The 55,196-nt window shown below is 72.6% G+C and carries 58 protein-coding genes (1 of these 58 only partly in view); 38 read left to right on the forward strand and 20 right to left on the reverse strand.

The genetic code is table 11. The features are described from left to right. Positions 1–298 precede the first annotated feature (298 nt). The 11 genes from L2C96_RS20500 to L2C96_RS20550 all read left to right on the forward strand — a co-directional run bounded on the left by L2C96_RS20500 (position 299) and on the right by L2C96_RS20550 (position 11,865). Positions 299–1,621 (forward strand): MATE family efflux transporter, encoded by a 1,323-nt coding sequence (locus tag L2C96_RS20500; RefSeq protein WP_237337386.1) that lies wholly within the window; start codon positions 299–301, stop codon positions 1,619–1,621. 346 nt (positions 1,622–1,967) lie between these two features. After that, the gene (locus tag L2C96_RS20505) at positions 1,968–3,278 is read left to right on the forward strand and encodes an MFS transporter (RefSeq protein ID WP_027936466.1); all 1,311 of its coding nucleotides are present in this window, start codon (positions 1,968–1,970) and stop codon (positions 3,276–3,278) included. Between the two features lie 25 nt (positions 3,279–3,303). Next, positions 3,304–4,215, forward strand: a complete 912-nt coding sequence (truB, locus tag L2C96_RS20510) for a tRNA pseudouridine(55) synthase TruB (RefSeq protein WP_084506204.1) — start codon at positions 3,304–3,306, stop codon at positions 4,213–4,215. A gap of 64 nt (positions 4,216–4,279) precedes the next feature. Beyond that, positions 4,280–5,251 carry a bifunctional riboflavin kinase/FAD synthetase gene (locus tag L2C96_RS20515; RefSeq protein ID WP_084506205.1) on the forward strand — a complete coding sequence of 324 codons (972 nt, stop codon included), beginning with the start codon at positions 4,280–4,282 and terminating at the stop codon, positions 5,249–5,251. A gap of 116 nt (positions 5,252–5,367) precedes the next feature. Further along, the gene (locus L2C96_RS20520) at positions 5,368–5,847 is read left to right on the forward strand and encodes a helix-turn-helix domain-containing protein (protein WP_020422067.1); all 480 of its coding nucleotides are present in this window, start codon (positions 5,368–5,370) and stop codon (positions 5,845–5,847) included. Between the two features lie 3 nt (positions 5,848–5,850). Beyond that, on the forward strand, positions 5,851–6,354 hold the full coding sequence (gene thpR / locus L2C96_RS20525; protein WP_020422068.1) for an RNA 2',3'-cyclic phosphodiesterase: 504 nt from the start codon (positions 5,851–5,853) through the stop codon (positions 6,352–6,354). Positions 6,355–6,468: 114 nt separating this feature from the next. After that, positions 6,469–6,738: a 30S ribosomal protein S15 gene (gene rpsO, locus L2C96_RS20530; protein WP_017981770.1), complete on the forward strand. Its 270-nt coding sequence runs from the start codon at positions 6,469–6,471 to the stop codon at positions 6,736–6,738. A gap of 215 nt (positions 6,739–6,953) precedes the next feature. After that, positions 6,954–9,206, forward strand: a complete 2,253-nt coding sequence (locus tag L2C96_RS20535) for a polyribonucleotide nucleotidyltransferase (protein ID WP_020422069.1) — start codon at positions 6,954–6,956, stop codon at positions 9,204–9,206. A gap of 81 nt (positions 9,207–9,287) precedes the next feature. Beyond that, on the forward strand, positions 9,288–10,652 hold the full coding sequence (locus L2C96_RS20540) for a M16 family metallopeptidase (RefSeq protein WP_020422070.1): 1,365 nt from the start codon (positions 9,288–9,290) through the stop codon (positions 10,650–10,652). Next, positions 10,649–11,416 carry a 4-hydroxy-tetrahydrodipicolinate reductase gene (gene dapB / locus L2C96_RS20545; RefSeq protein WP_020422071.1) on the forward strand — a complete coding sequence of 256 codons (768 nt, stop codon included), beginning with the start codon at positions 10,649–10,651 and terminating at the stop codon, positions 11,414–11,416. Before L2C96_RS20540 ends, dapB begins: the two co-directional genes overlap by 4 nt. After that, positions 11,413–11,865, forward strand: a complete 453-nt coding sequence (locus tag L2C96_RS20550) for a hypothetical protein (RefSeq protein WP_237337387.1) — start codon at positions 11,413–11,415, stop codon at positions 11,863–11,865. Before dapB ends, L2C96_RS20550 begins: the two co-directional genes overlap by 4 nt. Before the next feature lie 22 nt (positions 11,866–11,887). On the opposite strand, the gene L2C96_RS20555 is transcribed toward L2C96_RS20550, so the two are convergent. Together L2C96_RS20555 and L2C96_RS45130 are read right to left on the reverse strand one after the other, a co-directional pair. Then, positions 11,888–12,361: a hypothetical protein gene (locus L2C96_RS20555; RefSeq protein ID WP_237337388.1), complete on the reverse strand. Its 474-nt coding sequence runs from the start codon at positions 12,359–12,361 to the stop codon at positions 11,888–11,890. A gap of 96 nt (positions 12,362–12,457) precedes the next feature. After that, positions 12,458–13,099, reverse strand: a complete 642-nt coding sequence (locus L2C96_RS45130) for a TetR/AcrR family transcriptional regulator (RefSeq protein WP_237337389.1) — start codon at positions 13,097–13,099, stop codon at positions 12,458–12,460. A 17-nt stretch (positions 13,100–13,116) separates the two neighbouring features. On the opposite strand from L2C96_RS45130, the gene L2C96_RS20565 reads away from it, so the two are divergent. Continuing rightward, entirely contained in the window at positions 13,117–13,998 is an 882-nt protein-coding gene (locus L2C96_RS20565; RefSeq protein ID WP_237337390.1) for a CPBP family intramembrane glutamic endopeptidase, read from the forward strand. 150 nt (positions 13,999–14,148) lie between these two features. Here L2C96_RS20565 and L2C96_RS20570 read toward each other — a convergent pair whose 3' ends face one another. Then, positions 14,149–15,111, reverse strand: coding sequence for an aldo/keto reductase (locus L2C96_RS20570; protein WP_237337391.1), 963 nt, complete (start codon positions 15,109–15,111; stop codon positions 14,149–14,151). Positions 15,112–15,442: 331 nt separating this feature from the next. Then, the gene (locus L2C96_RS20575) at positions 15,443–15,964 is read right to left on the reverse strand and encodes a YqaA family protein (RefSeq protein ID WP_020422076.1); all 522 of its coding nucleotides are present in this window, start codon (positions 15,962–15,964) and stop codon (positions 15,443–15,445) included. Positions 15,965–16,150: 186 nt separating this feature from the next. On the opposite strand from L2C96_RS20575, the gene L2C96_RS20580 reads away from it, so the two are divergent. Continuing rightward, positions 16,151–16,633, forward strand: coding sequence for a GtrA family protein (locus L2C96_RS20580; RefSeq protein WP_237337392.1), 483 nt, complete (start codon positions 16,151–16,153; stop codon positions 16,631–16,633). Between the two features lie 123 nt (positions 16,634–16,756). After that, positions 16,757–18,025, forward strand: a complete 1,269-nt coding sequence (locus L2C96_RS20585; protein WP_235716269.1) for a glycosyltransferase family 87 protein — start codon at positions 16,757–16,759, stop codon at positions 18,023–18,025. A 27-nt stretch (positions 18,026–18,052) separates the two neighbouring features. Here L2C96_RS20585 and L2C96_RS20590 read toward each other — a convergent pair whose 3' ends face one another. Continuing rightward, entirely contained in the window at positions 18,053–18,430 is a 378-nt protein-coding gene (locus tag L2C96_RS20590; protein ID WP_020422079.1) for a winged helix-turn-helix transcriptional regulator, read from the reverse strand. A 101-nt stretch (positions 18,431–18,531) separates the two neighbouring features. Here L2C96_RS20590 and L2C96_RS20595 point away from each other — a divergent pair, with 101 nt between their 5' ends. After that, on the forward strand, positions 18,532–18,894 hold the full coding sequence (locus L2C96_RS20595) for a DoxX family protein (RefSeq protein WP_020422080.1): 363 nt from the start codon (positions 18,532–18,534) through the stop codon (positions 18,892–18,894). Position 18,895: 1 nt separating this feature from the next. On the opposite strand, the gene L2C96_RS20600 is transcribed toward L2C96_RS20595, so the two are convergent. Beyond that, complete coding sequence (locus L2C96_RS20600) at positions 18,896–19,456, reverse strand: GNAT family N-acetyltransferase (protein ID WP_237337393.1); 561 nt, start codon at positions 19,454–19,456, stop codon at positions 18,896–18,898. A 39-nt stretch (positions 19,457–19,495) separates the two neighbouring features. Here L2C96_RS20600 and L2C96_RS20605 point away from each other — a divergent pair, with 39 nt between their 5' ends. Next, positions 19,496–20,713, forward strand: a complete 1,218-nt coding sequence (locus L2C96_RS20605; RefSeq protein WP_020422082.1) for a winged helix-turn-helix domain-containing protein — start codon at positions 19,496–19,498, stop codon at positions 20,711–20,713. 284 nt (positions 20,714–20,997) lie between these two features. On the opposite strand, the gene L2C96_RS20610 is transcribed toward L2C96_RS20605, so the two are convergent. Next, positions 20,998–21,894 (reverse strand): DUF4097 family beta strand repeat-containing protein, encoded by an 897-nt coding sequence (locus L2C96_RS20610; protein WP_020422083.1) that lies wholly within the window; start codon positions 21,892–21,894, stop codon positions 20,998–21,000. Between the two features lie 2 nt (positions 21,895–21,896). Then, the gene (locus L2C96_RS20615) at positions 21,897–22,412 is read right to left on the reverse strand and encodes a toxin-antitoxin system HicB family antitoxin (protein ID WP_020422084.1); all 516 of its coding nucleotides are present in this window, start codon (positions 22,410–22,412) and stop codon (positions 21,897–21,899) included. Between the two features lie 125 nt (positions 22,413–22,537). On the opposite strand from L2C96_RS20615, the gene thyX reads away from it, so the two are divergent. Then, positions 22,538–23,290: an FAD-dependent thymidylate synthase gene (thyX, locus tag L2C96_RS20620; protein ID WP_017981786.1), complete on the forward strand. Its 753-nt coding sequence runs from the start codon at positions 22,538–22,540 to the stop codon at positions 23,288–23,290. Next, positions 23,287–23,679 carry an ACT domain-containing protein gene (locus tag L2C96_RS20625; protein WP_237337394.1) on the forward strand — a complete coding sequence of 131 codons (393 nt, stop codon included), beginning with the start codon at positions 23,287–23,289 and terminating at the stop codon, positions 23,677–23,679. Before thyX ends, L2C96_RS20625 begins: the two co-directional genes overlap by 4 nt. Before the next feature lie 84 nt (positions 23,680–23,763). Here L2C96_RS20625 and L2C96_RS20630 read toward each other — a convergent pair whose 3' ends face one another. Further along, the gene (locus tag L2C96_RS20630; RefSeq protein ID WP_237337395.1) at positions 23,764–24,210 is read right to left on the reverse strand and encodes a MarR family winged helix-turn-helix transcriptional regulator; all 447 of its coding nucleotides are present in this window, start codon (positions 24,208–24,210) and stop codon (positions 23,764–23,766) included. Between the two features lie 76 nt (positions 24,211–24,286). On the opposite strand from L2C96_RS20630, the gene L2C96_RS20635 reads away from it, so the two are divergent. From L2C96_RS20635 to L2C96_RS20665, 7 genes are all read left to right on the forward strand, one after another. Then, on the forward strand, positions 24,287–24,748 hold the full coding sequence (locus L2C96_RS20635) for a cupin domain-containing protein (RefSeq protein WP_020422087.1): 462 nt from the start codon (positions 24,287–24,289) through the stop codon (positions 24,746–24,748). Between the two features lie 239 nt (positions 24,749–24,987). Next, positions 24,988–26,226 (forward strand): Nramp family divalent metal transporter, encoded by a 1,239-nt coding sequence (locus L2C96_RS20640; protein WP_020422088.1) that lies wholly within the window; start codon positions 24,988–24,990, stop codon positions 26,224–26,226. Positions 26,227–26,303: 77 nt separating this feature from the next. Continuing rightward, positions 26,304–27,785, forward strand: a complete 1,482-nt coding sequence (locus L2C96_RS20645; protein WP_372491246.1) for a serine/threonine-protein kinase — start codon at positions 26,304–26,306, stop codon at positions 27,783–27,785. A gap of 129 nt (positions 27,786–27,914) precedes the next feature. Beyond that, a complete protein-coding gene (dapA, locus tag L2C96_RS20650; protein WP_037322538.1) occupies positions 27,915–28,928 on the forward strand; it encodes a 4-hydroxy-tetrahydrodipicolinate synthase in 1,014 nt (337 codons plus the stop codon). Continuing rightward, positions 28,925–30,643, forward strand: a complete 1,719-nt coding sequence (locus L2C96_RS20655; RefSeq protein ID WP_020422091.1) for a ribonuclease J — start codon at positions 28,925–28,927, stop codon at positions 30,641–30,643. The genes dapA and L2C96_RS20655 overlap by 4 nt, the downstream gene beginning before the upstream one ends. Positions 30,644–30,761: 118 nt before the next feature. Further along, positions 30,762–32,330: a substrate-binding domain-containing protein gene (locus tag L2C96_RS20660; protein ID WP_237337397.1), complete on the forward strand. Its 1,569-nt coding sequence runs from the start codon at positions 30,762–30,764 to the stop codon at positions 32,328–32,330. An 87-nt stretch (positions 32,331–32,417) separates the two neighbouring features. Continuing rightward, entirely contained in the window at positions 32,418–33,371 is a 954-nt protein-coding gene (locus L2C96_RS20665; RefSeq protein ID WP_237337398.1) for a zinc-binding dehydrogenase, read from the forward strand. Here L2C96_RS20665 and L2C96_RS20670 read toward each other — a convergent pair. Then, positions 33,368–33,700 (reverse strand): cupin domain-containing protein, encoded by a 333-nt coding sequence (locus L2C96_RS20670; RefSeq protein WP_020422094.1) that lies wholly within the window; start codon positions 33,698–33,700, stop codon positions 33,368–33,370. The two genes, L2C96_RS20665 and L2C96_RS20670, sit on opposite strands and share 4 nt — an antisense overlap. Before the next feature lie 70 nt (positions 33,701–33,770). On the opposite strand from L2C96_RS20670, the gene L2C96_RS20675 reads away from it, so the two are divergent. Continuing rightward, the gene (locus tag L2C96_RS20675) at positions 33,771–34,727 is read left to right on the forward strand and encodes a GlxA family transcriptional regulator (protein ID WP_237337399.1); all 957 of its coding nucleotides are present in this window, start codon (positions 33,771–33,773) and stop codon (positions 34,725–34,727) included. On the opposite strand, the gene L2C96_RS20680 is transcribed toward L2C96_RS20675, so the two are convergent. After that, on the reverse strand, positions 34,630–35,649 hold the full coding sequence (locus L2C96_RS20680; protein WP_039791916.1) for an EamA family transporter: 1,020 nt from the start codon (positions 35,647–35,649) through the stop codon (positions 34,630–34,632). The two genes, L2C96_RS20675 and L2C96_RS20680, sit on opposite strands and share 98 nt — an antisense overlap. 125 nt (positions 35,650–35,774) lie before the next feature. Then, complete coding sequence (gene wrbA / locus L2C96_RS20685; RefSeq protein ID WP_027930913.1) at positions 35,775–36,386, reverse strand: NAD(P)H:quinone oxidoreductase; 612 nt, start codon at positions 36,384–36,386, stop codon at positions 35,775–35,777. Positions 36,387–36,474: 88 nt separating this feature from the next. Here wrbA and L2C96_RS20690 point away from each other — a divergent pair, with 88 nt between their 5' ends. Further along, on the forward strand, positions 36,475–37,770 hold the full coding sequence (locus tag L2C96_RS20690; protein WP_237337400.1) for an MFS transporter: 1,296 nt from the start codon (positions 36,475–36,477) through the stop codon (positions 37,768–37,770). Continuing rightward, on the forward strand, positions 37,767–39,113 hold the full coding sequence (locus tag L2C96_RS20695; RefSeq protein ID WP_237337401.1) for an LLM class flavin-dependent oxidoreductase: 1,347 nt from the start codon (positions 37,767–37,769) through the stop codon (positions 39,111–39,113). Before L2C96_RS20690 ends, L2C96_RS20695 begins: the two co-directional genes overlap by 4 nt. A 567-nt stretch (positions 39,114–39,680) precedes the next feature. Here the strand turns inward: L2C96_RS20695 and L2C96_RS20700 are convergent. Beyond that, positions 39,681–39,998 (reverse strand): chorismate mutase, encoded by a 318-nt coding sequence (locus tag L2C96_RS20700; protein ID WP_020422100.1) that lies wholly within the window; start codon positions 39,996–39,998, stop codon positions 39,681–39,683. Continuing rightward, on the reverse strand, positions 39,983–40,807 hold the full coding sequence (locus tag L2C96_RS20705; RefSeq protein ID WP_020422101.1) for a lysophospholipid acyltransferase family protein: 825 nt from the start codon (positions 40,805–40,807) through the stop codon (positions 39,983–39,985). Before L2C96_RS20705 ends, L2C96_RS20700 begins: the two co-directional genes overlap by 16 nt. Positions 40,808–40,914: 107 nt before the next feature. Between L2C96_RS20705 and L2C96_RS20710 the strand changes: the two genes are divergently transcribed. Next, positions 40,915–43,398, forward strand: coding sequence for a DNA translocase FtsK (locus L2C96_RS20710; protein ID WP_237337402.1), 2,484 nt, complete (start codon positions 40,915–40,917; stop codon positions 43,396–43,398). Here L2C96_RS20710 and L2C96_RS20715 read toward each other — a convergent pair. Together L2C96_RS20715 and L2C96_RS20720 are read right to left on the reverse strand one after the other, a co-directional pair. Further along, positions 43,395–43,820 (reverse strand): phospholipase, encoded by a 426-nt coding sequence (locus L2C96_RS20715; RefSeq protein WP_237337451.1) that lies wholly within the window; start codon positions 43,818–43,820, stop codon positions 43,395–43,397. The genes L2C96_RS20710 and L2C96_RS20715 overlap by 4 nt on opposite strands. A 114-nt stretch (positions 43,821–43,934) precedes the next feature. After that, positions 43,935–44,456: an amino-acid N-acetyltransferase gene (locus L2C96_RS20720; RefSeq protein WP_020422104.1), complete on the reverse strand. Its 522-nt coding sequence runs from the start codon at positions 44,454–44,456 to the stop codon at positions 43,935–43,937. Between the two features lie 80 nt (positions 44,457–44,536). On the opposite strand from L2C96_RS20720, the gene rimO reads away from it, so the two are divergent. The 6 genes from rimO (at position 44,537) to pspM (ending at position 49,592) form a co-directional block, all read left to right on the forward strand. After that, positions 44,537–45,958, forward strand: coding sequence for a 30S ribosomal protein S12 methylthiotransferase RimO (gene rimO, locus L2C96_RS20725; protein WP_237337403.1), 1,422 nt, complete (start codon positions 44,537–44,539; stop codon positions 45,956–45,958). Continuing rightward, on the forward strand, positions 45,955–46,584 hold the full coding sequence (pgsA, locus tag L2C96_RS20730) for a CDP-diacylglycerol--glycerol-3-phosphate 3-phosphatidyltransferase (protein WP_027930904.1): 630 nt from the start codon (positions 45,955–45,957) through the stop codon (positions 46,582–46,584). Before rimO ends, pgsA begins: the two co-directional genes overlap by 4 nt. Further along, complete coding sequence (locus L2C96_RS20735; RefSeq protein ID WP_027936477.1) at positions 46,581–47,045, forward strand: CinA family protein; 465 nt, start codon at positions 46,581–46,583, stop codon at positions 47,043–47,045. Before pgsA ends, L2C96_RS20735 begins: the two co-directional genes overlap by 4 nt. Before the next feature lie 95 nt (positions 47,046–47,140). Continuing rightward, positions 47,141–47,590, forward strand: coding sequence for a helix-turn-helix domain-containing protein (locus tag L2C96_RS20740; RefSeq protein WP_237337404.1), 450 nt, complete (start codon positions 47,141–47,143; stop codon positions 47,588–47,590). 254 nt (positions 47,591–47,844) lie between these two features. Next, positions 47,845–48,681: a PspA/IM30 family protein gene (locus tag L2C96_RS20745; RefSeq protein WP_237337405.1), complete on the forward strand. Its 837-nt coding sequence runs from the start codon at positions 47,845–47,847 to the stop codon at positions 48,679–48,681. A gap of 11 nt (positions 48,682–48,692) precedes the next feature. Continuing rightward, entirely contained in the window at positions 48,693–49,592 is a 900-nt protein-coding gene (gene pspM, locus L2C96_RS20750; RefSeq protein WP_237337406.1) for a phage shock envelope stress response protein PspM, read from the forward strand. 250 nt (positions 49,593–49,842) lie between these two features. Here pspM and L2C96_RS20755 read toward each other — a convergent pair whose 3' ends face one another. Further along, positions 49,843–50,172, reverse strand: coding sequence for a hypothetical protein (locus L2C96_RS20755; protein WP_237337407.1), 330 nt, complete (start codon positions 50,170–50,172; stop codon positions 49,843–49,845). 241 nt (positions 50,173–50,413) lie between these two features. On the opposite strand from L2C96_RS20755, the gene L2C96_RS20760 reads away from it, so the two are divergent. Further along, entirely contained in the window at positions 50,414–51,577 is a 1,164-nt protein-coding gene (locus L2C96_RS20760) for an allophanate hydrolase-related protein (protein ID WP_237337408.1), read from the forward strand. On the opposite strand, the gene L2C96_RS20765 is transcribed toward L2C96_RS20760, so the two are convergent. Beyond that, positions 51,510–52,601, reverse strand: a complete 1,092-nt coding sequence (locus tag L2C96_RS20765) for a quinone-dependent dihydroorotate dehydrogenase (RefSeq protein ID WP_237337409.1) — start codon at positions 52,599–52,601, stop codon at positions 51,510–51,512. The genes L2C96_RS20760 and L2C96_RS20765 overlap by 68 nt on opposite strands. Before the next feature lie 14 nt (positions 52,602–52,615). Next, on the reverse strand, positions 52,616–53,173 hold the full coding sequence (locus tag L2C96_RS20770) for a GNAT family N-acetyltransferase (RefSeq protein WP_020423354.1): 558 nt from the start codon (positions 53,171–53,173) through the stop codon (positions 52,616–52,618). Positions 53,174–53,639: 466 nt separating this feature from the next. Here L2C96_RS20770 and L2C96_RS20775 point away from each other — a divergent pair, with 466 nt between their 5' ends. Together L2C96_RS20775 and L2C96_RS20780 are read left to right on the forward strand one after the other, a co-directional pair. Next, positions 53,640–54,215 carry a hypothetical protein gene (locus L2C96_RS20775; protein WP_020423355.1) on the forward strand — a complete coding sequence of 192 codons (576 nt, stop codon included), beginning with the start codon at positions 53,640–53,642 and terminating at the stop codon, positions 54,213–54,215. Further along, positions 54,205–54,702, forward strand: a complete 498-nt coding sequence (locus tag L2C96_RS20780) for a hypothetical protein (RefSeq protein ID WP_020423356.1) — start codon at positions 54,205–54,207, stop codon at positions 54,700–54,702. Before L2C96_RS20775 ends, L2C96_RS20780 begins: the two co-directional genes overlap by 11 nt. On the opposite strand, the gene L2C96_RS20785 is transcribed toward L2C96_RS20780, so the two are convergent. Then, positions 54,666–55,196 carry the 3' portion of a DNA-formamidopyrimidine glycosylase family protein gene (locus tag L2C96_RS20785; RefSeq protein ID WP_237337410.1) on the reverse strand. The gene runs 309 nt beyond the window's last position, so 531 of the gene's 840 nt are visible here — the last part of the coding sequence; its start codon lies off the right edge, out of view — the gene reads right to left on this strand; the stop codon is at positions 54,666–54,668. The genes L2C96_RS20780 and L2C96_RS20785 overlap by 37 nt on opposite strands.

The following is a 55,196-nucleotide window of genomic DNA, read 5'->3' on the forward strand; positions in this document are numbered from 1 at the left end:
CCCCTCCGGGAGTTACCGCCCCGGGGAGCTGCCGCCCTGCCCGGAAGCCATCGCCGCCACCGGGAGTTACCGCCCCGGGGAGCTGCCGCCCTGCCCGGAAGCCATCGCCGCCACCAGGAGTTACCGCCCCAGGGAGCTACCGCCCCAGGGAGCTGGCACCCCGCCAGGAAGCCATCGCCCCCTCCGGAAGCCACCGCCCCCTCCGGGAGCCACCGCCCCTCCAGCAGCACCCACCATCCCCCGGCCTGGCCACGGCCGCGCGGCCGATCTTGTCGGTGCCCCCGGTTAACCTGCCCTCGTGTCCGAAACCGTGGAAACCGCCGGGGAGAAGGTGCCCGCCAGGCGCGTGCTGGGCCTGGCGGTCCCGGCGCTGGGGGTCCTCGCGGCCGAGCCGTTGTACGTCCTGGTCGACACGGCCGTCGTCGGGCACCTGGGGGCCCTTCCGCTGGCCGGGCTCGCCGTGGGCGGGGTCGTGCTGGCCCAGGTCTCGACCCAGCTGACGTTCCTGTCCTACGGCACCACTTCCCGCACCGCCCGCCTGCACGGCGCCGGCCGCCGCGCGGAGGCGGTCAGCGAAGGCGTCCAGGCGACCTGGCTGGCGATCCTCGTCGGCCTGGTCGTGCTCGGCGCCGGGCAGCTGCTCGCGGGCCCGGTCGCCCGTGTCCTGTCCGGCAGTGACGAGGTCGCCGCGGCGGCCGTGTCCTGGCTGCGCATCGCGTTGTTCGGGGCGCCGCTGATCCTGATCACCATGGCGGGCAACGGCTGGATGCGCGGCGTGCAGGACGCGGTCCGCCCGCTGCGGTACGTCCTGGCGGGCAACGGGATCTCCGCGGTCCTCTGCCCGCTGCTGGTCTACGTCGCGGACTGGGGGCTCGAAGGGTCTGCCGTCGCGAACGTCGTCGCCCAGGTGATCAGCGCCGGGCTGTTCCTGCGGGCCCTCGTGGCCGAGAAGGTGTCGCTCAAGCCGCACCCGAAGGTGATGCGCGCGCAGCTCGGCCTCGGCCGGGACCTGGTGCTGCGCAGCCTCGCCTTCCAGGCGTGCTTCGTCTCCGCCGCCGCGGTGGCGGCCCGCACCTCGACCGCGGCCGTCGGCGCGCACCAGATCGTGCTGCAGCTGTGGACGTTCCTCTCCCTCGTGCTGGACTCCGTCGCGATCGCGGCCCAGTCGCTGGTCGGGGCGGCGCTCGGGGCGGGCTCGGCGCGGCAGGCGCGGGGCGTGGCCGGGCAGATCACGCGCTACGGGCTGATCATGGGCTGCGTGCTCGGCGTGGTGTTCGCGGCGGTGTCGCAGGTGCTGCCGCACGCGTTCACCTCCGACCCGGGGGTGCTCGGCGAGGTGCCGCACGCCTGGTGGTTCTTCGTGGCGCTGCAACCGATCGCGGGCGTGGTGTTCGCGCTGGACGGGGTGCTGCTCGGCGCGGGCGACGCGGCCTTCCTCCGCGCCGCGACGCTCGTCAGCGCCGCGCTCGGGTTCCTGCCGCTGATCTGGGCCTCGCTCGGCTTCGGCTGGGGCCTGACCGGCATCTGGACCGGCCTGTCGCTGTTCATGGTGCTGCGCCTGGCCGCGGTGGTGGCCCGCTGGCGCTCGGACGGCTGGACCGTGGTCGGCGCGGTCCGCTGACGCCGCTGGCTCCGGCTCCGGGTCGGGGGTGTGGGTGCGGTTCGCGCGGTCGGCCGGCCCGGCACGCGCGGCCGCGGGCCGGCTCGGCGGCAGTGGGCGACGGTGGCGTGAACGATCGCCCCTGCCGCCCGCTGGCCCCCGCCGAACGCCGCGCTGCGGGCGTGTCGTGGGGGTGGCTCCGGGGCCGCGAATCGCTGCGCCGTGTGGCTGAAAACACCCCGGTAACAGGTAAGTTTCAGCCTTGCACAGGCGATACAACTATCGGGACGGCGATGCGGGCGTCCCCGTGTCGTTGTCGCCTACTCCGCTTCGGGAGGAATCCTTCGTGCCGCCGCAGCAGGCACCCGTGATCGGCAAGGCCAGCCGCCGGTCGTGGTTCATCTGGTTCACCGCCGCCATCGTCTACCTCCTCTCCGTCTTCCACCGCACCTCGTTCGGGGTCGCCGGGCTGGAAGCCGCCGACCGGTTCGGGGTCGGCGCCGCCGCGCTTTCCACGTTCACCGTCCTGCAGGTCGGCGTCTACGCCGCGATGCAGATCCCCACCGGCGTCCTCGTCGACCGCTTCGGGCCGCGCAAGGTCCTCACCGCCGCGCTGATCTTCCTCGGCCTCGGCCAGGTCCTCGTCGCCATCGCGGACACCTACGCGCTGGGCCTGCTCGCGCGCGGCGTGCTCGGCTTCGGTGACGCGCTCACCTTCGTCAGCGTGCTGCGCCTGATCGCCGCGCACTTCCCGGGCCGCCAGTACGCCGTGGTCACCAGCTTCACCACGGCGATCGGCTTCCTCGGCAACCTCGCCGCGACCGTCCCGCTCACCCTGCTGCTCGCCGGCCCCGGCTGGACCCCGACGTTCCTCGCCGCCGGCCTGATCACCGCGATCTACTCGGCCGTCGTCGCGGGCCGCGTCCGCGACACCCCGGCCGGCGCCACCCCGAAGGCCGGCCCGGTCGACGCGCGCCAGCTGGCCCGCCAGGTCCGCACGGCGTGGCGCGTCCCCGGCACCCGCCTCGGCTTCTGGGTGCACTTCTCGACGATGTTCGCCCCGAACGTGCTGACCCTGCTGTGGGGCGTGCCGTTCCTGGTGCAGGGCCAGGGCCACCCGGCCGCGACCGCCAGCGCGCTGCTGACCGTGTTCGTGTTCGGCTCGATGATCGGCGGCCCGCTGGTCGGCAGCCTCATCTCCGCCCGCCCCGGCACCCGGATGCCGCTGGTGCTCGGCTACCTCGCCGGCGCCGCCGCGGTCTGGGCCCTGCTGCTGAGCTGGCCGGGCCAGATCCCGGTCGGCGTGCTGGTGCCCGCGTTCGCGTTCCTGTCCCTGGGCGGCCCGGCGTCGATGATCGGGTTCGCGCTGGCCCGCGACTACAACCCGCTGTCCCGCGTGGGCACCGCGACCGGCGTGGTCAACGTCGGCGGCTTCGTCGCCACCACGCTCACCGCGCTGGCGGTCGGCGTGCTGCTGCAGCTCACCGGCGGCCAGTTCCGGCTCGCGCTGCTGGCCGTCGTCGCGGTGCTGGTGCTGGGCACGTTCCGCATGCTGGTGTGGTGGCTGCGCGCCCGCGCGGAGCTGTTCGCCGCGCAGGAGCGGGGCGAGCACGTGCCGGTGCAGGTCCGCCGCCACGTGTGGGACGCGCCCACCCGGAAGGTCCCGGCGGCCGCGTGACGGCTCGCCCGTAAGGTTTCCAGCCGTGTCCCAGCCGAAGACTCGACGCCCCGCGCCCCCGCCCGGCCTGCTCGTGGTGGACAAACCACCGGGCATGACCTCCCACGACGTGGTGGCGCGGGTGCGCCGGATCATGGGCACCCGCAAGGTCGGGCACGCCGGCACGCTCGACCCGATGGCCACCGGCGTGCTGGTGCTGGGCGTCGAGCGGGCGACCAAGCTGCTGGGCCACCTCGCGCTGGACCGCAAGACCTACCTCGCCACGCTGGCCCTCGGCGTCTCGACCACCACCGACGACGCCGAGGGCGAGCACACCTCCACCGCGGACCCGGACGCGCTGGCCGCCGTCACCGACGAGGCGATCGCGTCCGGGATCGCCGCGCTCACCGGGGAGATCCAGCAGGTCCCGAGCGCGGTGAGCGCGGTGAAGATCGCCGGCAAGCGGGCGTACGCGCGCGTGCGTGCCGGTGAAGAGGTCGCGCTCAAGCCGCGGCCGGTCACCGTGTACCGGTTCGACCTGCTCGCCACCCGCCGCGTCGCCGACCGCATCGAGCTGGACGCGGTCGTCGAGTGCTCGTCGGGCACCTACGTGCGGGCGCTGGCCCGCGACCTCGGTGCGGCGCTCGGCGTGGGCGGTCACCTCGCCGCGTTGCGCCGCACCACCGTCGGCCCGTTCGGCATCGCCGCGGCTCGCACGCTGGAGCAGCTGGAGGAGAAGCCGGAGCTGTCGTTCGACCTCAACGAGGCCGTCGGCGCCGCCTTCCCGCGTTATGACGTCGATGCGGCGACCGCCCGGGCTGTCCGGTATGGACAGCAGGTCCGCGCGTCCGGCATCGAAGGCACCTACGGCGTGTTCGACCCGGACGGCCAAGTGCTCGCTCTCGCCGTGGATGCGGGCGGCGTGGCCCGCTCAGTAGTCGTCCTGGCTCCGGCCTAGAGGCCGGCCGCTTCCCCACCACCACCCTCGACGGACGCGCTTCGCGCGGCAGTACGCTGCATGCGTGCAGAGGTGGCGAGGGCTTGCTGATCTCCCCGGCGGCTGGGGACGGTGCGTGGTCACGATCGGCGTGTTCGACGGGGTGCACCGCGGGCACCAGGCGCTGATCGCCAGGACGGTCGAGGTGGCCAAGAACCGCAACCTGCCCAGCGTGATGCTGACGTTCGACCCGCACCCGTCCGAGGTCATCCGGCCGGGGAGCCACCCGGCGCAGCTGACCACGCTGCGCCGCAAGGCTGAGCTGGTCGAGCAGCTCGGCATCGACGTGCTGTGCGTCCTGCCGTTCACCGCCGAGCTGTCCCGGCTGACCGCGCACGAGTTCGTGCACGAGGTGCTGGTCGACCGGCTGCACGCGGCCGCCGTGGTGGTGGGGGAGAACTTCACCTTCGGGCACAAGGCCGCCGGCGACGTGGCCCTGCTCAAGGACCTGGGCCGCCGCTTCGGGTTCGCCACCTACGGCGCCGAGCTGCAGGGCGGATCCACCGCCGACGGCGAGACCGCGGACGTCGGCGAGATCACCTTCTCGTCCACCTACGTCCGCTCGTGCATCGACGCGGGCGACGTGGTCGCCGCGGCCGACGCGCTGGGCCGCCCGCACCGGCTGGAGGGCATCGTGGTCCGCGGCGACGGCCGCGGGCACGACCTGGGCTACCCGACCGCGAACCTGTCCACGCCGCGGTTCGCCGCGGTGCCCGCCGACGGCGTCTACGCCTGCTGGTTCGTCCGCGACAACCAGCCCGGCCGCCTGCTGCCCGCGGCGGTCTCGGTCGGCACCAACCCGACGTTCTCCGGCCGCGAGCGCACCGTCGAGGCGTTCGTGCTCGACGTGGACGAGGACTTCTACGGCCAGCACGTGGCGCTGGACTTCGTCGGCCGCCTGCGCGACATGGTGAAGTTCACCAGCGTCGACGACCTGGTCGAGCAGATCGCCGACGACGTCAGCCGCACCCGCGCCATCCTCGGCACCGGCAGCTGACCGCGCCGGTGCGATTGCGAATCGTCGGGTGATTCCGCCTCGCCCGCCCGATCCCACCTGGCAAGATTGGGTCCGGCGCGGCCAGGTCTGTCCGGGGAGAGCAGGGAGCACAGCACGTGGATGACCACAAGATCGTCCAGCGGAACATCGCCCTCCAGCGGGAGTGGTACGGCGAGCCGCTGGGCGACCGGGTGCGCCGTCTCGTCGTCGCGTTCGACGTCTCGCAGGCCTACCTGGCCGAGGTGCTGGGCATCAGCGCCCCGATGCTGAGCCAGGTGATGAGCGGCCGCCGCGCCAAGATCGGCAACCCGGTCGTGCTCGCACGGATGATCATGCTCGAGCGCAAGTGCCTGATCCCCGAGGTCGCCGCGGGCCACAAGGAAGCCCTGATGGCCGCGCTGGAGGACGTGCGGGACGCGCGGCCCACGGTCGGCCGCGACACCTTCCCGGTCAACGCGCTGTCCGAGGAGCGCGCGGTGCTGTCCGCGCTGCGGGACATCGCCGAGGACGAGGACCTGATCGAGGCGGCCAAGCGGCTCGACGACGACTTCCCGGCGCTGGCCGACCTGCTCCGCCGCGCCGGGCAACAGGGCTGACCCGTGGTGCTGTTCTCCGCGGTCCTGCCGCCCGCCGCCGTGGTCGAGACCCTGACCGCCGAGGTCGCCGGGCTGCCGCGGCTGGACGGCGTGCGGTGGAGTTCGCCGGACAACTGGCACGTCACGCTGGGTTTCTACGGCGAGGACGACGCCGGGGCCAGGGCGGACTGGCTGCGGCCCCGGCTGGCGGGAATGCCGGCGCCCCGGATCTGGTTGGAAGGTGCGGGCACGTTCACCCGGGTCCTCTACCTCGGGGTGTACGGCGAAGGGATCACCGAACTCGGTCTCGCCGCCGGAGCCGGCGACGAGGGCCGCGCCTACCTGCCGCACCTGACGCTGGCGCGCACGCGCGAGCGGGTGCCGGTGGAACTGGAGCGGCGGCTGTCCGGCTACCGCAGCGAGATGTGGACGGCCGCGGAGGCGGTGCTGATGCGGTCGCAGCGGAGCGCCGACGGCGTGCGATACGTGGTGGTCGAGCGGTTCCCGCTGTCCCAGCAGGCCAGGTAGTGCGCTCCCTGATACCCTGAACCACCGGGTCCGGCTGCAGTCCGTGGCGGCCGCGACCGACTACCCGCGTCCAGCGGGCCTCACGGCACAGAACAACACAGAGGAGAGAACTCAGTGGCGCTGTCCACCGACGAGAAGAAGTCGATTCTGACCGAGTACGGTCTGCACGAGTCCGACACCGGGTCCCCGGAGGCCCAGGTCGCGCTGCTCACCAAGCGGATCATCGGTCTCACCGAGCATCTCAAGGTGCACAAGCACGACCACCACTCCCGTCGCGGCCTGTTGCTGCTGGTCGGCCGTCGTCGCCGGCTGCTCAACTACGTGATGAAGGTGGACATCGAACGCTACCGGTCGCTGATCCAGCGACTCGGCTTGCGCCGATGACGTGATCCGAGGGGGAGTGACCACGGTCGCTCCCCCTCGGTCCATACGAAGTAAGAAAGAGGAAGGGCAGGCGCTCGAGGGCAAGGACGCCGGTCCTCGGTAGTGGCTTACGGGAGAGTCCCGTTGGCTTCGATCGAAGACCGGCTCGTTCCTCGGACGCCGCCCCGCACGGGCGGGGCGCACTGCTGCCCGAACGAACGAGGAGTCAACTACACATGACCGAAGCAAGCGGACCCGTCGTGCACGAGGCCGAGGCCGTCATCGACAACGGCAAGTACGGCACGCGCACGATCCGCTTCGAGACGGGCAGGCTCGCCCGGCAGGCCGCCGGCGCTGTCGTGGCCTACCTGGACGAAGAGACGATGCTGCTGTCGGCGACCACCGCCTCCAAGCAGCCGAAGGAGCACTTCGACTTCTTCCCGCTGACGGTGGACGTCGAGGAGCGGATGTACGCCGCGGGCCGGATCCCGGGCGCGTTCTTCCGCCGCGAGGGCCGTCCCTCCACCGACGCGATCCTGACCTGCCGCCTGATCGACCGGCCGCTGCGCCCGTCGTTCGCCGACGGCCTGCGCAACGAGATCCAGATCGTCGTCACGGTGCAGAGCCTGCACCCCGAGGACCCCTACGACGTGCTGGCGATCAACGCCGCGTCGGCCTCGACCCAGATCGGCGGCCTGCCGTTCTCCGGCCCGATCGGCGGCGTCCGCGTCGCGCTGATCGAGGGCCAGTGGGTCGCGTTCCCGACCTGGTCGCAGCTGGAGCAGGCGACCTTCAACATGGTCGTCGCAGGCCGTGTCGTCGGTGACGACGTCGCGATCATGATGGTCGAGGCCGAGGGCACCGAGAACACGCTCGACCTGATCGCGGGCGGCGCCCCGGCGCCGACCGAGCAGGCCGTGGCCGAGGGCCTGGCCGCCGCCAAGCCGTTCATCCGCGTGCTGTGCGAGGCGCAGCAGAAGCTCGCCGACGCGGCCGCCAAGCCGACCGGCGACTTCCCGGTGTTCCCCGCTTACCAGCAGGACGCCTACGACGCGGTCGCCGCGATCGCGAGCGAGGACCTGGCCAAGGCGCTGACCATCGCGGGCAAGCAGGAGCGCGAGAACGCCACCGACGAGGTCAAGGCCGCCGTGCTGGCCAAGGTCGGCCTCGGCGAGGGCGAGGCCTTCGAGGGCCGCGACAAGGAGATCGGCGCCGCGTTCCGGGCGCTGACCAAGAAGCTGATCCGCCAGCGCATCCTGCGCGACAAGGTCCGCATCGACGGCCGCGGCCTCACCGACATCCGCCAGCTGGCGGCCGAGGTCGCGATCATCCCGCGGGCCCACGGTTCGGCGCTGTTCGAGCGCGGCGAGACCCAGATCCTGGGTGTCACCACGCTGAACATGCTGCGCATGGAGCAGCAGATCGACTCGCTGTCGCCGGAGACGACGAAGCGGTACCTGCACCACTACAACTTCCCGCCGTTCTCCACCGGCGAGACCGGCCGCGTCGGCTCGCCCAAGCGGCGCGAGATCGGACACGGCATGCTGGCCGAGCGCGCGCTGGTGCCGGTGCTGCCGAAGCGGGACGAGTTCCCCTACGCCATCCGGCAGGTGTCGGAGGCGCTGGGCTCGAACGGGTCCACCTCGATGGGCTCGGTGTGCGCCTCGACCATGTCGCTGCTCAACGCCGGTGTGCCGCTGAAGGCGCCGGTCGCGGGCATCGCGATGGGCCTGGTTTCCGACGAGGTCGACGGCGAGACGCGCTACGTCGCGCTGACCGACATCCTCGGCGCCGAGGACGCCTTCGGTGACATGGACTTCAAGGTCGCCGGCACCAAGGACTTCATCACCGCGCTGCAGCTGGACACCAAGCTCGACGGCATCCCGTCGGACGTCCTGGCCGGCGCGCTGAACCAGGCCAAGGACGCCCGGCTGACCATCCTCGACGTGCTGGCCGAGGCCATCGACTCCCCGGACGAGATGAGCCCGTACGCCCCGCGCGTCACGAGCGTGAAGATCCCGGTCGACAAGATCGGCGAGGTCATCGGGCCGAAGGGCAAGATGATCAACTCGATCACCGAGGAGACCGGCGCCGACATCTCGATCGAGGACGACGGCACGATCTACGTGGGTGCGGCCGACGGCCCGTCCGCGGAGGCCGCGATCAGCAAGATCAACGCCATCGCGAACCCGCAGCTGCCGAAGGTGGGCGAGCGCTTCCTGGGCACCGTGGTGAAGACGGCCGCGTTCGGCGCGTTCGTCTCGCTGCTGCCGGGCAAGGACGGCCTGATCCACATCTCGAAGCTGGGCAACGGCAAGCGCATCGGCAAGGTCGAGGACGTGGTCAACGTGGGCGACAAGCTCCGCGTCGAGATCGCCGACATCGACAACCGCGGCAAGATCAGCCTGGTCCTCGTCAAGGACGAGGAAGAGGGCGAGAAGAAGGCCGAGGAGGCTCCCGCCGAGGGCGCCGAGGCCGACGCCAAGTAGGACGAAGCGGTAGCCGGGAAACGGCCCGTCCCCGGGCGGGGCGGGCCGTTTTCCGTGTTCCCGCACGAGTGTTGGGATTCGATGGCGCGACAGATTGCCGGGCACGAGCAGGCCGCGGGCACCACGCGGACGCTCGAGACCGGGGCGAACGGCCAGGTTGTGAAGCGCACCGTGCTGCCGGGCGGGCTGCGGGTGGTCACCGAGCACGTGCCGGGAGTGCGGTCGGCGACCGTCGGCCTGTGGGTCGGGGTCGGCTCGCGCGACGAGCCGCCGAAGGTGGCCGGTGCGGCGCACTACCTGGAGCACCTGCTGTTCAAGGGCACCACCAACCGGTCCGCGGTGCAGATCGCCGAGGAGATCGACGCGGTCGGCGGTGAGCTGAACGCGTTCACCGCGAAGGAGCACACCTGCTACTACGCGCAGGTGCTCGACGAGGACCTGCCGCTGGCGATGGACCTGGTCACCGACGTGGTCTTCGAGGCGCTCTGCGCAGAGTCCGATGTGGACACGGAACGCAGCGTGGTGCTCGAGGAGATCGCCATGCGCGACGACGATCCCGAGGACCTGCTGCACGACACGTTCGTCACCACGGTCCTGGGTTCGCACCCGCTGGCGCGCCCGGTGCTGGGCACCACCGAGTCGATCACCGGCATGTCGGCGAGCGGCCTGCGTGGGTTCTACCGGCGGCGCTACACGCTGCCGAAGATGGTGCTCGCGGTGGCGGGCAACGTCGAGCACGCGCAGGTGCTCCGCCTGGCGCGCAAGGCGTTGCGCGGTCGTCTGTCCGGTTCGGACACCCCGGTGCCGCCGCGCGCGGGCAAGGCGCGGGTGGCCGCGGAGCGGCGGCTGGTGCTGCACAGCGACGACACCGAGCAGGCGCACGTCATGCTCGGCATGAAGGCGCTGTCGCGGCACGACGAGCGCCGGTACGCGCTGTCGGTGCTCAACGCCGCGCTCGGCGGCGGGATGAGCTCGCGGCTGTTCCAGGAGGTGCGCGAACAGCGCGGCCTGGCCTACCAGGTGTACTCGTCGGTGGCGACCTACGCCGACACCGGCCACTTCTCCGTCTACGCGGGCTGCCAGCCGGAGCGGCTGGGCGAGGTGTCGGCGGTGCTGCGGGACGTGCTCGGGCAGGTCGGCAAGGACGGCTTCACCGACGCCGAGGTCGCGCGCGCCAAGGGGCAGCTGCGCGGCGGGATCGTGCTGGGCCTGGAGGACACCGCGTCGCGGATGTCGCGCATCGGCAAGCAGGAGCTCAACTACGGCGTGCACCTCACTGTCGACGAGTCGGTGGAGCGGATCGCCGCGGTGACCACCGAGGAGGTGTGTGAGCTGGCCCGCACCCTGTTCGGGACGCCGGGAGGGGTCACCGCCGCCGCGGTGGTCGGGCCGTACGCTTCCGAGCAGGACCTACCGGAAGATCTGCACGAGGTGATCGCGAAATGAACCCCCGCGGCGAGGACAACCCGATCCGGGTCGGCGTGCTGGGCGCCCAGGGACGGATGGGTGCGCAGGTGGTCAAGGCCGCCGGGGGCGCGCCCGACATGACGGTCGTGGCGAAGCTGGACGCGGGCGACGACCTGACCGCGCTGACCGAGGCCGGCGCGGAGGTGGTCGTCGACTTCACCCACCCGGACGCGGTGATGGGCAACCTGGAGTTCCTGGTGGGCAACGGGTTGCACGCGGTCGTCGGCACCACCGGGTTCAGCGAGGAGCGGCTGGAGACGGTGCGCTCGTGGCTGGCGGGCAAGCCGGAGGTCGGGGTGCTGATCGCGCCGAACTTCGCGCTCGGCGCGGTGCTCGCGATGCGGTTCGCGCAGCAGGCGGCCCGGTTCTACGAGTCGGTCGAGGTCATCGAGCTGCACCACAACCGCAAGGCGGACGCCCCGTCCGGCACGGCGGCCCACACGGCGCGGCTGATCTCGGAGGCGCGCCGCGAGGCCGGGCTGAAGCCGGGCGCGGACGCGACGACGAGCGAACTGGACGGCGCCCGCGGCGCGCGGGTCGAGGACGTGCACGTGCACTCGGTGCGGCTGCCCGGGCTGGTGGCGCACGAGGAGATCCTGTTCGGCCAGGAGGGCGAGACGCTCACCATCCGGCACGACTCGATGGACCGGACCTCGTTCATGCCCGGTGTGCTGCTCGGGGTGCGGGAGGTGCTGGGCCGTCCCGGCCTGACCGTCGGCCTCGAGAACGTGCTCGACCTGTGAAGGCCCGCAACGTCGCACTGGTGATGACCGCCGCGCTGGTGGTCTACCTGGTGCTGCTCGGGGCGCGCGGGGTGGAGCTGATCGCGACCGGCACCGGCGTGGGCATCGCGCTCGGTGTCGGCGTGCTGGTGCTGCCGCTGCTGGGGCTGTGGATGGTCGTCGCCACCTGGCGGTCCGGCACGCGGATCCAGCACCTGGCGCGACGGCTGGACGCCGAGGGCGGGCTGCCGGACGTCGACGACCTGCCGCGCCGCCCGTCCGGCCGGGTGGACCGCGCCGCGGCGGACGCGTGGTTCGAGGAGCGCCGCGCGGAGCTGGAGCAGCACCCCGAGGACTGGCGGTACTGGTACCGGTTGGCGCACGCGTACGACCTGGCGGGCGACCGGCGCCGCGCCCGCGCGACGATGCGTAAGGCGCTGGACCTGGAAGCGGCGGAGGCCGCCCACTGAGCGCCGCGAGCGTGCCAGGTTCCTACCGCAGCGCGCGCTCGTCGACGCGGCGGGTGGGAGTTCCGAGGAAGATCTCCGGATCCGGTTCCGCCCGGTAGGCGAGGTTGAGGGTGTCGAGCCGGTAGAGCCACGGGCCGCGGCCGGTGTAGGTGCGGAACCGGTAGTCGATCTGCCGGCGCAGCCATTCGCCCGGCCGCAGCCGGACCGCGGGCGGCCGTCGCCGCACCAGGTTGTGGAACTGGGCCGAGCGCAGCATCACCCGGAGCGCGCCGTCCGCTTCCCGCAGATCCACCTCGTTCGTGCCCGGAACACCGGCCAGAACGCGGGCGGCCGGCTGGAAGCCGTCGCGTTCACGGATGGTCACCTCGTGCACCAGCGGCGCCGCCGGCTCGGGCAGGGGGAACGCGATCGGCACCCTGCTGCGCGTGGCTGCACCCGCGCCACCGCGGGATTCCGTGCTCCACCAGGTGCGCACCCACTGGGCGACGACGTCCACGGGCGTGATCGTGCCAGCACCGGGGCCCGCGCTACCTGGCCCTCCCGCGCGCCGCGCGGGAGGGGTGGCCATCGCGGTGGTTGCCGCAGCCGTTCATCAGCCTGAGTGGGCCTGGCACGCCGACCCGTCCGCCGGCAGCGCTGCCAGTTCCTCGTCGAGGAGCCGGCGGACCTCCTCCGGCGGGAAGTCGTCCGGGTACATCGCGGCCTGCAGGGTCAGGCCGTCGATGAAGGTGTGCAGCCGCAGAGCCTGCCGTTCCAGGCCCGGGTCGGTGAGCCGGTCCCCGATGAGCTGCGGTGCGGGTTGGCCGCAGGAATACGCGACCGCGAGCCGGCACAGGTGGCGTTCTCCGTGGAGACCCGCGCCGTGCAGCTCGGCCAGCGATTCGTCCACGCGCGACTGCACCAGGCACGCCAGCCAGACGTCCGCGTCCACCCGCCGGTCGGCGTCCAGCGGCAGCAGTTCCTCCAGCAGCAGCCGGGCGCGAACCGGTCCCGGCATCTCCCCGCGCAGGTGCTCGGCCACGCGTGCGGCGACTTTCTCGGCCATGGCCCGTGCCGCGAACCGAAGCAATCCACGCTGGCTGTCGAAGTAGTGGCGAAGGCCGCCGACTGAAACGCCTGCCTCCTCGGCAACCTTCCGCACCGTCACGCTCTGGATGCCCTCGCGGCTGATGACCTCCCAGACGACGCGCGCGAGTTCCTGGCGTCGCTGGTCGTGGTCGACGAGCTTGGGCACGACTTTTTATAGCACAAATGTACGGTTTCGGTTACAGTACGCTTGTGCTAAATAAAACGCAGACGCAGTCCCGGTCCGCCGCCAGCAGAGCGGTGCTCGTGACGGGTGGGTTGGTGTTCGCCGGGTCCGCGCTGTGGCTGGTGCTGAGCGGGAACACCGGCATCCGCTATTCGGCCGATCACGACGGTTCAGTGCCGATGTGGGTGCGCTGGATCCCGGTCGCGGTAGGGATCGCGCTGGTGCGGTTCGTGCCGGCCCGGCCCGCCCCGGTCACACCACACGAACGGCGCACGGTGGTCGAAGCGAGTGCCCTGCTGGCCGCCGCCGTGCTGTTCGCGGTCGTCCTGGCCGTGGCGGGCGGAGGCGAGCCGGCGCACACGGTGTCGAAGCTGGTCCTGCTGCTCGTGGTCCCCGTCCTGCTGTTCCGGTGGTCCCGCGGCGCGGGGAAGACCGGAGTCTCGGCAACCGGCCCGTGGTGGACTCCGGTACCTGCGGTGGCGGCGTGGTTCGCCGTCAGCTACGCGGGTCCCTGGGCCCTGCCGATGAGCGACTACGCCTTCACCGTCGATGTGCTCACCCTGGTGGCCACGCTCGTCGTCGGCTTCCTCGTCAACAGCGTGCTCGAGGAGGTCTTCTACCGGCGGTGGCTGCAAACCAGGTGGGAGGCGCTCCTCGGGCGATGGCCCGCGATCGTGCTCACGTCGCTCCTGTGGGCAGGCTGGCACGTCGGCATCCAGGGCACGGGGGATCTGCCGTCGGACCTGGCCGCGACCTTCGTGAACCAGGGGGTGGCCGGGCTCTTCCTCGGCTACCTGTGGAGCCGGCACCGCCTGATGTGGCCGGTGATCACGGTCCACGGGGCGATGAACGCCGCGCCGATCCTGCTGCCCCTGTTGTAGCGCGGCGCGTTCATCAGCCCGAGCAGGTGCCTCACCGGTGTTGAGCACGTCCCCGAGTTCTGGGCCTGGCGCGCCGACCAGGTCGCGGCGGCGCGGTTCGACGGGCACCTGCTCGCGATCGGCTTCACCCGCCGCCGTCGCCGAGCTGCCTCACTCCCGCAGCTGACGCGCCACCACCTCGCCGTGGCCGAACACCCCGGCGCTGGCCGCCGACTGGTTCACGAAGTCGGCGAACGGGCCGGGCTCGAACGGCGCCGCCGCCTCCAGCTTCGCCACCGCCTCCGAGGGCAGCGTCACGTCCAGGGCGGCGACGCTCTCCGCGACCCGGTCCGCCGTCCGGAACCCGATCAGCGGGTGCACGACCGACGACCGCGCCCGCGACCACGCGATCGCCACCTGCCCCGGCGTGACACCCAGCTCGTCCGCCACCGCGCGCACCGCCGCCGCTACCCGCTGCTGCTCCGGCGACGGCGAACCGACCCGGCTGGACCCGGTCAGCGCGCCGTGCTCCAGGACGCCCCACGCCGCGACGGTCAGCCCCAGCTGCTCGGCCATCGGCAGCACGTCGCGCTCGATGTCGCGGTTCAGCAGGCTGTAGGGCACCTGCACCCCGGCGAACGGCGTCCACCCGCGCCACTCCGCCAGCACGTCGGCCCGGCTCACCACCCACGCGGGCGTGTCGGACACCCCGAGGTACCTGACCTTCCCGGCCCGCACCAGGTCGTCCAGCGCACGCAGCGTCTCGGCGACCGGCGTGTGCGGGTCCCACGTGTGCACCCACAGGATGTCGACGTAGTCGGTGCGCAGCCGCCGCAGGCTGCGCTCCAGGGACGCGACCAGGTTCTTGCGGTGGCTGCCCCCGGCGTTCGGGTCGTGCGGGTCCCGCGTCAGCGTGTACTTGGTCGCCAGCACGAACCGGTCGCGGTCGGTCAGCACCTCGCCCAGCACGCTCTCGCTCTCCGCGTACGCCGAGGCCGTGTCGATCACGTTGCCCCCGGCGTCGGCGTAGGCCTTGACCACCCGCCGCGCCTCGTCCGGTTCCTGCAGCGCCATCGCCCCGAGGAACATCTCCGCCACGCGCAGCCCGGTGCGCCCGAAAAGCCGGTATCTCATGCGGTCCACTTTGTCGGAACCCGGCCGCCTCCGGCACGTGTGGCGCCAAACTCACTCGCGGCCGGTCGACACCCGCCTCCGCCAGGAACTTCGACGAGATCGTGCCGTAGGGCCGGTGGCCCGGGGTAAGCGGCGGGTGGACCGGCGGGCACGCGCCGGGCGGCCCGCGACCGCGCTGGTCGTCTGCGCCCGTCGTGCTCGATCGGCGAGGAGACCGACACAGAGGTGACCCACCGCGGACCCAGCCACCGGGTCCCGGCGGTCGGCGAATCCCTCGCCGTCGTGGTGGACCCCTCCGACGGGCTGTTCCGGCTCCTCCGGTAGCCCGAGCTCAGTGGTGGAACCAGCCCGCGAACACCGCCGGGCACGCGGCCAGCGCGCTGTACCTGATGAACCGCCCGGTCAGGCCCGCCGTGAGGAACGTCGACATCCGCATGTCGGCCAGGCCCGCCAGCACGGTCGTCGCCATGAACGGGGGGAGCCCGATCAGCGAGCTGACCCCGTAGGTGCCCGTCATCCAGTGCGGGTGCCGGTGGCAGCGCTCGCGCAGGGCCTCCACCTTGCCGCGCAGCCACTTGGTCCGTTGGTGCCACCGGTCGCGGCGACGGCTGGGCGGGCGCTCCCGGTGCAGGCGGTCGTGCAGGAACCGCGGCAGCCTGATCGATCCGCGCGCGGCCAGGTAGTACAGCAGTTTGCCGGCGATCTGGCCGATCGAGACGGCCGCGCCGATCAGCAGCCAGTGCAGCCCCGGCTCGCTGGCCACGAGCCCCAGCACGAACACCTCGACGCTGATCACGGGCACGATCGCCGACCCGAAGGCGACGCCGAGCGTCACCCAGAACCAGGCGAACATCCGCGCCTCCTGACGGGGGGCTTCGGGGCGGCGCGCGCCTCCGCGGGGGACGGAGGATCACACGGACGGGGTCACAAGAAGATATCAGCCCGAAGTGTGATCTCCGTGGGGTCGGTGACACTTTCCGCCGCCTGTTGACTACCGGCTGCTCACCTTCCCGTCACCCGGTTCTGCCACCGTGGCGCCGTGCAACAGGACATCCGGGTGACGCGGTCGCTCGTGGAGAGGTTCGCGTCGTTCTGCGCGACGGTCGTCCGGTACCTGCCCTTCGGGCTGAACACGCTGGTCCCGCCCAGCTTCGTGGGCTTCGCGCTGATCAACGGGTTCACCTTCGGCGTCGACCTGCTGCTGCTGACCCTGGGCCACGGCGTGGCCGGGCTGCCGCTGCCGGTCGCCATCACCGCGGCCTACGTCTGCGCCTTCGCGCTGAGCTTCGTGCTCAACCGCGTCTTCAACTTCCGCTCGCACGCCCCGGTCGGGCGCCAGGCCGTGCTCTACGCGATCGCGGTGGCCGTCAACTACTTCGCGTTCATCCTCGGCGCCGGGGCCGGCCTGGCCGCGCTGGGCGTGCAGTACCACCTGGCGCGCATCATCGCCGGCGCGTTGGAGGCGGTGTTCCTCTACAGCGTGCTTCGCTGGATCGTGTTCACCGACCGCAGCCGCGCGTAGCGCAAGGGGGACCCGCTCGTAACATCGATCACGCGGGCAACGAAGATAGGCGTTGCGGCGTCTGTTCCGTGAGATCACGCCTGGCCGGGACTGGGAGAACGAGTGAAAGCTGTCATCGAGACGATGAGGTACGGCAGTACCGCCGAGCGGGTACGCCTGGGCTTGGAACTCCTGCTGGCCGTCGGCCTGTTCGCCGCGCTCGCGTACTACGCGCACGGCATCCGGAAGTGGCCGACCGACGTCGACATCTACCGGCTGGGCGCGGACACGTTCCTCAAGGGCCACTCGATCTACTCGGAGCTGCCCGTCTCGACCATCGGCGGCGCGCTGCCCTACACCTACCCGCCGTTCTCCGCGGTGCTGTTCACGCCGCTGGCGATCATCCCGCCGCCGATCGGCTACCCGCTGCTGACCGGCGCGACCTGCCTGGCGCTGTTCCCGATCATCCTGGCCTACCGCAACGGATCGCCGGAGCTGCGCGGGCTGCTGAACAAGACCTGGATGGTCGTGGCGGCCGCGATCGTGATGGTGGTCGCCCACCCGGTGGCGAACACGATCTTCTGGGGCCAGATCAACGTCCTGCTGATGATGCTCGTCGCGGTCGACATCCTGTGGCCGAACCCGCGCTGGCCTCGGGGCGCGCTGATCGGCATCGCGGCGGCGGTCAAGCTCACCCCGGCCGGGTTCTGCCTGATCTTCCTGCTGCGCAAGGACTTCCGCGCGGTGGTCACCGCGTTCGTCAGCTTCCTGGTGATGACGGCGATCGCGTTCGTGCTGATGCCCGGCGACTCGTGGACGTACTGGACGGACCGCGTCTTCCACGCCACCGGCATGAACATCGGGCCCATCCACGCCAACGAGTCGATCACCGCGACGTTCGAGAAGCTGCACCTGACCGGCACCACGCTGACGGTCGTCGGCGGTCTCGGCGTGCTCGCGGTCGTCGCCATGACGTTCCTCGGCACCGCACGAGCGTTGCGGGACAACAACCTCGCGCTCGCGCTCGGCGTAAACGCCGCCGGTGTCCTGCTGATCTCGCCGATCTCCTGGTCGCACCACTGGATCCTGGCGCTGCCGACGGCCGTGCTGGTGCTCGTGATGGGCGTGCAGAGGAACAACAAGTGGCTGATCGTCTCCGGCTGGGCCGCGGTGGTGATCCTGTGGCTCGCGCCGCACTACTGGGTGCCGCTGGAGTGGGAGAACTGGAGCTTCGCGCAGCAGGTCGCGGGCAGCAGCTACCAGATCGTGGCCGTGGCCTTCCTGGTCGTGATGTCCGTGCTGTGGTTCCGCGGGCGGGGCAAGCCCGCGCCCGCCGACGACCTGGACTTCGAGCTGAGCCAGGAGCTGACGAAGCCGGCCTTCACGCCGGTCCGCGCCGGCGACGAGGCCTGATCCGTGGCGCCCGGGTTTTCCCGGGCTCTACTTGTTCCGCTCGTCGAAGGCGCGCTGGCTGCGTTCGATGTCGGGGTCGTGCTCGACCGCCCATTCCGCCAGGCGCACGGCGGGCTCGATCAGGGTGCGGCCGACGTCGGTGAGCGCGTACTCGACGCGGGGCGGCACCTCCGCGTAGGCGGTGCGCGACACCAGACCGTCGCGTTCGAGGTTCCGCAGCGTCAGCGACAGCATCCGCTGGGACACGCCGGGGATGCGCTGCTGCAGCTCGGTGAAGCGCATCCGCTGGTCGTCCAGGGTGGCGACCACCAGCAGGGTCCACTTGTTGCCGATCCGGTCCAGGATGCGCCGGATCGCGCGCCCGCCGTCGCCCCTGATCAGGCAGGTCCGTTCGTACCGCGACACGCACGCTCCTGTCCGCTACGCACACTCGTGTGCCTTTTGTAGACCCTCCGATGGTGACCCATGATGTGGTTGCTTACAAGTCGTAACCATCGGAGGTCGTCGTGGAAATCGCCTACTGGATCGTGGCCGCGCTGCTGGGGGTCCTGTACCTGTTCGCGGGCGGGAAGAAGATCGCGCAGAGCCGGGAGCAGCTGGCGCCGATGATGGGCTGGGTCGACACCGTGCCCATGTGGGCGGTGCGCGGCATCGGCGCGGTGGAGGTCCTCGGCGTGCTCGGGCTGGTTCTGCCGCCGCTGACCGGGGTCGCGCCCGCGCTGGCGCTGGTGGCGGCGCTCGGGTTCGCGGTGCTCCAGGTGCTGGCGGCGGGCCTGCACCTGTCGCGGGGCGAGGTGAAGGAGACCGGGCTGAACGTGCCGCTGATCGCGCTGGCCGGCGTCGCCGCGTGGCTGGCGACCGCCTGGTGACCTACTCGACGAGCCGGATGTCCAGCGCGCCGGTGAGGCGGAGTTCGCGCAGGCGGCGGTCGCCGGTGTCGAGGGTGCGGACGGTGCCGTCGGGGTGCCAGCCGGCGCGGCGGTAGAAGCCGAGGGTGGCGGCGTCGGACTCCACCGCCCAGGTGACGCCGCGGCCGGCGCCCAGCTCGCGCAGTCCGGCGGCGGCCGCGGCCAGCAGCCGGGAGCCGTGGCCGCGCCGGGACCAGCGCGGCTCCACCAGCAGCGTCCCGATCAGGCCGGTGCGGTCGGCGTCGCCGGGCACGTTGCCCGCCGCGTCGGCCACGTCGTCGCGGGGCGCGGGACCGGCGACGCAGAACCCGACCGTGTATTCGCCTTCGACGGCGAGGTGGATCCGGGAGCCGGGGTGGCCGATCGCCTCCGCCCACCTGGCCTCGGTGACCGCGGAGTCGAGCTCGGCGAGCGCGCGGTCGCTGAGGACGCCCTGGTAGGCCGTTCGCCAGGTGACGCGCTGGATCCGGGCGATCTCCGCGGCGTCGGCGTCGACGGCTTCGCGGACGGACACGGTGCTCATGCCGGGAACCTACCGGTTTTGTCGGTGGGTGCTGGCACCATGAGCACCACCATGGAGACGATGAGTGTGGCGGCCGCCCGGCGGGCGGCGCTGGCGGCCCAGGGTTTCGCCGACCCGCGGCCCGGCACCGAACCCACCCGGCGGCACTTCAAGCGCGCCCTGGCGCGGCTGCAGCTGATCCAGCTGGACTCGGTGAACGTCGTGGTGCGGGCGCACTACGCGCCGCTGTTCGCCCGGCTGGGCGGCTACGACCCGGCGCTGATCGACGAGGCCGCGTGGGCGCACAGCAGCCGCAAGCCGCGGATGCTGGTGGAGACCTGGGCGCACGAGGCGAGCCTGATCCCGGTCGAGGACTGGCCGCTGTTGCAGTCCGGCGCGAAGCGGCCCGGGTGGTGGCGCAACTACCAGCACCTCGCCGACCGCTCACCGTCGCTGGTCGACGACGTGCTGGCGGTGGTGAAGGAGCTCGGCCCGATCGGGGCGGGCGGCATCGAGCGCGAGCTGGAGGGCGAGTCGACGCGCCGTCCGGGGTCGTGGTGGGAGCGGTCCGAGGTCAAGAAGATCTGCGAGCTGCTGTTCGGGCTGGGCCAGCTGACCACCGGCACGCGGCGCGGGTTCGAGCGGCTGTACGACCTGACCGAGCGGGTCGTGCCGGCGGAGATCCTGGCGCGGCGCGTGTCGCCGGAGCAGGGGGCGCGCGAGTTGATCTCCCGCGCGGCGACGGCGCTGGGCGTGGCGACGGAGCCGGACCTGCGGGACTACTACCGGCTCGGCCCGGAGACGAGCCGCCGGGCGGTGGCCGAGCTGGTCGAGGACGGGGTGCTGGAAGAGGTCGAGGTGCGCGGCTGGCGCGGCCCGGCGTACCGCTTGGTCGGCGCGCGGATGCCGCGGAAGGTCGCGGGGCGGGCGCTGCTGTGCCCGTTCGACCCGCTGATCTGGGAGCGGGCCCGCACCGAGCGGCTGTTCGGGTTCCGGTACCGCATCGAGATCTACGTGCCCGAGCCCAAGCGCGTGTACGGCTACTACGTGTTCCCGTTCCTGCTCGACGGCGAACTGGTGGCGCGGGTCGACCTGAAGGCCGACCGGGAGGCCGGGGTGCTGCGGGTGCAGGGCGCGTTCGCCGAGCCGGGCGCCGAGGTGCCGCGGGTGGCCGCCGAGCTGGCCGGGGAGCTGCGGTTGATGGCCACGTGGCTGGGACTGGACGGTTTCGTGGTGGGGGAGCGGGGTGATCTGGCGCCGGCGCTGAGCCGGGCGTGAGAGGGGGAGTGGTGGCGCGGTCGCGGGTCCGGTGTCTTGCCCAAGGCCCGGCGCCGATGGATCTGGGCGGCGTCACGCGGGTATATCGCGCGCGGCTGCCGCGACCGGCCTACCGGCCGTTGGGGAGCTTCGCGGGCGACTGTTTCCGCCACCGGCGTGCGGCTTCCCCGGCGGTGTGATCGGCGGCCGCCGGCGGCGTGATACGGAATCGGGGTGGTGTGACACGCCCCCATGCCACACCACCCCTCCACCCCCATGGCGGCTCGCGGCCGCCCTCCGGTGGTCTACTGCGCCGCGCGGGTCACCACGGCCGTGCCGGATCCGGTGCGCGCCCGCACGTTCAGCGGGATCTCGCCATCGGGCCGGTCCAGCGCCACGTCCAGCTCGCTCGACACCTTGCCCGCGCTCGCGGTCAGGTCGACCTCCGCGGCGACCCCCGGCCGGATCCCGACCCGGATGTCGCCGGAGCCGGTGACCAGCTCCAGGTTCCCGCTCGCCGCCTCGGCGACCGACAGGTCGCCGCTGCCGCTGCGGACCAGCGCCGACCCGGACACCGTGCCCAGCCACAGATCCCCGGTGCCGGTGGCCAGCGTCGCCGACCCGGCCAGCGACGCCACCTCCACGTCACCACTGCCGGTGCGCAGGTGCAGCCCCGCCAGCGTCGGCCCGAGCCGGATCGCGCCGGAGCCGCTGCGCACCGTCGCCGCGCCCTCCGACCGGTCCAGCCTGATCTCGCCGGTCCCGGTGGAGACGTCCACCCGCCCGGCCGGCCCGCTCACCGTCACGTTCGCCGACCCGGCCCGCACCTCCACGGTGGTGCCGGCGGGCGCGATCACCGTGACCGCGAGCGGGATGTTCCGCAGCGGCAACGCCTTCGGCGCGTGCACTGTCAGCCGGTTGCCGGTCTGCTCCAGCCGCGTCTGCTGCACCGCGTCCGCGGGCGTGCCGCTCAGGTCGGTGCCCAGCTGGTCGCCGAAGCGCTCGCTCACCCAGCTCAGCAGGCTGGAGATGCCCTGTGTCCACGGCTGCTGGGCGTCCGGGTCGTGCCGGATCTCCACCGTCGCCTCGGGCTCCTCGGCGTCCAGCTTCACCTCGACCTTCCCCATCGACACCGCGATGTCCAGCTCCAGCGGCCCCGGCAGGGCGAACGTCTGCGTGCGCACGAGCTCCGGATCGGTCATGACTATCCCTTCACCCAGCCGTGCAGGTGCGACTCGGACTGCGAGCCGCTCTGCTTCTCGGCGTGCCAGGACTGCGAACCGTGCAGCGCGCCCTGCACGGCCTGCGAGATGAACGTGTTGAGCGAGACGCCCTGCGACGACGCGGCGTGCTCGGCCTGCTCCTTGAGCTTCTCCACCAGGCGCAACGTCATGCGCGAGATGTCCCCGCCCTCCACCAGCGGTGGCGGCGGTGGTGGAGGCGGCGGCCCGGGACGCTCGGCCCGTGGCCGCTCACCGGCCGAACCGGTGACCACCACCCGCACGTCCCGGCCGTCCAGGCGCACCTCGACGACGTGGTCGGGAAGCTGCGCGGTCGCCTCGGCGGCGAGGTCGGCCAGCGCGTTCATCAGCACCAGCCGGGCCGCCGGCTCCAGCGCGCCGGACAGCAGCGCCGCCGCCCGGCGGATCTGCTCGTCCCCGGCCGAGGCCGTCGCGGTGAGGTCCTCGCGGAGGCTGGTGATGTACGGGGTCAAGTCCATGACACCACTATGGCGTCACGCTTGGTGTCAGTCAAGGAGAAGATGACACCACGTGGTGTCGCGGCCGGGCTGTCGGACCCGGCGGTTACGCTGCCGGGGAGTCGTTGAGGGGAAGGAGCGCGACCGTGGCCGAGACCGTGTCGCCGAAGGTTCAGCTGATCGCGAAGACGGAGTTCTTCCCGCCGGAGGACGTGCCGTGGTCGACCGACGCCGACGGGGGTGAGGCGCTCGCCGAGTTCGCGGGCCGCGCCTGCTACCAGTCGTGGAAGAAGCCGAACCCGAAGACGGCCACCAACGCCGGCTACATCGACCACATCATCGAGGTCGGTCACCTGTCGGTGCTGGAGCACGGCTCGGTGAGCTTCTACATCAGCGGCGTGTCGCGCTCGCTGACCCACGAGCTGATCCGCCACCGCCACTTCTCCTACTCGCAGCTGTCGCAGCGGTACGTGCCCGAGCGCGACGCGGCGTTCGTCGAGCCGGACGTGATCGCGAACGACCCGGAGCTGCACGAGAAGTTCCTCAAGGCCGCGCAGGCGAGTGTCGACGCCTACAACGAGCTGCTCGCCGGGCTGGAGGACAAGTTCGCCGACGCGCCGAGTGCCACCCTGCGCCGCAAGCAGGCGCGCCAGGCCGCCCGGTCGGTGCTGCCCAACGCCACCGAGACCCGCATCGTGGTCACCGGCAACTACCGCGCCTGGCGGCACTTCATCGCCATGCGCGCCACCGAGCACGCCGACGTGGAGATCCGCGGCCTGGCCGTGGAATGCCTGCGGCAGCTGCAGAAGGCCGCGCCGAACGTGTTCGCCGACTTCACCATCTCCACCCTGCCCGACGGCACCGAGGTCGCCTCCAGCCCGAAGGTCCTCGAAGGGTGAAACGGCTCGCCATCGACGTCCAGCCGGGCGAGTACGCGGTCGCGCGCCTGGATCCGGGCGTTCCGGTGCCCGCCCTGGACGCGCCGGACGGCCTGGTCTCGGTCACCCGCACGCCCGCGGAGACTTCGGTGATCTGCCCGGCCGGCCTGGCCCCGGAGGGCGCCCGGGTCGAGTCCGGCTGGCGGCTGCTGACCGTGCGCGGCCCGCTGGCGTTCACCCTCACCGGGATCATCGCGGCGCTGGCCAGTGAGCTGGCGTCGGCCGGGGTCGCGTTGTTCACGCTGTCCACGTTCGACACCGACCACGTGCTGGTGAAGGAAGGCGACCTGGCGCGCGCGGTGCAGGCGCTGCGCGCGGCCGGGCACGAGGTCGGGAGCGAAGCCGACTGATCCGGCTGGTGGGGGTTGCGCGCAGCGTGCGGCCCGCGGTTCTGGGCGTGGCCGGAGGATTGCGGCCGGCGCTGTCGGTGGCCCCTAGTCCAGCCGCTCGGTGACCGCGCGCATCGCGCGGCCGATCGCTTTCAGGTCGTCCCCGGAGATCACGTCCACGAAGTGCGTCCGGACTGTCCGCAGGTTGTCCGGGGCTGCCTGGCGGAGCTTGTCGTACCCGGCGTCGGTCAGGCGTGCGACCACGCCGCGCCGGTCTTCGGTCGTCGGGTCGCGGCGGACCAGGCCGCGTGCCTCCAAACCCTTGATGCGATGGGAAAGCCGGCTCCGCGAGTAGTACGCCGAGGCCGCGAGCTCGGCCATCCGCATCGCCCTTGCCTCCGCTTCGGACAGCCGCACGAGGAGTTCGAACTCGGCCAGCGTGAGGCCGTGCTGGTCCTGCAGGTTCCGGTCGAGCAGGTCGATGAACCGGATCGACCCCTCGATGAACGCTCGCCAGTCGCGCTGCTGGTCCGCGTCGAGCCACTCGGTCACCCGTTCACCCTAGCAGTTGACGCTTTCAACTACTCCTCGCTAGCTTGGTTGAAGACTTCAACTACGTGGAGGCGAGATGAACACGGCATGGGTGGTTCAGGCGGGCGAGGTGGAGACCGTGGAGCGGCCGGCGTTGTGGCTCCTGGCCGACGCTAGTCACACCGGCGGGGTGCTGGGCGCGAACCGGCTCCACCTCGAAGCCGGCGAGCCCGGGACGAAGCCGCACTACCACGCCCGCTCTGCGGAGGCGTTCTACGTGCTCGACGGGGCGCTGCGGATGTTGATCGACACCGAGGTGGTGACCGTGGGCCGGGGCGGTTACGTCGTGGTGCCCGCGGGTGTGCGGCACGCGTTCGCCGCCGCGCCGGACCGCCCGGCGGACGTTCTCGTGACGCTGGTGCCGGGCGTGGAGCGATTCGGCTACTTCCGCCGGCTGCCGGAGATCCTGCGCGGCGAACTCAGCGAGGACGAGGTCGCGCGGATCCACGAACAGTACGACGTGCACTTCGTCGACGGCCCGGACTGGGACGCCGACTAGCCCCGGAAGCGGGACCCCGCGCCGGCCCGTGTGACACCGTCCGGCGGTGGTGCGCGCGCAGGTGATCGCGTCCCCCGGGAAAGTCCGGGAGCACCGCACAGCGCGCCGTCGACACGCGTGGGGGACTAACTTCCACCCCTCCGGGTAGTCAAGCGGCGACGCAGGCCACATTTCGCTGCTCTGTACATCAAAGTTCGGCGCACCTAAACTCAGGCTTCGGCTTCGTGGATGGAGGACGGATGGCGCTGACGGACCAGCTCGGACCACGGCTCAAGCGGGTGCGCTCCGGCTCCCTGCTGCTCGGGCCCGCGTTCGTCGCCGCGATCGCCTACGTCGACCCGGGCAACGTCGCCTCCAACATCAGCGCCGGGGCCCAGTTCGGCTACCTGCTGGTGTGGGTGATCGTGGCCGCCAACCTGATGGCCGGGCTGGTCCAGTACCTGTCGGCGAAGCTGGGGCTGGTCACCGGCTTGTCCCTGCCGGAGAACCTGCGCGAGCGGATGCCCCGTGCCGCCCGCCTCGGCTACTGGGTGCAGGCCGAGACGGTCGCGATCGCGACGGACCTGGCCGAGGTCGTCGGCGGCGCGATCGCCCTCTACCTGCTGTTCGACCTCCCGCTGCTGGCCGGCGGCGTGATCACCGGCGTGGTGTCGATGGTCCTGCTGCTGGTCCAGGACAAGCGTGGCCAGCGGCCGTTCGAGCGGGTCATCACCGGCCTGCTCGGCGTCATCGCGGTCGGGTTCCTGGCCAGCGTGTTCGTGGAACCGCCCTCCGCGGCGGACGCGGCGGCCGGGCTGGTCCCGCACTTCGCCGGCACCGAAAGCGTCCTGATCGCCGCCGCGATGCTCGGCGCCACCGTCATGCCGCACGCCGTCTACCTGCACTCCGGGCTCGCCCGCGACCGGCACGGCAAGGTCGAGGGCGCGCGCCAGTCGCGCCTGCTGCGGATCACCCGCTTCGACGTCGGCCTGGCGATGCTGCTGGCGGGCGCGGTGAACCTGTCGATGGTGCTGCTGGCCGCCACGAACATGCAGGGCCAGGAGGGCGTCGACTCGATCGAAGGCGCGCACGCCGCCGTCGGGGACACGCTCGGGCCGGCCGTCGCGCTGCTGTTCGCGATCGGGCTGCTGGCCTCCGGCCTGGCTTCGACGTCGGTGGGCGCCTACGCCGGCGCGATGATCATGCAGGGCCTGCTGCGCAAGAAGATCCCGCTGCTGCTGCGGCGGCTGATCACGCTGCTGCCCGCGATCGTGGTGCTCGCGATCGGGGTGGACCCCAGCCGCGCGCTGGTGGTGTCCCAGGTGGTGCTGTCCTTCGGCATCCCGTTCGCGCTGGTGCCGCTGGTGCGGCTGACCAGCGACCGCGGGCTGATGGGCACCGCCGCGAACCACCGCGTAACCACGACGCTGGCGTGGGTGATCGCCGCCGTCATCATCACCCTCAACGTGGCGCTGATCTACCTCACGTTCGCGGGCTGACACCGGAACCGTTCGGCTCCCGCGACGGTCGGACTAGCATCCCGCTGTCCCGAATAGCCGCGATGACCGGAGCCACGTTGACCGAAGAGCAGACCCAGCAGACGACGCCGCGCCCGTCCGGACCACGGGTGGTGGCCGGCCGCTACGCGCTCCTCGGCGAGCTGGGCCGGGGCGGGCACGGCGTCGTGTGGCGCGCGCAGGACCAGGTGATCGGCCGCCAGGTCGCGATCAAGGAGCTGCGCCTGCCCGACGGCGCCGAGGACACCGTCTTCACCGAGCGGGTGCTGCGCGAGGTGCGCACCGCGGGCAGGCTGAACGACCCGGCCATCGTCACGGTCTTCGACGTGGTCTCCGAAGACGGGGCCACCTACATCGTGATGGAGCTGGTCGAGGCGCCCACGCTGGGCGACCTGGTGCGCCACCACGGCGCGCTGCCGCCGCAGCAGGTGGCCTCGATCGGGCAGCAGGTGCTCTCCGCGCTGCAGGCCGCGCACGAGGCCGGCATCGTGCACCGCGACGTCAAGCCCGGCAACATCATGGTCGGCGCGAACGGGCGGGTGAAGCTCACCGACTTCGGCATCGCCACCGCGATCGACGACCCGCGGCTGACCTCGAGCGGCACGATCGTGGGCTCACCGGCGTTCATGGCGCCGGAGCGGCTCGACGGGCGGGAGGCGCTGCCCGACTCCGACCTGTGGTCCCTGGGCGCGACGCTGTTCCTGGCCGTCGAGGGCAAGTCCGCGTTCGACCGCCCGACCACCGCGGCGACCATGAACGCGATCCTCACCGAGGTGCCCTACCTGACCCGGGTCCAGGGCCCGCTGGCCTCGGCGATCATGGGCCTGCTGGTGGCCAAGCCGGAGGGCCGGATCTCCGCCGCCCAGGCCGCGCACCTGCTCGGCATCGCCGCCCAGAACACCCCGCCCGGCGGCATCGCCACCGCGGTCCACAACGGACCACCGCCGACGCAGTTCGCCCCGGCGCCGCACCGCACCGGCCGCCGCGGCCTGTGGGCCACCGCGGGCGCCGTCCTCGGCGTCGTGCTGCTGGCCGGCGGTTTCCTGGCCGGCCAGTGGTGGGCGACCGAGGCGGAGGACCCGGCGATGCTGCCGACCATGACCTACGGGACCGGCGGCGACCTGGACTTCGACGCCGGCAGCGCCTACCGCTGCTACAACGGGCGCCTGGACCCCGGCTACGCCATCGGCAGCGACAACCAGGTCGACTGCGACAAGGCGCACGAGCTGGAGCTCTACGACGAGAACGACAGCCTCGGCAACACGAACTCCGGCGACAGCGACGCGAGCTACGTCGCCTACCCGGGCGCCGACGCCCTGCGCCGCTACGCCGAGTCCTTCTGCGCCCTGAGCTTCCACTCCACGACCATCGACGCCGACGCCCGCGCCGGCCTCAGCTACCGCGCGCTCGTGCCGGCACAGGCCGAGTGGGAGGCCACGCCGGAGCAGTCCTACAACGACCCGTCACGCAGCATCTACTGCCTGGTGTCGAAGAAGGGCGGCGGCCAGCTCACCGAGGCGGTCACGCTGAAGGTGCGCTGACACAAAAGGTTACGGCGGAAGATCACCTGGTCCAGCGATTCTCCGGCCGGTGGTGGCCCTTTCCTGCGGATCATGCCGTTTTGGCAGGTCGGCACGAATATTCACAGCGTGAGGAGGTACCGTCAGAGCATGTCCAACCCACCTTCGGCAGCGCCCGGGAGGCCCTTCGGGCGCGTGCTCACCGCGATGGTCACCCCCTTCGACGCGGACGGCGCAGTCGACCTGAAGCGGGCGCAGGAGCTCGCCGAGCACCTCGTGGAGCTGGGCAACGACGGCCTGGTCGTGAACGGCACCACCGGTGAGAGCCCGACCACGACCGACGCCGAGAAGGCCGACCTGGTGCGCGCCGTGGCCGAGGCGGTCGGCGACCGCGCGACCGTGATCGCCGGCGCCGGGACCTACAACACCGCGCACAGCGTCGAACTGGTGCAGCAGGCCGAGAAGGCCGGCGCCCACGGCGTCCTGCTGGTCACGCCCTACTACTCGCGCCCGTCGCAAGCCGGCCTGTACGCGCACTTCACGACGGTCGCCGACGCGACCGGCCTGCCGGTGATGCTCTACGACATCCCGCCGCGCTCGATCGTGCCGATCGAGGTCGACACACTGCGCCGCCTGGCCGAGCACCCGCGCATCCTGGCCGTCAAGGACGCCAAGGGCGACCTGCTGGCGGGCAGCGAGGTCATCGCCAACACCCACCTGGCCTACTACTCCGGCGACGACGCGCTGAACCTGCCGTGGCTGTCGGTGGGCGCGGCCGGCGTGGTGAGCGTGATCGGGCACGTGGTGGCCGGCCGCATCCGGGCCATGATCGAGGCCTACGAGGACGGCGACACCTCCACCGCCCGCACCAACCACCGCGGCATGCTGCCCGTCTTCCGCGCCATGTCGCGCGTCGGCGGGGTCGTGTTCTCCAAGACCGCGCTCGCGCTGCGCGGCCACCCGGTCGGCGGCCCGCGGCTGCCGATCGTGCCAGCCACCCCGGAGCAGGTCGAGGCGATCGCCACCGACCTCGCCCAGGCGGGGGTCCCCCTCGCGGAGTCCCCGTCGCCGGACTGGCACTCTTCCCGGGTGGCGCAGGCCGACTCCGCGGCGGCCTACGTCGCGCCGACCACTCACACCAGCGTTGGGACCATTCACAGGTGAACCTGGCAGGACCCGGACCGACCAACAACCCACCCGCGCTGCCCGACGGCGGCCTGCGCGCGGTCGCCCTCGGCGGCATCGGCGAAGTCGGCCGGAACATGACCGTCTTCGAGTACGACGGCCGTCTCGTGATCGTCGACTGCGGGGTGCTCTTCCCCGAGGACGAGCAGCCCGGCGTCGACCTGATCCTGCCCGACTTCCGGGCGATCGAGGACCGGCTGTCCGACATCGAGGCCCTCGTGCTCACCCACGGCCACGAGGACCACATCGGCGCCGTGCCGTTCCTGCTGCGCCTGCGGCCGGACCTGCCGGTCTACGGCTCGCGGTTCACGCTCGCGCTGCTGGAGGCCAAGTGCAAGGAGCACCGGCAGCGGCCGAAGCTGATCGAGGTGACCGAGTCCGAGCGGCGCACGGTGGGCCCGTTCGAGCTGGAGTTCTTCGCGGTCAACCACTCGATCCCGGACGCGCTGGCGGTCGCGCTGCGCACCCCGGCCGGCGTGGTGCTGCACACCGGTGACATCAAGCTCGACCAGCTGCCGCTGGACAACCGCCTGACCGACCTGGCCGGGTTCTCCCGCCTCGGCGACGAGGGCGTCGACCTGCTGTGCATCGACTCGACCAACGCCGAGGTGCCCGGGTTCGTCACGCCGGAGCGGGACATCGGGCCGGTGCTCGACGACGTCATCGGGCACGTCACCCAGCGGGTGATCGTGGCCTGCTTCGCCAGCCACGTGCACCGCGTGCAGCAGGTGCTCGACGCGGCGGTCAAGCACGGCCGCCGGGTCGCGTTCGTGGGCCGCTCGATGGTCCGCAACATGGGGATCGCCGCCGACCTCGGCCTGCTGAACATCCCCGAGGGCCTGCTGATCAACCTGGACGAGGCCGTCAACCTGCCCGAGAGCCGGGTGCTGTTCGTGTCCACCGGGTCCCAGGGCGAGCCGCTGTCGGCGCTGTCCCGGATGGCGCGCGGCGAGCACCGGCAGATCTCGATCCGGGCCGGCGACACGGTCGTGCTGGCCAGCTCGCTGATCCCGGGCAACGAGACGGCGGTGTTCGGCGTGGTCAACGGCCTGGTCCGGCTCGGCGCGAACGTGGTGCACCAGGGCAACGCGAAGGTGCACGTGTCCGGCCACGCGTCGGCGGGGGAGCTGCTGTTCCTCTACAACGCGATCCGGCCGAGCAACGTCATGCCGGTGCACGGCGAGTGGCGGCACCTGCGGGCCAACGGCGCGCTGGCGATCCGCACCGGCGTGGCGCCGGAGAACGTCGTGCTGGCCGAGAACGGCGTGGTGGTCGACCTGGTGGACGGCCGGGCGCGCGCGACCGGGCGGGTCGAGGTCGGCCACGTCTACGTGGACGGCCTGTCGGTCGGTGACGTCGGCGAGTCGACCCTGTCCGACCGGCTGGTGCTCGGCGAGGGCGGGTTCATCGCGATCAACGTCGCGGTCGACTCGACCACCGGCCGCGCGGTGAGCACCCCGACGGTGTCCGGGCGCGGGTTCTCCGACGATCCGAAAGCACTCGATGCGGTGGTTCCGCTCGTGGAGATGGAGCTGTCCCGCACCGAGATCGAGGGCATCACCGACAGCCACCGGATCGCCCAGGCCGTGCGCCGTGTGGTGGGCCGATGGGTCGCCGAGACCTACCGGCGCCGCCCGATGATCGTGCCGACCGTCATCCCGGTGACGTACGGACAGGCCGATCCGACAGCGTAGGTAATCTCCGTCACTGCCCTTAACCTGGATCTCGTCCTGGCGAGCGATCCAGCGGAGGCGGTGCGAGGTGGGCCGACATTCGTCTCCTGCCCGGCGGCGGCCGCGGCGGGTGTGGGTGATGGCCGGTGTCCTCGTGCTGCTGGGCGGAGCCGGCTGGATCGCCGCGGACGTGGCGCGTGACCAGGGCGGCTGCGACCGGCCCGCGGTGGTGCGGGTCGCCGCCGCGCCGGGGGTCGCCCCGGCGGTGGCGCAGGTCGCCCGCCGGGTGGCGCAGACCGAGTGCGCGGCCTTCGAGGTCAACGCCGTCGACTCGGCGGCGGTCGCGCAGTCGCTGGCCCTGCCCGGCGGCGAGATCCGCCCGGACGTGTGGATCCCGGAATCGACGCTGCAGCTGCGGCGGGCGAAGGGGGTGGGCGCGAGCGGGATCGCGGGCGGCACCAGCATCGCCAGCTCACCGGTGGTGTTCGCGCTGACCGAGGAGGCCGCGGCCGGCCTCGGCTGGCCGGGCCGCGCGCCGGCCTGGTCGGACGTGCTCGGCGCGCCCGGCCTGGCGCTCGGCGTGCCCGACCCGGGGCGGGACCCGGCCGGTCTGTCCGCGCTGATCGGCATCCGGGCCGCGGTGCCCGCCGCGGACGCCTACGCCGCCACGCTGCGCCGGCTGTCGCCGAACGCGGTGCCCACCACCGACGACCTGTTCGCGCGGCTGGCCGACCGGACCCTCGCCGGGTTCCCGGTGTCGGAGAACGCGTTGCTGCGCTACAACGTGCGCAACGGCGTCGCGGGCACCCAGAGCGGGCTGGTCGCGACCTACCAGCCGCAGGCGCCCGCGCTGGACTACCCGTTCGCCGTGCTCGGCGGCGCCGGGGAGGCGCAGCGCACGGCCGCCGGGGCGCTGCTGTCCGCGCTGCTGGGCCTGGAGGGGTCGAACGCACTGGCCAACGCCGGGTTCCGCACGCCCGACGGCCGGTACCTGCGCGACGGCGCGGCGCAGAACGTCAGCGACCGCACCCTGCCCTCGCCCGCGGTGCCGACCGACGCCGACGTCGACGCGCTGCTCGGGCAGTGGGCGCGGATCAACTCCAGCTCGCGGGCGCGGGTGCTGATCGACGTGTCGGGGTCGATGGACGTCGAGGTGCCGGGCACCGGGCAGACCCGCATGCAGCTGACCACCGACGCGGCCGCGCGGGCGTTGTCGCTGTTCAAGCCGACGTCGGAGAGCAGCGTGTGGGAGTTCGCCACGCACCTGGACGGCGACCGCGACTACCGCGAGGTGCTGCCGATGCGGCCGGTGAGCGACCACCTGGCGTCCGGGGCGGCGGACCGGTTGCGCGCCATCCAGGCCACGCCGGACGGGGACACCGGGCTGTACGACACGGTGCTGGCCGCGTACCGGCTGGCGTCGGCGGAGTGGCAGGCGGGGCGGCTCAACCTGGTGATCGTGCTGACCGACGGGCGCAACGACGACGCGGACGGCATCAGCCGGGACGCGCTGGTCGCGGAGCTGGCGAAGCTCGCCGACCCGGCGCGGCCGGTGGCGATCATCGGCATCGGGATCGGCCCGGACGTGGACGTGGACGAGCTGGCGGCCATCACCACGCCCACCGGCGGTCAGACGTTCGCCGCGCCCGATCCGGCGCGGATCACCGACGTGTTCTACGGCGCGCTGGCCCGGCTCACCGGCGCCTGAACCACGCGGACGGCGAGCGAGACAGATTCGCCGCCGGTGCTCTCACTTCGGCCCGGCCGACGGGTGCCTTTGTTAGCGTCGGCGGACGTGGAAGCAGTGGTGATCAAGGAGTTCGGCGGGCCGGAGGGCCTGGCCGTGGTGGACCTTCCCGCGCCCGAGCCCGCGGCCGGGCAGGTGCTGATCGAGACCGAGGCGATCGGGGTCGGTGGCGTGGACGCGGTGATTCGCCGCGGCGCGCTCGCCGCCCACGGGTTCGCGGCCGGGCACATCCCGGGCGGTGAGGTGGCCGGCACCGTGATCGCGGTCGGCGACGGGGTCGACGGGGCCCTGCTGGGCCGGCGCGTGTGGGGGTTCACCGGCACCGGCGGCGGGTATGTCGAACGAGCGGTGGTGCCGGCCGGGGAGGTGCTGCCGCTGCCCGCCGGTCTGTCCACGGTGGACGCGGTGGCGCTCGGGAGTTCCGGTGTGGTGGCGCATTTCGCGCTCACGCGCGCCGGGTTCGCGACGGGCGAGTCGGTGCTGGTGCGAGGTGCGGCCGGCAGCATCGGGCTCACCGCGGTCCAGCTCGCGGCGCGCGGTGGCGCCGGTGCGGTGGCGGTCACGACGTCGTCGGCCGCGCGAGGCGAGCGGCTGCGCGAGCTGGGCGCGACGCACGTGCTGGACCGCTCCGGCGCGGGCGGCGCGGGGTTCGACGTGATCGTCGACGTCGTCGCCGGCCCGGACTTCCCGGACTTCGTCGGCAAGCTCGGCCCCAACGGGCGGGCGGTGCTGGTCGGCGTGGTCGGCGGCCCGCCCGCCGACTTCGGCGCGGCGCTGATGGCCGGATTCCGGAAGTCGTTGTCGGTGGCCACCTTCAGCGCCGACACGGTGCCCGCTGCCGAGCGGCGCACCGTCCGCGCCGCGCAGTTCGCCGCCGCGGCACGCGGGGAGCTGCGCACGGTCGTGCACGAGGTGCTGTCGCTGGCCGAGGCCGGGCTCGCGCACCGGAAGATGGACAGCGGCGAGGTGTTCGGCCGGATCGTGCTGACGCCGTCCCGCTAGCCCTCCGGGTAGAACAGGAACAGCGTGCAGCCCGTGGCGGTCGAGGGTACGTGCCAGGTTCCGGCGGGGGCGTGCAGGAACGTCCCCGCCGGGTACTCGCGCGCGCCGTCGTGGAACGTGCCCGCCACGACGTAGACCTCCTCGGGACCGGGCTCGTGCACGTCGCGGTGCGGCCAGGACGCGCCGGGGTCCATCTCCAGCAGATCGGCGTGCGCCCCGTCCGGCCCGGTCCACAACGGACGGTGCCGCACGCCGGGGAACAGTTCGCGGACCGGGGCTTCGTCGACGGAGACCGAGGTGTAGCCCTCCTGGGCGAGGATTTCGTGCATGGCCCCAGGATGCGGGCGCCGACCAGGCCGGGACAGTGCCCGCGAGGACACCGTGGGGTACTTTTCTGCCATGCATCGCGTGGTCGCCCTGGTGCAGCCGGTGCAGTCGACGTTCGAGCTCGGCTGCGCCATGGAGGTCTTCGGCACGGCGCGGGACGGCGTGCCGCGGTACTACGAGTTCGACGTGTGCACCGAGGAGCCGGGAACCGTGCCCACGACCGCGGGGTACGCCCTGTCGGTGCCGCATGGCCTGTCCGCGCTCGACGACGCGGACACGGTGATCATCCCGGCCTGGGCGCCGGTGGAGGCGCCCCTGTCCCCGCGCGTGCGCGACGCGTTGCTGCGTGCCCACGCCCGTGGGGCGCGGCTCGTCACGATCTGCTCCGGCGTGTTCGCCCTGGCGCGCACCGGGTTGCTCGACGGCCGCTCGGCCACCACGCACTGGGAGCGCGCCGAGCAGCTGCGGCGCGAGTTCCCGGCGGTGCGCGTGGAGCCGGACCAGCTCTACGTGGACCACGGCGACGTCGCGACGAGCGCCGGTGCGGGCGCGGGGATCGAGCTGTGCCTGCACCTCGTCCGGCGGGACCACGGCGCCGCGCACGCCGCCCTCCTCGCGCGGCACATGGTGATGCCGCCGCACCGGGACGGCGGTCAGGTCCGGGTCACGCCGCAGGCCCCGGCCAGGGACGAGCTGGACGACCTGCTCGAGTGGGCAGGCGAGCGGCTCGGGACACCGTTGTCGGTGGCCGGCCTGGCCGCGCGGCTCAACGTCTCACCCCGCACGCTGACTAGGCGCTTCCACGACCGGTTCGGCACGAGCCCGGGCAAGTGGCTGCTGTCCCGCCGCGTGGCGGAGGCGCGCAGGCTGCTGGAGGACACCGATCTGCCGGTGGACGCGATCGCGGCGCGGGTGGGGCTCGCGTCGGCGGTCAACCTGCGCCGCCGGTTCCGGGACCAGGTGGGAACGACGCCGGGCGCGTACCGGCGGGCGCTGCGGGCTCCGGAACCTGCGCGCGCGGCGAGTTGAGCTGCACGATCAGCGCGCCGCCGAGCAGGACGACCGCGCCGGCCAGCTGGGGCCACGCCAGCGTTTCGTGCAGCAGCGCCCACGCGGTGGCGGTGGCGATCACGGGTTCGAGCAGGCCGATGACGCTCGCGACGGCGGCCGGGAGGTGGCGCAGCGCGGTGAGGCCGATGGCGTAGGCCAGGACGGTCGAGAACAACGCCACGGCGACCAGCAGCAGCCACACCGGCGGGTGCCACGGGCCGAACTCGGCCGGGGCGGTGAGGACCGCGGCCGGCATCGTCCACGGCGGGGCGACCGCGCACACCGCGACCGCGCCGATGATCATGCCCCAGGTGACCATGCCCATCGGGTGGCGGGTGGTGACGCCGTGCTCGCCGAGCAGGAAGTACGCCGCCGAGCACACCGCCGCGCCGAGCCCGGCGAGCAGGCCGACCGCGTCGAGGCTGAGCCCCTGCCACACCTGCGCCACGCCCGCCAGCCCGGCCATCGCCAGCGCGATCCCGGCCCACATCCGCCCGGGCAGCCGCACGCCGCGGACGAACCGCGTCCACAACGCGATCAGCACCGGCGAGGTGAACTCGAGCAGGATCGCGATGCCGACGGGCAGCCGTCCGGCGGCGACGAAGTAGCACAGCTGCACGCCCGCGACGCCGAGCAGGCCGTAGCCGAGCAGCAGCGGCCACTCGGCGCGGCGGACGCGCAGCAGCGACGGCTTCACCACGGCCACCACGGCGGCCAGCACCAGCGCCGCGAGCCCGATCCGCGCCGCCGCGACCTGCTCGGCGGACAGGCCGGCGAGCATCGCGGGTTTCGCGATCGTGCCGGAGCTGCCGAAACAGACCGAGGAGACGAGGATCAGCGTCGTGCCGCGCCCGCGGTGCGGGACGAACGCACGCGGCGGTGCGGGAGCTTCGGTGACCACTCCGCCCACCCTAAGCGGCCGACCGGTACGGCGGTACCGGAATTCCGTCACCCCTCGCATAACCGGTCAAACTCGCGTGCCGGTTACTCCGGTGACGGGCTGGGATGCGGCTGCCCCGCGTCCGCTCAGGCGCCGCCGCGGCCGACGCGCACGTAACCCGCGATGGTCGCGAGCCGGTGGCCCTGGATGCGCAGCGCTTCGAGCGACTCCTTGTCCGGCTCGGCCGACTTGCGCGACACGAACGAACCGCCGTAGGGGTTCCCGGACTCCAGCAGGTGCGGCTGCCCGTAGCCGAGCGGCAGCACGATCGCGCCCCAGTGGTAGAAGATGTTGTTCATCGCCAGCACGGTCGCCTCCAGCCCGCCGTGCGCGGTGGACGCCGTGGTGAACGACGTCGCGACCTTGTCCACCAGCTTCCCCTTGGCCCACAGGCCACCCGTGGTGTCCAGATAGGACTTGAGCTGGCTCGCGGGCCCGCCGAACCTGGTCGGGCTGCCGATCGCGAGCCCGTCGGCCCACTCCAGGTCGGCGAGCGTGGCCAGTTCGTCGTGCGGCCCCGCGTCGACCCACGCCTGCCAGCGCGGGTTGGTCGCGATCGCCTCGGGCGGGGCGGTCTCGGCGACCGTGCGGACACGCACCTCCGCCCCGGCGTCGGCGGCCCCGCCGGCCAGTGCGGCGGCCAGCTTCGCGGTGTTGCCGGTGGCGCTGTAGTACACGACGAGGATCCGAGTGGTCACGATGATCACCCTACCGGTATCGAATCGCACGTTCCATCATGTGAGACCTCGTGCGGGCCGGCGCACGGGAACCCTAGCGTGCCAGGACATGACGACGACGGTCCCCGCCGCGCCGCGCACCACGCCACGGAGCGCGGCGGTCGGCAGCATGATTGGCACGACCATCGAGTGGTACGACTTCTACCTCTACGCCACCGCGACCGCGCTGGTGTTCAAGCCGCTGTTCTTCCCCAACGTCTCCTCGACCGCGGGCACGCTCGCGGCCTTCGGCACCTACGCGGTCGGCTTCGGCGCGCGGCCGCTGGGGGCGGTGATCTCGGGCCACCTCGGTGACCGGGTCGGCCGCAAGGCGGTGCTGGTCGGCGCGCTGCTGCTGATGGGGATCGCCACCACGGCGATCGGCGTGCTGCCCACGTACGCGCAGGCCGGGATCCTCGCCCCGGCGCTGCTGGTGGTGCTGAGGCTGTTGCAGGGGCTGGCCGTCGGCGCCGAGTGGGGCGGCGCGGCGCTGCTGTCGATCGAGCACGCCACACCCGGGCGGCGCGGGTTGTTCGGCAGCTTCACGCAACTCGGGTCGTCGGCGGGGATGCTGCTGGCCACCGGCGTCTTCTACCTCGTGCGCACGATCGCCGGCGACGCGTTCCTGTCCTGGGCGTGGCGGGTGCCGTTCCTGCTCAGCTTCGTGCTCGTCGTCGTCGGTCTGGTGATCCGGCTCCGGCTGACCGACGCGCCGGTGTTCGAGCGGCTCAAGGCGAGCGGGGAGACCGCCCGGCTGCCGGTCGTCGAGGTGCTGCGGACGCAGCCGCGCAACGTCGTGCTGACCACCGGGCTGCGGTTGTCGCAGATCGCGTTGTTCGTGCTGCTGACCACGTACTCGCTGACGTACCTGCAGACCACGTTCGGCGGGGACAGCGCCGTCGGGCTGATCGCGGTGATGGTCGCCTCCGCGATCGGCCTGGTGAGCACGCCGCTGTGGGGTCACCTGTCCGACCGGTTCGGGCGGCGCCCGCCGTACCTGTTCGGCTCGCTCGCCGGGATCGTGGCGCTGGTGCTGTTCTTCCTCGCCGCCGACTCCGGCTCCGCGGTGGCGGTGGTGCTGGCGATCGTGTTCGGCGTCAACGTGGTGCACGACGCGATGTACGGGCCGCAGGCGGCGTGGTTCGGCGAGCTGTTCGACACGCGCGTGCGCTACAGCGGCGCGTCGCTGGGGTACCAGATCGGCGCGGTGCTCTCCGGCGGGTTCGCGCCGCTGATCGCCGCCGCGCTGCTGGTGGCCGGGGACGGGCGGCCGTGGCTGATCGTCGCCTACTTCGCCGGGCTGGCGGTGCTGACGTTCGCGTCCGCGTGGTTCGCGCGGGAGACCAACTCCGGGGGCCTGGCATGAGCCGCATCTACCTGAACGCCTTCGACATGAACTGCGCCGGGCACCAGTCGGCCGGGCTGTGGAAGCACCCCGCCGACGAGGGGCACCGCTACACCGACCTGTCCTTCTGGCTGGACCTGGCGCGCACGCTCGAAGAAGGCGGGTTCGACGCGCTGTTCCTCGCCGACGTGCTGGGCGTGTACGACGTCTACGGCGGGTCGAAGGACGCGGCGGTCGCTAACGCCGCGCAGATCCCGGTGAACGAGCCGACGGTGCTGCTGCCCGCGCTGGCCGCGGTGACCTCGCACCTCGGGTTCGGGGTCACCGTGTCGACGACGTACGAGCAGCCGTACTCGCTGGCCCGTCGTCTGTCCACACTGGACCACCTGACGCGGGGCCGGGTCGCGTGGAACATCGTGACGTCCTATCTGGACAGCGCGGCGCGCAACCTCGGCCTGGACGCCCAGGTGCCGCACGACGAGCGGTACGAGATCGCGGAGGAGTACCTCGAGGTCTGCTACAAGCTGTGGGAGGGCTCGTGGGAGGACGGCGCGGTCGTGCGCTCCGGCGGGGTGTACGCGGATCCGGCGAAGGTGCACGACATCGGGCACAAGGGCAAGTACTTCGCGGTGCCGGGGCCGCACCTGTCGGAGCCGTCGCCGCAGCGCACTCCGGTGTTGTTCCAGGCAGGCGCGTCGCCGCGGGGCGTGCGGTTCGCGGCGCGGCACGCGGAGGCGGTGTTCGTGTCCGGGCCGTCGCCGCGGGTGGTGCGCCGCTCGGTGGACGCGATCCGCGCCGGGGTGGCCGAGCAGGGCCGGGACCCGCGGGCGGTGAAGATCTTCACGATGCTGACGCCGGTGGTCGGTGAGACGTCGGCGGAGGCGGAGCAGAAGCTCCGCGAGTACCAGTCGCTGGTGTCGGTGCCGGGGGCGTTCGCGTTGTTCGGCGGCTGGACGGGCGTCGACCTGGCCGAACTGCCGGTGGACGAGCCGCTGACCTACCGCGACGGCGACGCGAACCGGTCGGCGCTGGCCGCGTTCACGACGGCCGAGCGGGCGTGGACGCCACGCGAGCTGGCCGGCTTCATCGGACTCGGCGGGCGGGGCCCGGTCGTGACGGGGTCGGGCCCGGAGGTCGCGGACGAGCTGGAGAGGTGGGCCGAGGAGGCCGACGTGGACGGCTTCAACCTGGCGTACGTGACGACGCCGGGCACGTTCGTGGACTTCGCGCGCTGGGTGGTGCCGGAGCTGCGCCGCCGGGGCCGGGTGCCGTCCCAGCCGGAGGGCGGCACGCTGCGGGAGCGGCTCGGCGGTGCGGGGCCGCGCCTGGCGGCCGACCACCCGGGCGCGGCTCACCGGCGCTGAGGCCGCTTCTCGCTCCAGGCGGCGATGGAGCCACCACCCAGGGCGGGCTGTTCGCCGCTGAGGTCGGCTGCTCACCTCGGCAGCGATCCCTCACCGGGGTGGACTACCCGGTGCAGCCGACTCGGCGTGGGGAGCGGCCCGGGCGGGGCCGAGCCCGGCCACCCGGGCTCGGCTCATGGCCGCTGGGGCTGGCGGGCGGAGGCTGCTTCGGGCTGCGGCTTGGCAGCCGGCCGTTCGGGTGGGGCTTGCCGCCGCTGAGGTCGCTGCTCGCCTCGGCAGCGATCCTCACCGGGTTGTCACCACTCAGATCGGCCGGTTTCCCACCGGCAGCGGCTCGGGTGGCGCCTTGCGCGCCCCCCGGGGCGCTGTTCGCGCCGGCCCCGCGGACCCGGCCATGCGGGCGCAGCCACCCAGGCCCGGTCACCCCGCTGCCGCTGCAGCCGGCACCCCGGCGCGGCTTGCCGTTCGCGGCAGCCGCCGTGCGGAGGGTGCGTGCGCTCCGGGAGCCGCTCGGCCGCGGGCTGACCGCCCGCCCACCCGGGCGTGGCGAACCGCCACCGAACCCCTTCACGCCGAAGCGCCTCCCGCCATCCGGGCGTGCTCGCCCAGCTCCAGCTCGATGAACGCGCCGATCATGGCGCGCCACACCGCCTCGGCGACCTCGGGGGCCAGCCCCGCGGCGGCCGCGCGTTCCCGCGCCGCCGCGACCACCTGCTCCACCCGGCCGGGCGCGCGAACAGCCTGCGAGTCGGCCTTGAACGCGGCCGCCGCGCGCACCAGGGACTGGCGGGTGGCCAGCAGGCCGGTCAGCTCGGCGTCGAGTGCGTCGATGCGGGCGCGGACCTCCGCCAGCGACTTCGGGGCGTCCGTCACCGGGGCCGCCACGGGCTGACGGTGTCCGTCGGGCGCGTCGGGTCGTGGAACTTCGGCTTGTCGGGCTCGTCGCGGCGCAACGGGACCAGGCCGGCCGTGATGGCGCGCATGATCTTCGCGTGCGCGCGCACCCCGGCGCCCGGCCGCTCCGGCTCGATGTCGCTCAGGTCCACCGGCTCGCCGAAGTGCACGCGGTACGTCGGCCGCCGCAGTGGCGCGGTCAGGCCGGACCGGGCCAGCGGCAGCAGGTCCGCGGGACCCGTCACCTTCTCCGTGCCCCAGTACACGGCCTCGTGCGCGCCCCACTGGCTGACCGGCACCACCGGCACCCCGGCGGCGATCGCGAGCCGCGCGGCGCCCGTCTTGCCGCGCTCCGGCCACAGGCCCGGGTCGTGGCTGATCCGGCCCTCCGGGTAGACGATGATCGGGCTCGGCGTCGTCCGCATCTCCTCCACGGCCTGCTTGAACTGCTCCAGCGCGCTCGCCTTGCCGCGGTCGATCCGCATGTGCCCGCTGACCTTCAGCGCGGGCCCGATCACCGGCGCGTCCAGGATCCCGCCCGCCAGCATGAACCGCGGCGCGATGCCGATCCGGCGGCACGCGGCGATCAGCACGAACGGGTCGAAGACGCCGATGTGGTTGGACGCCATCAGGAACGGCCGTCCCCGCAGCTCCGGCGCGATCCGGCCGGTGATCCGCAGCCTGCCGGTCAGCGCGACGAGCCCCTGGTCCACCCGGGTCATGGTCCGCCAGACCGCCGGTGGCCTGCGGCGTGTCTGCCCGGTGTCGTCGGAGTGCAGCGCGAACATGGTCGTCAGCATGGCAGATCACCGGAATGGCGGATCAAGGTCCGCCGGTGAAGGCGAAGTTCCCGCTGTGCCGAGTGTGGCACCTGGGGTTGGTGGGGCCAGGCGGTTACCGTAGAGGCATGGCTAGCGGGGCGGCGACGAGGAGCAGCGGCACGAAGCGGACCGGCGGCAAGGGCAGCACCGCGCGCAGGAGCACGCGCGGCGCGGCCAAGTCGCGGCCCGCGGCCTCGCGCGCCCGCAAACCCGCCCCGAAGAAGAAGGCCGGGACGTTCAGCAAGGCCGTCCGCGGCGGCTGGAACCTGCTGGCCAAGGGCCTCGGCAGCCTGGTGCGCACCGTCGGCCGCGGCCGGGAGCTGGAGCCCGAGCACCGCCGCGACGGGCTCGCCCTCGGCTTGATCGCCCTGGCCCTGATCGTCGCCGCCGGCGTATGGTGGCGCGCGGCCGGACCGGTCGGCGGCTACGTCGAGCTGGCCACCCGCACGATCTTCGGCGCCGGCGCGGTCACCCTGCCGCTGGCGCTGGTGGTCTCCGCCGTGGTGCTGATGCGCACCGAGCCGCAACCGGAAGTCCGCCCGCGCATGGTCATCGGCACCATGCTGGGCGTCCTCGCGCTGCTGGGGCTGCTGCACCTGTTCAACGGCCGCCCGCACGACGCCGAGAACCAGCGCTACGCGGGCGGGATCCTCGGCTTCCTGTCCGGCGACCTGCTCGCCCAGGGCGTGACGGCCTGGGTCGCGGTGCCGCTGCTGTTCCTCGCGCTCGCGTTCGGCCTGCTCGTGTTCACCGCCACCCGCATCCGCGACATCCCGCACCTGGTGCGCACCTGGGGACTGGACCCGGAGGAGCTGGCCGAGGAGGAGGCGCAGCGCGAGGCCCGCGCCGAACGCCGCGACGAGGTCACCGAGGCCGACCCGAAGGCCGTGCGGCTGCGCAAGCCGTCCCGCCGCCGCCAGGCGAGCGGCGCCGATCCGGAGCAGCTGGACATCGACTCCGCGCTGGCCGAACCGCCCACGCCCGCGCGCCCGCCGAAGCCGGTGCCCGCCGCGGTGCCGGAGAAGAAGCCGAAGAAGCCGGAACCGGTCATGGCGGTCACCCGGACCGTCGAGGGCGACTACGAGCTGCCGCCGGCCGACCTGCTGCAGCTGGGCGACGCGCCGAAGACCCGCAGCAAGGCCAACGACGCCATGATCGAGGCGATCACCGGCGTGCTGGAGCAGTTCAACGTCGACGCGCAGGTCACCGGCTTCACCCGTGGCCCGACGGTCACGCGCTACGAGGTCGAGCTCGGCCCGGGCGTGAAGGTCGAGAAGATCACCGCGCTGACCAAGAACATCGCGTACGCGGTGGCCACCGACAACGTCCGCCTGCTCGCGCCGATCCCCGGCAAGTCGGCCGTCGGCATCGAGGTGCCCAACTCCGACCGCGAGATGGTGCGCCTCGGCGACGTGCTGCGCTCGTCCACCGCGGGCAAGGACACCCACCCGATGGTCATCGGGCTCGGCAAGGACATCGAGGGCCACTTCGTCACCGCGAACCTGACGAAGATGCCGCACCTGCTGGTCGCAGGCTCCACCGGTTCCGGTAAGTCGAGCTTCGTCAACTCGATGCTGGTGTCGCTGCTGGCGCGGGCGACGCCCGAAGAGGTGCGGATGATCCTGATCGACCCGAAGATGGTCGAGCTGACGCCGTACGAGGGCATCCCGCACCTGATCACGCCCATCATCACCCAGCCGAAGAAGGCGGCCGCCGCGCTGGCCTGGCTGGTGGAGGAGATGGAGCAGCGCTACCAGGACATGCAGGCCAACCGGGTCCGGCACATCGACGACTTCAACCGCAAGGTCAAGTCGGGGGAGATCACCGCGCCGCCGGGCAGCGAGCGCGTGTACCGGCCGTACCCGTACATCATGGCGATCGTCGACGAGCTGGCCGACCTGATGATGACCGCGCCGCGCGACGTCGAGGACGCGATCGTCCGGATCACGCAGAAGGCCCGCGCCGCCGGGATCCACCTGGTGCTGGCGACGCAGCGCCCGTCGGTCGACGTCGTCACCGGCCTGATCAAGACCAACGTGCCGTCGCGGCTGGCGTTCGCCACGTCGTCGCTGACCGACTCGCGCGTCATCCTGGACCAGCCGGGCGCGGAGAAGCTGATCGGCATGGGCGACGGCCTGTACCTGCCGATGGGGGCCGGCAAGCCGGTCCGCATCCAGGGGGCCTACGTCGGCGACGACGAGATCGCCTCGATCGTGAACTTCACGAAGGAGCAGGCGCAGCCGGAGTACCAGGAGGGTGTCACCGCCGCGAAGGCCGGGGAGAAGAAGGAGATCGACCCGGACATCGGCGACGACCTCGACGTCCTGCTGCAGGCGGCCGAGCTGATCGTCACCTCGCAGTTCGGGTCGACGTCGATGCTGCAGCGCAAGCTGCGGGTCGGCTTCGCCAAGGCCGGGCGGCTGATGGACCTGCTGGAAACGCGCGGCGTGGTGGGCCCGTCGGAGGGCTCGAAGGCCCGTGACGTGCTGGTCAAGCCGGAGGACCTGGAGGGCACGCTGATGCTCATCCGCGGCGGCTCGATGCCCGACGACGACGGCGAGGCGGACTAGGAGCCGCCGAACTGGCGGACCGCCTGGTAGTACGTCCAGGCCGTGCCGTTGCAGCGCCAGTCGCCGTGACAGATGGTCTTCAGGTCGGTGTAGAAGTTGTCGTCGATCTTCTTCCGGTTGGCGCTGGTGAACCGGTCCTGCCGCTTGTAGTTGCGGTAGCCGAAGTCGTGCCGGTGGCAGGCGGGGGAGAAGTCGAACCCGAGCGGCTTGTCCGGCGACCACGAGCAGGTGTCCGACGACCAGTCCAGCTTCGCCGCGTACGGCCGGTCCGTGCGGATCTGCTCGAACCGGCTCAGCGACGTGCCGAAGAGGTAGGTGTCGGTCACCGACCGGACGTCGACCGCCTGCGCGGTGCCCGCGCCGGCGACGAGTGCGGTGGCCAGAGCGGCCGTGGACAGCAGACGACGGGCGGCGGCGCGCATCCGGGGCTCCTCGCTGATCAGGGGGACGACCATGATCAGCTTCCGGCCGAGGGATCACGGCCACCAGCCCCGAAAGGTGGATACCGGGCGAACTTCACCCGGCGGGCGCAACCGCTACAGCTCCAGGAGCATCCGCGTGTTGCCGAGCGTGTTCGGCTTCGCGTAGGGGAGTTCGAGGAACTCGGCCACGCCCGGGTCCACCGAGCGGCGCATCTCCTCGTACACCGAGCTCGGCACCGGTGTGCCGTCGATCTCGGTGAACCCGTGCCGCGCGAAGAAGCTCGTCTCGAAGGTCAGCACGAAGATCCGGCGCAGCCCCAGTTCCCGCGCCAGCGAGATCAGCTGCGCGACCAGCCGGTGCCCGATGCCCTGCCCGCGCATCCGCTTGTCGACCGCGACCGTGCGGATCTCCGCCAGGTCCTCCCACAGGACGTGCAGCGCGCCGCAGCCCACGATGTCACCGTTCTCGCCGCCGATATCCGCGACCCAGAACTCCTGCATGTCCTCGTACAGGGTGACGAGCTCCTTCTCGAGCAACACCCGCCCCGCGTCCGCGTCCACCAACGCCTTGATCTTGCGGACATCCGAGATCCGGGCCCGCCGGATCTCGACGGTAGGGGAAGGATCACCGTGCACCGATCGACCGTATCGGGGCGGGGGCGGGCCTGTCGCGGTGGGTTCGGCCACGCCCGCGCCCGCCAGCTACCCTGAGTGTCGTGTCTTCTGCCGCCACCGAGCCCTCCGGCCGTCGTGTCTCCCTGTTGACCCTGGGCTGCGCCCGCAACGAGGTGGACTCCGAGGAGCTGGCCGGCCGGCTCGCCGAAGGGGGCTGGGAGCTCGCCGACGAACCCGAGGGCAGCGACGTGATCGTCGTGAACACCTGCGGGTTCGTGGAGTCGGCGAAGAAGGACTCGGTCGACACGCTGCTGGCCGCCGCCGACACCGGCGCGAAGGTCGTCGCCGTCGGCTGCATGGCCGAGCGCTACGGCGCCGAGCTGGCCGAGAGCCTGCCGGAGGCCCACGCCGTCCTCGGGTTCGACCACTACAACGACCTCGCGGCCCGCCTGGACGACGTCGCGGCCGGCCGCACCATCGCCTCGCACACCCCGGGCGACCGCCGCAAGCTGCTGCCGATCACCCCGGTCGAGCGCGCCGCGGCCACCGAGGACGTGTCGATCCCCGGCCACGGCTGGGGTCCGCGCGTGCTGCGCAACCGGCTGTCCGACTCGCCGGTGGCGGCGCTGAAGATCGCCTCGGGCTGCGACCGCCGCTGCTCGTTCTGCGCGATCCCGTCGTTCCGCGGCTCGTTCGTCTCGCGCCACCCGGACGAGATCCTCGCCGAGGCCGCCTGGCTGGCCGGCCAGGGCGTCAAGGAGCTGTTCCTGGTCAGCGAGAACTCCACGTCCTACGGCAAGGACCTGAGCCGCGACCTGGGCGGCACCCGCGCGCTGGAGCGGCTGCTGCCCCAGCTGGCCGGGATCGAGGGCATCCAGCGGGTCCGCGTGTCCTACCTGCAGCCCGCCGAGACCCGCCCGGACCTGGTCCGCGCCATCGCGACCACGCCGGGTGTGGCGCCCTACTTCGACATGTCCTTCCAGCACTCCAGCGAGACCGTGCTTCGCCGGATGCGCCGCTTCGGCTCCACCAAGTCGTTCCTCGCGCTGATCCAGCAGATCCGCGAGTACGCGCCGGAGGCGGGCATCCGCAGCAACGTGATCGTCGGCTTCCCGGGCGAGACCGAGGACGACGTCGCCGAGCTGGAGCACTTCCTCACCGAGGCCGGGCTGGACGCGGTCGGCGTGTTCGGCTACTCCGACGAGGACGGCACCGAGGCCGAGACCTACGACGGCAAGATCGACCCCGAGGTGGTCGCCGAGCGCGTCGCGCGGGTCTCCGCGCTGGTCGAGGAGCTGACCGCGCAGCGTGCCGAGGACCGCGTCGGCGAGATCGTCGAGGTGCTGGTGGAGGAGGCCGACGACGAGGAGGTGTCCGGCCGCGCCGCGCACCAGGCGCCCGAGGTCGACGGCGCCTGCATCGTGCTCGACGGCGACGGCCTCGAGGCCGGGCAGATGGTCCGCTGCCGGGTCGTCGGCTCCGAGGGCGTCGACCTGCTCGTCGAGCCGGACACGGGCAGATGAGCGCCGCGGCGGAGGAGTCGGCGCAGGCGGGCGGGGAGGCCGGCCCGCCCCACCGTGAGCCCGAGCCGACCCCGGTCCCCACGCTCAACGTCGCGAACCTGCTGACCCTGTCCCGGATCATCCTGGTCCCGCTGTTCGTGCTGGCGCTGTTCGCAGGCGGCGGCGAGGACACCGGCTGGCGGATCGGCGCGACGGTGCTGTTCGCGATCGCGTCGCTGACCGACCAGGTGGACGGCTGGGTCGCCCGCCGCTACGGGCTGATCACGGACTTCGGCAAGATCGCCGACCCGATCGCGGACAAGGCGCTGATCGGCGCGGCGCTGGTGGGCCTGAGCCTGCTCGGCGAGCTGCCCTGGTGGGTGACCGTGGTGATCGCGGTCCGCGAGATCGGCGTCACCCTGCTGCGGTTCTGGGTGATCCGGCACGGCGTGATCCCGGCCAGCCGCGGCGGCAAGGCCAAGACGATGACCCAGATCCTGGCGATCGTGACCTACCTGCTGCCGCTGCCGGACGGCGCGCTGCCGGTCCAGTGGGCGCTGATGGGCCTCGCGGTGGCGCTCACCGTCGTCACCGGCGCCGACTACGTCGTGCGCGCCGTGCGGCTGCGCGCGGCGGCCCGGGCATGACGTCGGCGCGCCCGGTGGTGGCCGCGCTGGTGCGGCTCGGGCAGACGGTGGCCGCCGCGGAGTCGCTGACCGCCGGCCTGGTCACCGCGACGCTGACCGAGGTGCCCGGCTCCAGCGCGGTCGTGCGCGGCGGGCTGGTGGTCTACGCCACCGACCTCAAGGCGAAGCTCGCCGGGGTGGACCCGGCGCTGCTGGCCGCGCACGGCGCGGTGCACCCGGAGGTGGCGGCGCAGCTCGCGGAGGGCGCGCGGGAGCGCTGCGGCGCGGACTGGGGGCTGGGGCTGACCGGCGTGGCCGGGCCGGACCCGCAGGACGGCGTCGCCCCCGGCACCGTGCACATCGGCCTCGCCGGGCCGGCCGGCCGGGACGTGCGCACCCACTGGTTCGAGGGCGACCGCGCGGCCGTCCGGCGCGCCTCGGTGACGGCCGCGCTCGACCTGCTGGGGGAACATCTCACTTGATCGGGGCGTTCGCCCTGGGCGTATCCCCGTGTCAATCGCTGCGAGGAGGCGCTCGAACTGGGTAACGTGGTCGGTATCAGGAAGGGAGGCGCGCGATGACCGTGCTCCTGCGCGAGGCGATCGGCGACCGGCTCCGGCATGCCCGCACCAACAAGCGTCGCACACTGCGCGACATCTCCCGCGCCGCCAAGGTCAGCCTCGGCTACCTGTCCGAGGTGGAGCGCGGGCAGAAGGAGGCGTCCAGTGAACTGCTGGCGTCCATCTGCGAGGCGCTCGAGCTGCCGCTGGCCGAGCTGCTGAGCAACGTCGCCGCCGACATCTCGGCTCTGGAGAGCGTGGACGTGCCGACGATGCCCGAGACCGCCGAGAGCGAGGGCCGCGTGCGCAAGACGGGTGCGCCGTCCGCCGCGACGGGCCGGCTCGAAAGCGGCCGCCTCATCGACGGCGTGATCGGCAACGACCTGTCGGACCTGCGGGTTTCCGGTCAGCGGGTCGGGCCGTCGCTGCGCACCACCATCCGCGCGCCGAAGATGGTCGCGGCCTGATCACCCGCTGAGAACATCCGACGAGAAGGCCACCGTCCGGGCGCCGCGCGCCCAGGCGGTGGCCTTCGCGCGTCCGGTCCGGGGAGGCCGGTCAGGGTCGTCCCTGAAATCCCCCGGGGTCGCCTGGAACACACGGGCGCGACCTGACACGATGGAACCCACCCCGGGGTCGCGGCGTTGCTCAGACAGGGGAGAGCGACGCCGGGCGACCATCGGCGACACCCAGGCAGGGATCTAGAAGGCAGGCGGAGGAGATGGCCAACCCTTTCGTGAAGTTCTGGAAGTACCTCATGGCGTCGTTCTCGTCGAAGATCGACGAGCACGCCGACCCGAAGGTGCAGATCCAGCAGGCCATCGAGGAGGCGCAGCGCAACCACCAGGCGCTCTCCCAGCAGGCCGCCGCGGTTATCGGTAACCAGCGGCAGCTGGAGATGAAGCTCAACCGCCAGCTCGCCGAGGTCGAGAAGCTGCAGGCGTCGGCGCGGCAGGCGCTGGTGCTGGCCGACGAGGCCCGCGCCAAGGGGGACGAGCAGAAGGCCCAGCAGTACGAGGTGGCCGCGGAGTCGTTCGCCACCCAGCTGGTCACGGCCGAGCAGAGCATCGAGGACCTCAAGACGCTGCACGACCAGGCCCTGCAGGCCGCCGCGCAGGCGAAGCAGGCCGTCGAGCGCAACTCGGCGATGCTGCAGCAGAAGCTGGCCGAGCGCACCAAGCTGCTCTCGCAGCTGGAGCAGGCCAAGATGCAGGAGCAGGTGTCGGCCTCGCTCAACCAGATGTCGCAGCTCACCGCGCCGGGCAACACCCCGTCGCTGGAAGAGGTGCGGGAGAAGATCGAGCGCCGCTACACCACCGCGCTGGGGCAGGCGGAGCTGGCGCAGAACTCGGTGCAGGGCCGCATGCTCGAGGTGCAGCAGGCCACCACGCAGATGGCGGGCAGCTCGCGGCTGGAGCAGATCCGGGCGTCCATGCGGGGCGACTCGGTGGCGCAGGTGACCTCCGGCTCCGGTGAGAAGGCGGCGTCGCCGGCGGCGGACATCCAGCGCGAGATCGAGTCGCGCGTCCAGGCCGAGCAGCAGAAGAACCAGGCCTGAGCGGGTAGGCGATGGCGTCGGGCAGGCGGGACTTCTCGCAGTTCCAGGCGAAACTGGAAAAGCACATCGAGCGCCTGCCCGACTACGCGCAGCGCGCGCAGCAGAAGCTGCAGCGGTACACGGAGCAGGGTTCGTCCGGCTCGGGGACGCGGCCGAAGGTCGTCTCCCAGGCGATGCCGGTGCTCAACGAGGCCCGCGCGAAGTGGGTCGCGTGGAACTCGCCCGAGGCGAAGCTCGCGCGGCGCAAGCAGCGGACCTCGCGGGCGCTGACGCTGTGGATCATGGCTTCGGTGCTGTTCGTGCTGTACGCCGTGATCGGCTGGTTCGGGCTTGCCGGGGCGGGCGGAGTGGCCGAGGCGGCGCCGGGGATCTTCGGCGCGGTCGTGTTCACGACGTTGTCGGTGCGCTCGGCGCTGCGGTTGCGGCAGCTGAACCGGGTCGTGCTGCCGGTCAGCACCACCCCGCCGCCGCTGCCGCCGTCCGGTTCCGCGGCACGCCCCGCGATGCAGCGGCTCGCCGAGTGCGAGTCGACGCTGGCCGACCTGCTGCGGCAGTTGTCGGAGCCCTCGGCGCTCGGCGCGGCGCCGGTGCCGGAGTACTCGGTGGCCGACGCCCGGTCGACGGCCGCCGAGGCCGCGACGGCGCTGCGGGCGCTGGCCCTGCGGATCCAGTCGATCGAGCGAGCACGCGACGCGGCCCCGGCCGGCGAGCGGGCCGCGCTGGACTCGGCGATCGCCACGCTGCGGGAGCAGCTGGACGACGGGGTGGAGAGCTTCGGAGCCCTGGTCGCCGCGGCGGGCCGCGCGGTGGCCGCGAGCAGCCACGGCCTCGCCGACTCGCGCCTCTTCCTGACCGACGCGACCGACCGGCTCGCCGGACTGGCCCTGGCGCTCCGCGAACTCTCCACCTGACTCCGGGCCCCACCGGCTCGCGGCCCACGCGTGCGGGGCGGTGGTGGGCGGGAGTGGCGCGTGCGGCGCGGCGGGTTCCATGTCGGTGGGCGCGAGTCCCGCGCTGCTCGGCGGGAGTTGCACGGTCGGCGCGGCGAGTCCCGTACTGGTCCGCGCGAGTCGCGCGTTCGGCGCGGCGGGTTCCATGTGGTGGACGCCAGCTCCGCGCTCGGCGCGGTGGGTTCCTCGGTGGTGGGCGCGAGTCCCGCGTTCAGCGCGCGGCGGGTTCCATGTAGGTGGCCGGGAGTGGCGCGTGCGGCGCGGCGAGTTCCGCGACCGTCCGCGAGTCCCGCGTGCGGCGCGGTGGGTTCCGCGGTGGTGGCGCGAGTCGCACGTTCAGCGTGGCGGGTTCCATGTAGGTGGCCGGGAGTGGCGCGTGCGGCGCGGCGAGTTCCGCGGTGGTGGACGGGAGTGGCGCGTGCGACGCGGCGGGTTCCACGATCGTCCGCGAGTCCCGCGCGTGACGCGCGAGTCCCGCGTTGGTGGGCGCGAGTCGCACGCTCGGCGCGGCGAGTCCCGTGTTGGTCCGCGCGAGTCGCACACTCAGCGTGGCGAGTCTCATTTGATCGGCGCGGGCGGCACCTTCCTCGGTGCGCACTCCGGCCCGGCGCACGCCATGCCGTGCTCGGCGGGCACGGTGCCACCGGCACCGGCGACCCGAGCCACCCGTCAAGCCGCCGTTCGGGGTGGTGCTGCCTCGAGCGCGCATCGGATTAACGACAAATTGACCATGCCCGTCGCGGCGTAACCGCGGCGGAACATCGCCTCCCTACCGTCGGAGGATGGACAACCCGCCGCTTCCGCCCGAGCCTCCTCCGCCTCCACCGGCGCCGGCCAGTGCGCGGCGTGCCGTGGCCGCCGCCCTCGACCTCATCGCGATCGCCGACCGGCCGGAGCTGTGGGCCACCCTCCGCGCGGACGAGGACGTCCTCGTCGACGCCAAGGCCGTCGACGACCACGGGGGCCTCCCGCTCGCCGGGCTGCTCGCCGCCGTCGAGGACGGTATCTCACCCACCGCGGACCCGGTCCGGCGGCTGGCCGAGGCCGGCGCCGTCGTCCTCGGCACCGCCCGCGGCGGAGCGGACGCCGCCGAGCTGGTGGCACTCGGGCTGATCGGCCTCGCCCTCACCACGCAGGCGCCCCAGCGACCGGACGTCGTCTGCCTCACCCCGACCGCCGGGCTGCTCCCCGCGGCAGGCGCCGTCGTCGCCGGCACCCTCGCCGACGGCTGCCGAGCCCTGACCGCCCTCACCGATCCCGGCGCCTGGCCCGCCGACGTCCGCCTCGCCGCCGGAGAACGCCCCCGGCTCACCGTCTCGACCAAGCACCGGACCACGCTGCGCCACGCCGTGGGGGAACTGCTCGTCGCCGGGGCCGAAGTGACCACAATGGACACCGCCACCTCGATGGTCCCCCTCGGGCAGCGCACCGAGACGTCCGACGGCCCGGAGGTCAGCGCACACGGCGTGCGCTTCCGCGGCCGCCCCTTCGACGACCAGGTGCTCATCGACCTTGCCGCCCTGCTCACCGGCGAACAGCTGAAGAACCCTTACCCCGCAACGGGAACCGCGCTCGTCGTGTTCGGCGCGCACCTGCGCGGGCAACCACGCAACGCCGAGCTGCGCGACCTCGGCGCCCGCTTCACCGGCGAGGTCCGCACCGCGCCCCGCTACCGGATGCTCGCCCTCGACGGCCAAGCCGGCGTGCACCCGGGCGACGACGGCGCGGCACTGCGAGGCGAACGCTGGCTGCTCGCCCCGGGCAGCCTCGCGCGGTTCCGGGCCGCGCTGCCGCCGCCGATGACGCTCGGCCCGGTCGAACTGGACGACGGCGAAACCGCCACCGCCCTGCTCAGCCACCCGGCACCGGCCCCCGACATCACGGAGTTCGGGGACTGGCGGGCCTACCTGCGTCATCGGACCGCGAACCGGCCAGGGCTCGGTTGATGCCGCGCACCAGCCCGGGCCCGTGCAGGGCGAACCCGGTGTAGAGCTGGATCAGGCTCGCCCCGGCGTCCAGCATCCGCCGCGCGTCGTCGCCGGTCGAGATCCCGCCCACGCCGATGATCGGCACCGTACCCTCGGTGTGCCGGTGCACGAACTCCACGACCTCCCGCGCCCGCTCGGTGAGCGGCCTGCCGGACAGCCCGCCGGTCTCCGCGCCCACCGCGGCTTCGTCCGCGGCCAGCCCGTCCCGGCCCAGCGTGGTGTTGGTCGCGATGATCCCGGACACGCCGTGCTCGTCGCACACCTCGAGCAGCTCGGCGAGCGCGTCGTCGGTCAGGTCGGGCGCGACCTTGACCAGCAGCGGCGTCGCCGGCTTCCCGGCCGCCGCGGCCAGCTCCTCACCGGTGCGGCCCAGCTCCGCGAGCAGCTCGGCCAGCGCCTCCCGGTCCTGCAGCGCCCTCAACCCGGGCGTGTTGGGGGAGCTGACGTTGATCGCGAAGTAGTCCGCCCACGGGTACAGCGCCCGCAACGACTCCTGGTAGTCGGCTACCGCCTCCTCCAGCGGGGTCGCTTTGGACTTGCCGATCGACACGCCCAGCGGGATGTCCGGCTTCCCCTTGGCGGCCAGCCGCTGCGCCAGCGCGGCCGCGCCGGAGTTGTTGAACCCCATGCGGTTGATCACCGCGTCGCTGTGCGGCAGCGTGAACAGCCGCGGCTTCGGGTTGCCCGGCTGCGCGAGCCGCGTGACGGTGCCCACTTCGACGAACCCGAACCCGAGCGCGGGCCACGCCGCCAGGGCGCGCCCGTCCTTGTCCATCCCGGCGGCCAGGCCGACCCGGTTGGCGAACCGCAGCCCGAACAACGTCACCGGGTCCGAGACGGCGAACCGGCGCCGCGCCGCGGCCAGCGCGGGCGGGACGTCGGCGAGCCGGGACAGCACGCGGAGGGTGCGTTCGTGCACCTTCTCGGGGTCGTTGTCGTTGAGCCGGTAGAGCGCGGGACGGATCAGCCTGTCGAAGAGCACGTCCCCATCTTCGCTCAGCGCCGTTTCCACTCCGACGACAGCATGGCGTAGACGAGCTCGTCGGTCCACTCACCCTTGACGAGCTCGTTCTCCCGCAGGTGCGCCTCGCGCCGCATGCCCAGTCCCTCCATCAGGGACGCCGAGGCCACGTTGCGGCTGTCGCAGCGGCCGTGGATGCGGTGCAGGCCCAGTTCGTCGAACCCGAGCCGGAACAGCTCGGTGGCCGCCTCGGCGGCGTAGCCCTTGCCGTGGTGCTGGGGGTGGAACACGACCCCGATCTCGCCGCTGGCGTGCTCGCGGCTGGTCCACCACAGGGTGAGGTCGCCGATCAGCTCACCGGTGTCGATCAGCTCGACGGCGATGGCCAGGTACTCGCCGGGCTCGGTCAGCGTCGAGCGGGCGATCTTGTCCTCGAGGACGGCCGCGGTCTCGGCGCGGGTGCGCGGTTCCCAGTAGAGGTACCGCGTGACGTCCGGGCGGGACTGGAAGGAGTGCAGCGCGTTCAGATCCGCCTTGGTGAACGGGCGGAGGATCAGCCGTGCGGTCTTCAGCGGGTACGCGGGCTGCAGCACCGGCGAAGGATAGCGCGCCCCGGACGATCTTCGGGGGCGTTTCCCGGAGAATTAGGGGATTGGGGGGAACCCCCGGCGCGACTCCCGACCGTCGTCAGCCGTTCGGGCCCGAGCCGGACCAGTGCTCGGAAACGCCGGGGGGCGGTGGCTGTCTGGTATTCACCAGCAGTCCAGGGTGTGGCATCCGCTAGCGGACAGCCACCTCACGAGTCCCGTTGCTACACAACTTTGGACCACCTCCTTTCCCGTGTACCAGCAACGCTAGGCGTGCCGGTGCCCCTGCGGCAACTGCATTTCCGGGCCGGCGGGCGTGGCCGTTCTCACCCGCGCGGAGGGGAATTTTCCGCCCGCCCCCGCGCCGCGCACTGGATCGATCCATGCCGGAATGCCGGGTTTCGGGCCTCCCCGGCAGGTGTACCCGATCGGGTGACCGGGGGGCTGGTTCGCACCAACGGGAGAGAATGCGATGTCCACGTCCGTGGTCGTTCTGATCGTCGTCGTCGCGATCGTGGTGATCCTCGGGATCGCCCTGCTGGCCCGCGCCCAGATGCGGCGCAGGCGCCTGCAGGAGAGGTTCGGGCCCGAGTACGAGCGGGCCGTCGAGGGCGGCAAGAGCAAGCGGGCCGCCGAGCGCGACCTGGCCGAGCGGGAGAAGCGGCACAGCGAGCTGGACATCCGGCCGCTGCCGGACACCGCCCGCCAGCGCTACCGCCAGCAGTGGTCGCTGGTGCAGCAGCAGTTCGTCGACCGGCCCGGCGCGGCCATCCTGGAGGCCGACCGCCTGCTCACCTCGCTGATGGCCGAGCGCGGCTACCCGACCGAGGGCTACGAGCAGCAGCACCGGGACCTGTCCGTCGAGCACGCCGACACGATCGAGCACTACCGCCGCGCCCACGACATCACGCAGGGGCACCAGCGGACCGAGGCGTCCACCGAGGACCTGCGCAAGGCGATGGTCCACTACCGGCAGGTGTTCGAGGACCTGCTCGGCGACGCCGACGTCCGCCCCGGGCAGGAGGGGGACCGCCACCATGCGCGCTGAGGACCGCACCGCCGACGGCCTGAGCACCGACGACCTGGTGGCGCCTCGTCAGCAGGAGCCGCGGCGGGAAACCCCAGGCGCACAGCAGGATCCGGCGCCTCAGGGATCACCCGCGCAGCCGATGGCCGAACAGCCGGCCGGGCGCACCATGCCGGCCGAGGCCGCGGCGAGCCAGGGCGTGACCGAGGAACCGGCCGGCAGGCAGGCCGACGGCGAGGAGCGCGTCGAGCTGTTCCGCCCCGAGCAGGTCAGCGAGTTCCGCGACCGCTGGCGCGAGGTGCAGACCTCGTTCGTCGACGATCCACAGCGGACGCTGCGGGACGCCGACCAGCTGGTGGCCGAGGTCATGCAGGCGCTCGCGCAGACCTTCGCCGACCACAAGCACGGGCTGGAGGCCCAGTGGCAGCGCGGTGAGGCCGCCACCGAGGACCTGCGGCTGGCGCTGCGGCGCTACCGGACGTTCTTCAACGAGCTGCTGCGCAGCTGAGGCGAGGGCCCGCGCTGGCAGCGCGGGCAGAACCAGGTGGGGCGCGCCTGGACGTCGTGGGGGTCCCGGCCCTGGTCTTCGACCCGGAGCCGGCCCCCGCACCGGAAGCAGCCCTGCCTGGTTCGCTCGTACACCCAGTTCCGTCGGCCGCGGGCGAGGTCGCCGGTGGTGCTCTGCTCGTGCCGCCAGGCGTTGGCCAGCAACAGCTTCCGCGCCAGCCGGACCACCTTCGCCGCGTCCAATTCGGACACCGGTGTCCACGGCGTCACGCCGAGCAGGAAGCAGATCTCGCACTTGTAGAGGTTGCCCACACCCGCCATCACGCGCTGGTCGAGCAACGCGAGCCCGAGCTCCCGGCCCGGTTCACGCGTCAGCGCCGCGACCGCGCGGGCCTCGTGCTCGTCGCTCCACTGTGGATCGAGCAGGTCCGGCCCGAGGTGACCGACCAGGCGGGACTCCTCTGCGGTGGGCAGCAGTTCCAGGTCGTGCACGCG

This window comes from Amycolatopsis tucumanensis, assembly GCF_021654135.1.
Lineage (GTDB): Bacteria > Actinomycetota > Actinomycetes > Mycobacteriales > Pseudonocardiaceae > Amycolatopsis_E > Amycolatopsis_E tucumanensis.

What these genes read in the sequence shown, in the direction of transcription:
- L2C96_RS20640 (WP_020422088.1), top strand. Translation starts at nt 24,988, where the DNA reads ATGGCGCTGACGGACCAGCTCGGACCACGGCTCAAGCGGGTGCGCTCC.
- L2C96_RS20585 (WP_235716269.1), top strand. Translation starts at nt 16,757, where the DNA reads ATGAGGTACGGCAGTACCGCCGAGCGGGTACGCCTGGGCTTGGAACTC.
- L2C96_RS20690 (WP_237337400.1), top strand. Translation starts at nt 36,475, where the DNA reads ATGACGACGACGGTCCCCGCCGCGCCGCGCACCACGCCACGGAGCGCG.
- L2C96_RS20615 (WP_020422084.1), bottom strand. Translation starts at nt 22,412, where the DNA reads ATGGACTTGACCCCGTACATCACCAGCCTCCGCGAGGACCTCACCGCG.
- L2C96_RS20540 (WP_020422070.1), top strand. Translation starts at nt 9,288, where the DNA reads ATGGCGCGACAGATTGCCGGGCACGAGCAGGCCGCGGGCACCACGCGG.
- dapB (WP_020422071.1), top strand. Translation starts at nt 10,649, where the DNA reads ATGAACCCCCGCGGCGAGGACAACCCGATCCGGGTCGGCGTGCTGGGC.
- pspM (WP_237337406.1), top strand. Translation starts at nt 48,693, where the DNA reads ATGGCGTCGGGCAGGCGGGACTTCTCGCAGTTCCAGGCGAAACTGGAA.
- L2C96_RS20715 (WP_237337451.1), bottom strand. Translation starts at nt 43,820, where the DNA reads ATGCGCGCCGCCGCCCGTCGTCTGCTGTCCACGGCCGCTCTGGCCACC.
- L2C96_RS20570 (WP_237337391.1), bottom strand. Translation starts at nt 15,111, where the DNA reads ATGAGATACCGGCTTTTCGGGCGCACCGGGCTGCGCGTGGCGGAGATG.
- L2C96_RS20575 (WP_020422076.1), bottom strand. Translation starts at nt 15,964, where the DNA reads ATGTTCGCCTGGTTCTGGGTGACGCTCGGCGTCGCCTTCGGGTCGGCG.
- L2C96_RS20635 (WP_020422087.1), top strand. Translation starts at nt 24,287, where the DNA reads ATGAACACGGCATGGGTGGTTCAGGCGGGCGAGGTGGAGACCGTGGAG.
- L2C96_RS20740 (WP_237337404.1), top strand. Translation starts at nt 47,141, where the DNA reads ATGACCGTGCTCCTGCGCGAGGCGATCGGCGACCGGCTCCGGCATGCC.
- L2C96_RS20600 (WP_237337393.1), bottom strand. Translation starts at nt 19,456, where the DNA reads ATGAGCACCGTGTCCGTCCGCGAAGCCGTCGACGCCGACGCCGCGGAG.
- L2C96_RS20675 (WP_237337399.1), top strand. Translation starts at nt 33,771, where the DNA reads ATGCATCGCGTGGTCGCCCTGGTGCAGCCGGTGCAGTCGACGTTCGAG.
- L2C96_RS20565 (WP_237337390.1), top strand. Translation starts at nt 13,117, where the DNA reads ATGTACGGTTTCGGTTACAGTACGCTTGTGCTAAATAAAACGCAGACG.
- L2C96_RS20605 (WP_020422082.1), top strand. Translation starts at nt 19,496, where the DNA reads ATGAGCACCACCATGGAGACGATGAGTGTGGCGGCCGCCCGGCGGGCG.
- L2C96_RS20705 (WP_020422101.1), bottom strand. Translation starts at nt 40,807, where the DNA reads ATGCTGACGACCATGTTCGCGCTGCACTCCGACGACACCGGGCAGACA.
- L2C96_RS20760 (WP_237337408.1), top strand. Translation starts at nt 50,414, where the DNA reads ATGGACAACCCGCCGCTTCCGCCCGAGCCTCCTCCGCCTCCACCGGCG.
- L2C96_RS20780 (WP_020423356.1), top strand. Translation starts at nt 54,205, where the DNA reads ATGCGCGCTGAGGACCGCACCGCCGACGGCCTGAGCACCGACGACCTG.
- pgsA (WP_027930904.1), top strand. Translation starts at nt 45,955, where the DNA reads ATGAGCGCCGCGGCGGAGGAGTCGGCGCAGGCGGGCGGGGAGGCCGGC.
- L2C96_RS20745 (WP_237337405.1), top strand. Translation starts at nt 47,845, where the DNA reads ATGGCCAACCCTTTCGTGAAGTTCTGGAAGTACCTCATGGCGTCGTTC.
- L2C96_RS20775 (WP_020423355.1), top strand. Translation starts at nt 53,640, where the DNA reads ATGTCCACGTCCGTGGTCGTTCTGATCGTCGTCGTCGCGATCGTGGTG.
- L2C96_RS20735 (WP_027936477.1), top strand. Translation starts at nt 46,581, where the DNA reads ATGACGTCGGCGCGCCCGGTGGTGGCCGCGCTGGTGCGGCTCGGGCAG.
- L2C96_RS20670 (WP_020422094.1), bottom strand. Translation starts at nt 33,700, where the DNA reads ATGCACGAAATCCTCGCCCAGGAGGGCTACACCTCGGTCTCCGTCGAC.
- dapA (WP_037322538.1), top strand. Translation starts at nt 27,915, where the DNA reads ATGTCCAACCCACCTTCGGCAGCGCCCGGGAGGCCCTTCGGGCGCGTG.
- L2C96_RS20610 (WP_020422083.1), bottom strand. Translation starts at nt 21,894, where the DNA reads ATGACCGATCCGGAGCTCGTGCGCACGCAGACGTTCGCCCTGCCGGGG.
- L2C96_RS20695 (WP_237337401.1), top strand. Translation starts at nt 37,767, where the DNA reads ATGAGCCGCATCTACCTGAACGCCTTCGACATGAACTGCGCCGGGCAC.
- L2C96_RS20710 (WP_237337402.1), top strand. Translation starts at nt 40,915, where the DNA reads ATGGCTAGCGGGGCGGCGACGAGGAGCAGCGGCACGAAGCGGACCGGC.
- L2C96_RS20660 (WP_237337397.1), top strand. Translation starts at nt 30,762, where the DNA reads ATGGCCGGTGTCCTCGTGCTGCTGGGCGGAGCCGGCTGGATCGCCGCG.
- L2C96_RS20535 (WP_020422069.1), top strand. Translation starts at nt 6,954, where the DNA reads ATGACCGAAGCAAGCGGACCCGTCGTGCACGAGGCCGAGGCCGTCATC.